Below are 56,367 nucleotides of genomic sequence, written 5' to 3'. Positions count from 1 at the left end.
CGGCGAGGTGCGCGACGAACTGCTGCGCCAGGTCGAGGTGGCGGTGGCCGCCGGCATCGACGAGCGATCGCTGATCCTCGACCCGGGGCTGGGTTTCGCCAAGAACGCCGACCACAACTGGGACCTGCTGGCCGAGTTGTCGCTGCTGGTGGAGCACGGGTTCCCGGTGCTGGTCGGCGCCTCGCGGAAGCGGTTCCTCGGCGAGTTGCTCGCCGATGCGGACGGCACCCCGCGCCCGCCCGCGGAGCGCGAGGCCGCGACGGCGGCGGTGTCGATGGTGGCCGCCGAGGCCGGGGTGTGGGGCGTCCGGGTGCACGAACCGGGCCCGACCGCGGACGCCTTCGCCGTGCTGGAACGTCTCGCCGCCACCGCGCCGGACGGGGGAACGACCCGCAGGCACACCGGCCTCCCGGTCGGGACCGCGCCGCTGCTCCCGGACGCGGCCCTGCAGGACCTGCTCGTGGCTCCGGCCCAGGACGAGGCGCCGTCCACCGGTGAGTGGCGCGGCCTCATCGGACGCGAACGGACGTCCTCGGGTGGTGCGGTCCGTGGCTGACCGGATCACCCTCACCGGGCTCGCCGTGGACGGTTTCCACGGTGTGTTCGAGCACGAGAAGCGGGACGGGCAGCGGTTTGTCGTCGATGTCACGCTGTGGCTGGACCTGACCGCCGCGGCCGCGACCGACGACCTGACCCGTACGGTGCACTACGGCGAGCTGGCGCAGCTGGCCGCCGGGATCGTCGCCGGCCCGCCGCGCGACCTCATCGAGACGGTGGCCGCGGATATCGCCGACACGGTGATGAGCACCTACCCGGTGCACGCCGTCGAGGTGACCCTGCACAAGCCGGACGCCCCGATCCCGCTCACCTTCGCCGACGTCGCCGTGACCATCCGACGCTCCGTCCGGTCGGCGGGGGCCGGGTCGGCCGGAGGTGCCCGGTGAGCACCGCAGTGCTGTCCCTCGGCTCCAACCTGGGTGACTCCGCCGCCCGGTTGTCCGAGGCGGTCCGGACGTTGGGCCGGCGGGTGCGGGCGGTCTCCTCGGTCTACCGGACGCCGCCGTGGGGTCCCGTGCCGCAGGACGACTTCCTCAACATCGTGGTGATCGCCGACGACGAGTCCCTGGACGCCGGCGGCTGGCTGGCGCTGTGCCACCGGCTGGAGGACGCGGCCGGCCGCACCCGCGAGGTGCGGTGGGGCCCGCGCACCCTGGACGCCGACGTCGTGGTTGTCGACGAGGACGTCTTCGACGACGAGGACCTGGTGCTGCCGCACCCGCGGGCGCACGAGCGGGCCTTCGTCCTGGTGCCGTGGGCCGAGATCGACCCGACCGCCGAGCTGCCCGGGCACGGGCCGATCGCGGGGCTGCTGGAACGGATGCCGGACGCCGAGCTGGCCGGGATCCGCCGGGTCGGGCATGTCGACTGACCAGGGCATCGGGTTCACCCGTACCCGGGACCTGCTGGCGGTCGGCCTGGTCGCCGCGATCGCCGGGTTCCTGCTGGTGAGCCTCGCGTACTCGTCGATCCCGCCGCTGCCGCGGCTGGCCGGGGCCGCGCCCGCACTGCTCGGCGTGGCCGAGGCGATCGCGGGTGCGGGCCTGCGCAGCCGGATCCGGGCCCGCCGGGAGGGCGGCGTCGCCGAGCGGCCGCCGGTCCCGCCGCTGACGGCGGCGCGCGCGATGATGACGGCCAAGGCCACGTCGCTGGCCGGGGCGGCGCTCGCCGGGCTGTGGATCGGGCTGCTGCTCTACGTCGTCCCGAAGGCATCGACGGTGGACGCCGCGGCGGACGACACCGCCACCGGCGCCATCGGTCTCGTCGGATCCCTGGTGATGATCGGCGGCGCCTTGTTCCTGGAGCACTGCTGCCGCACGCCGCCGGAGGAGCGGCCGCGGCCCGATCGGGACCGCTGAGGTGGTCGTCACCGTCGCCGCGCTTCCCCGGGGCTGATGGACCGTCCTTGTAACCTCATCCCATGAGTGCAGCCGCCGGTCGTCGCGCCCGAGCGGTCACCCCGCTCTGGCTGCGGCTCGCGCTGGGCGGTGGGTTCGTCCTCGCCATCGGCGCCACCGCTCTCGTGGTGGTCTCGGAGGACGCCCGCTGGCTGCGCCTCGCCGCATTGGCTGCGCTCTGGGCCGCCCTGCTCGCCGCACTCGCGCTGACCCGCGCCCGGCGCGACGCCCGCACCGCGGAGCTGCGCCAGGAGGAGAGCAAGCGGACCTACGAGATCGAGCTGCTGCGCGAGGTCTCGGCCCGGCGCGAGTACGAGATCAAACTGGCGGAGACCGCCCGGGAGGACGCCGACGCGGCGCACCGGGAGGAGCTCGCCGCCCTGCGCGAACAGCTGGAGCGGTTGACCCAGACCCTGTCCGGCCTGATCGACGGCGATCTGCTGTTCGAGCGCCTGACCCTCTCGGCCGAGTCGACCCGGGTCCGGCAGATCGGTGATCCGAACCGTCCGCGCCAGGTGCCCGGCGGTCGGCAGGGTGCGATCGAGGGGCCCTTCACCGCCAACGGCATGCGCCCGCAGGCGCCGATCCAGGTCATCAACCCGGGCCCGGGCGCCCCGGTCGGTGCCGGAATTCCGGGTGGTCCCGGGGCCGGCGGACCGGGTGCCGGCGGGCCGGGTGCCGGCGGGCCGATGGGTCCGCGGCCGCCGTTCGCGATGCCGCCGCGTCCGCCGGTGCCGGCAGGAGTTTCCGGTGGCGATCCCGGGCCCGCCGGGCGTGAGGACGACACCATCACCTTCGACACCGAGCTCGCCGGGCTGCGCACCCCGCCGCCCCCGCCCGGTACCCCCGGGGTGCGGCTCGCGCCGGAGCCTTCTGTTCCGGTCGTGCCGGAGCCGTCTGTGCCGGAGCCGGCTGTGCCGGTGGCAGCGGAGCCGGTGGGTACGGAGCCGGTGGCGGCGGAGCCGGTCGCCGAGCCGGCTGCGGCCGAGCCGGTGGGTGCGGAGCCGGTGGGTACGGAGCCGGTGGCGGCGGAGCCGGTCGCCGAGCCGGCTGCGGCCGAGCCGGTGGGTGCGGAGCCGGTCACGGCTGAGCCGGTGGGTGCGAAGCCCGCGGCCGCAGCGCCCTGGCCGGCGGTCGTCGAGCCGGAGCCCGTTGTCGAGCCGGAGCCCGTCGTCGACGCGCAGCCCGTTGTCGAGCCGGAGCCCGTCGTCGAACCGGAGTCCGTCCTCGACGCAGAGCCCATTGTCGATGTGGAGCCCTCGCCGGTGAGCACCGCCGCACCCGAGGCGATCGTTGCCGGACCGACGGAACTTGTTGCTGTCGAACAGGATCCGGCTCCTATTGGCGCAGCGCCGGAGAGCACAACCCCGGGCGAGCCGGCGGAGATCGCCGAACCGGAGATCAAAGGCCCTTTCGACGTCGATCCCGAGCCGACCGTGGAGCCGAAACCGGCGGTCGTCGAACCGGCGGTCGGCGAATCCGAGCCTGCGGTCGTCGAACCGGAGCCTGCGGCTGTCGAACCGGAGCCTGCGGTCATCGGGTCGGAGCCTGTTGAGCCGGAGGCAGTGTCCGAGCCCGTGCCGGAGCCGGTGGCGGTCGAGCCCGAGTCCGTCCCCGAGCCCGAGTCGGTGACGGTCGAGCCCGAGCTGGTGGCGGTCGAGCCGGAGCCCGAGCCGGTCACGGTGGTCGAGGAGCCCCAGTCGCAGTCGTGGGCCGGTCTGGGGAGCGGTCGCCGGTCCCGGCGCCGGGCGGCCGAGGAGCCCGAGGTGCCGCTGGTGTTCGTCGCGGATCCGGACCCGGAGCCCGAGGAGGCCACCGCGGACGAGCAGCCCGAGCGAACGACCGCGCACTCCGCGGGTGTGTCGGTGGCCGACCTGCTCGCCGCCTACGGCAACACTCCCGGTGGCGAGGACCGTCCGCGGCGCCGCCGCGCCGCGGACTGACGGCGCCCGACCCTTCGGTCGCCGACCCGCTCCTCGCCGGATCCGAGCTCAGTGCCGTCGCCGGGAGCCGTCAGAGCTGTTCGAGCACCGAGATCAGCTCAGCCCGCAGCTCGGAGCCCCGCGCGGCGATGACCCGCTGTTCGGCGACGTACTCGGCCCGGCCCTCGGTGGTCTCGATCCGGATCGGCGCGTATCCCAGCGGGGCGAGATCGTAGGGGGACGCCCGCATGTCGATTTCCCGGATGTACCGGGCGAAGCGGAAGCAGCGCAGCAGCAGGTCCGAGGAGACCCATGGCTGCAGCTTGTAGGCCCACTTGTAGAGGTCCATCGACGCGTGCAGGCAGCCCGGCTGCTCCAGCTGCGGGCGGTTGCCGGCGTCGGGCGCGAGCAGGTTCCGCGGCCTGGCCTCCGGGGTGAAGAACCGGTAGGCGTCGTGGTGCGAGCACCTGATGCGGTGGGACTCGACCACCTCGTCGGTGCCGCGGGCGCCGAGCCGCAGCGGCCAGGCCGAGTGGCGCACCTGCTCCTCGTCCTGCCGGTAGACCATCGCCCACTCGTGCAGCCCGAAGCAGCCGAAGTGCGGGGTCGCGGCGGCGGTGGCGGTCAGCAGCTCGAGGGTGAACGTCACGGCCGGCCCGCGGGCCTCGAGGAAGGCGTCCACGTCGACGGTGACGCCGATGCCCGACGAGGTCCGGACCGTTCGCTGGAAGCGCCAGTCGGCCCGGTCGTCGGCGCCGAGCAGGACGGTCCGTCCGCCGGGGTGCCAGCGACGGAGCTGCGCCGGCCGCAGCGAGTAATAGGTGAAGAGGAAGTCCTCGACCGGGTGTCGCTCGCCTCGGCCCGCGCGCTCGCGGTGGCCCGCGGTGAGCTCGTCGGCAGTGCGCCGGTGGGCCGACTCCGCCGCCCGCCACTCATCGGCCGGCAGGACCCGGTCGAGGGTCGGGGCGGGTGCATCCACCCCACCATTGTCCCGCCCTTCTGCACCTGTCCCGCCGTTGTGCACCTGTCCCGCCGTTGTGCACCTGTCCCGCCGTTCTGCAGCTGCCCTGCCGTTCCGCACTGCCGACAGGCGGCCGCAGCGATCGGGCGGTGGTCGGCGACGGTCCCGGCCACGGACATCGACGGTTCACCGCAGCGGGCACCGGGGCACCCAGGTCGGCCGGCAGGTGTCGATCGACGGTCGGTCCGGAGGCGGCCGGAACGGTGCCGCGCGGCCGATAGGCTGGCGCATCATGAGCGAGACCGCGCCGCCCGACGGCAGCACCCCCGACGACGCCCTGGACGACCTGCCCGAACAGCTGCGGGTCCGGCACGAGAAGCGGGAGCGGCTGCTCGAGGCGGGCATCGAGGCCTACCCGGTCACCGTGGCCCGGACCGACTCGCTGGCCGCCCTCCGCGAGCGGTACCCGGATCTCGAGCCGGACACCGCCACCGGCATCGTGGTCGGCATCGCCGGCCGGGTGATCTTCCTGCGGAACTCCGGGAAGTTGTGTTTCGTGACGCTGCGCGAGGGCGGCGCGGGTGACACCGGTGCCGAATTGCAGGTGATGATCTCCCTGGCGTCGGTCGGCGCGGAATCGTTGGCGGCGTTCAAGAGTGATGTGGATCTCGGTGATCACCTCTTCGCGCACGGCGAGGTGATCACGTCGCGACGCGGGGAATTGTCCGTTCTGGCGGATTCCTGGGAGATCACCTCGAAGGCCCTGCGTCCCTTGCCGGTCGCACACAAAGCGCTGTCCGAGGAAAACCGGGTGCGGCAGCGTTATGTGGATCTGATCGTGCGACCGCTCGCCCGCAGAACGGTGGAACAGCGGGCGACCGTCAACGCGTCCCTGCGGCGCACGCTCACCGGCCGCGGATTCCTCGAGGTCGAAACGCCGATGCTGCAGGCGTTGCACGGTGGAGCCGCCGCCCGTCCGTTCGTGACGCACATGAATGCCATGGACATGGACGTGTACCTGCGGATCGCGCCGGAGCTGTACCTGAAGCGGTGCGTGGTCGGCGGGATCGAGCGGGTTTTCGAGATCAACCGGAACTTCCGGAACGAGGGCTCCGATTCCAGCCATTCGCCGGAGTTCGTGATGCTCGAGGCGTACCAGGCCTACAGCGACTACAACGGCATCGCCGAGCTGACCCGGACCATGATCCAGGACGCGGCCGTCGCCGTCGCCGGCTCCACGACGGTCACGCTGGCGGACGGCGCACCGTTCGATCTGGGTGGTGACTGGCGGGAAGTGACCATGTACGGCTCGCTGTCGGAGGCCGTCGGCGAGGAGGTCGACGTGACCACGCCGATGGAGACGCTGCGCCGGCTGGCGGAGCGTCTGGACGTGCCCGTCGCCCCGCACTACGGGCCCGGCAAGCTCGCCGAGGAATTGTTCGACGAGACGGTGGTGCCGGGTCTGGTGGAACCGACCTTCGTCCGTGATTACCCCGCGGAGACCTCGCCGTTGACCCGTGGGCACCGGGAAACCCCCGGATTGGCGGAGAAGTGGGATCTGTACATCCGCGGTTTCGAGACCGCCACCGGGTATTCGGAACTGGTGGATCCGGTTGTCCAGCGGGACAGGTTCGTGCAGCAGGCCGGATTCGCCAGGCTCGGTGATGCCGAGGCGATGGTGCTGGACGAGGACTTCCTGCGGGCCATGGAATACGGCATGCCGCCGAGCGGCGGCATGGGTATGGGAATCGACCGGCTGCTGATGGCGCTCACCGGTCTGGGAATCCGGGAGACGATCCTGTTCCCGTTCGTGCGTCCCGGGGACTGAACCGAGAGGTTCCCTGACACCGTTTCGGGTGCGGCAGGCGTTGTTGTTCGCGCCGCGCCGGGTGATCGACGGCGCGATGTCGCTGAATTGTCAACAGATGACGTATTGTCGGGGCGGGACATTTATCGGCGGTGATGCTGCCGCCCTTTTACAGGAGGACATTGATGGCGAGCGTCACCACCGTCAGTCTCGTCGACGACCTCGATCAGAGCGTGGCCGCGGAGACCGTGCAGTTCGGTCTCGACGGAGCGCACTACGAGATCGATCTGAACGACAAGAATGCCAAGAAGCTGCGCGACGCCCTCGCCGGGTACGTCTCCAGCGCCCGTCGGGTGGACGGCCCGCGCGGCCGCGCGACCGCGTCCCGCCCGCGTGCGCGGGCCGGCCGTTCTGCCGGTCGCGCCGCCACCCGCACCACCCCGGACCGCGAGCAGACCGCCGCGATCCGCGAGTGGGCCCGGTCCGCCGGCTACGAGGTCTCCGAGCGCGGCCGGCTGTCCGCCGCCGTCCTCGAGGCCTTCGAAGCCGCGCACTGACCGACGCTTCTCGTCCACGGCCCCGCCACCCGACCCCGGGTGGCGGGGCCGTCGGCTTTCCGGAACCGGTGGTCCGTCTGCCGACGGTTGGTGTGGCTGAAGGGACCGGGAGAGTCCGGCCGCTGCTCGGGTGGACCACGACCGGTGTTGCCGTCGGCTTTCCGGAACCGGTGGTCCGTCTGCCGACGGTGGGTGTGGCTGAAGGGACCAGGAGGGTCCGGCCGCTGGTCGCCCGTCGGCCCTCCGGTGCCACAGGAGGGCCGGTGGTCGCCCTGCCGTCGTCGATGTGGCCGCGACGGCCGCGCGTAGGACGTGGACGTCACGCCCGCCATCGGGTGCAGCACCCGTCCGGACCGGGCTGTTCGCCCTCGGCGTAGCCCATTCGCTTTCCGGAACGGGTCGGCGTGGGGGAGCGTTGTTCATCCCGGACGCGAAGGGAGTGCGCGAGGTCGCGTCCGGGGTCGAATCGACGAGGGCCGAAGGCCGTCACGACTAGACTCGGGTGATCCGTTCGGCCCCCGGGCCGCGCGGGACACATCGCCCCGCCCCGCAGCGCACGCCCGTAAGGAGTGCACATGTTCGAAAGATTCACCGATCGAGCTCGACGTGTGGTGGTCCTGGCCCAGGAAGAGGCCAGGATGCTCAACCACAACTACATCGGGACCGAGCACATCCTGCTCGGCCTGATCCACGAGGGTGAGGGCGTCGCCGCCAAGGCGTTGGAGTCGCTCGGCATCGCCCTCGAGGGTGTGCGGGCACAGGTGGAGGAGATCATCGGCCAGGGCCAGCAGGCCCCGTCCGGGCACATCCCGTTCACTCCGCGCGCCAAGAAGGTGCTGGAGCTCTCGCTGCGCGAGGCGCTGCAGCTGGGTCACAACTACATCGGCACCGAGCACATCCTGCTCGGGCTGATCCGCGAGGGCGAGGGCGTCGCCGCCCAGGTCCTGCAGAAGCTGGGCGCCGACCTCAACCGGGTCCGCCAGCAGGTGCTGCAGCTGCTCTCGGGATACCAGGGCAAGGAGACGGCGGCCGCCGAGGGCGGGCGCTCCGAGGGCACCCCCTCGACCTCGCTCGTGCTGGACCAGTTCGGTCGCAACCTCACCCAGTCGGCCCGCGAGGGCAAGCTGGACCCGGTCATCGGCCGGGAGAAGGAGATCGAGCGGGTCATGCAGGTGCTGTCCCGCCGCACCAAGAACAACCCGGTGCTGATCGGCGAGCCGGGCGTCGGCAAGACCGCGGTCGTCGAGGGCCTGGCCCAGGCGATCGTCCGCGGCGACGTCCCGCAGACCCTCAAGGACAAGCACCTCTACACGCTGGACCTCGGGTCCCTGGTCGCCGGCTCCCGGTATCGCGGTGATTTCGAGGAGCGGCTGAAGAAGGTCCTCAAGGAGATCCGCACCCGCGGCGACATCATCCTGTTCATCGACGAGCTGCACACCCTGGTCGGTGCGGGCGCCGCCGAGGGTGCGATCGACGCGGCCTCGATCCTCAAGCCCATGCTGGCCCGGGGCGAGCTGCAGACGATCGGCGCGACCACGCTCGACGAGTACCGCAAGCACGTGGAGAAGGACGCCGCGCTCGAGCGTCGTTTCCAGCCGATCCAGGTCGGCGAGCCGACGGTGGCGCACACCATCGAGATCCTCAAGGGTCTGCGCGACCGGTACGAGGCGCACCACCGCATCACCATCACCGACGAGGCGCTGGTGGCGGCGGCGACGCTGGCCGACCGGTACATCAACGACCGGTTCCTGCCGGACAAGGCGATCGACCTGATCGACGAGGCGGGCGCGCGGATGCGCATCCGCCGGATGACCGCGCCGCCGGACCTGCGCGAGTTCGACGACAAGCTGGCGAACGTCCGTCGCGACAAGGAGTCCGCGATCGACTCGCAGGACTTCGAGAAGGCGGCATCGCTGCGCGACTCGGAGAAGCAGCTGCTGGCGAAGCGTGCCGAGCGGGAGAAGGCCTGGAAGGACGGCGATCTCGACGTCGTCTCCGAGGTCGACGACGAGCAGATCGCCGAGGTGCTGGCGAACTGGACCGGTATCCCCGTCTTCAAGCTCACCGAGGAGGAGACCACCCGTCTGCTCCGCATGGAGGACGAGCTGCACAAGCGGATCATCGGCCAGAACCAGGCGGTCAAGGCGGTCTCGCAGGCGATCCGGCGTACCCGGGCCGGCCTGAAGGACCCGAAGCGGCCGTCCGGCTCGTTCATCTTCGCCGGCCCGTCCGGTGTCGGTAAGACCGAGCTGACCAAGGCGCTCGCCGAGTTCCTGTTCGGGGACGAGGACGCGCTGATCCAGGTCGACATGGGCGAGTTCCACGACCGGTACACCGCTTCGCGGCTCTTCGGTGCCCCTCCCGGGTACGTGGGCTACGAGGAGGGCGGCCAGCTCACCGAGAAGGTGCGCCGCAAGCCGTTCTCCGTCGTGCTCTTCGACGAGATCGAGAAGGCCCACCCGGACATCTACAACACGCTGCTGCAGGTGTTGGAGGACGGGCGCCTCACCGACGGCCAGGGCCGCACGGTGGACTTCAAGAACACGGTCATCGTGTTCACCTCGAACCTGGGCACCCAGGACATCTCGAAGGCGGTCGGTCTCGGCTTCGCCGCCGGGAACACCTCGGAGTCCAACTACGAGCGGATGAAGTCGAAGGTCAACGACGAGCTCAAGCGCCACTTCCGGCCGGAGTTCCTCAACCGTATCGACGACGTCGTGGTCTTCCACCAGCTGACCACGGTCGAGATCAACCAGATGGTCGATCTCATGCTGAAGCGCGTCGAGGCGGCCCTGAAGAACAAGGACATGGCGATCGAGCTCACCGAGGCGGCCAAGACGCTGCTCGGCGAGCGCGGTTTCGACCCGGTCCTCGGTGCCCGGCCGCTGCGGCGGACCATCCAGCGCGAGCTGGAGGACGTGCTGTCCGAGAAGATCCTGTTCGACGAGATCCGGCCCGGGCAGATCGTCCTGGTCGACGTCGAGGAGGTCGAGGAGAACGGCGCCGCCGTCAAGAAGTTCACCTTCCGTGGCGAGGACAAGCCGTCGCTGGTCCCCGACGTGGTGCCGGCCGGCCTGACCATCGAGTCCGGTCCGGACCTCACCAAGGAGTGAGCCGGTAGTTCCACCCCCTGCGCCCCGCGAGCTGATCGGCTCGCGGGGCGCAGTGCTGTCCGCGGAGCAGTGCTGTTCGTGGTGCGGTGGTGGGTGGGTGCTGCAGAGGCGGGGAGCCGTGGCGGTCGGACGCGGTCGTGTCCGGTGCTGCGGTGGGCGGGTGTGCGGTCGTGTCGGGAGCGCTCCGCCGCGAGAGTCCCTGTGCGTCCGTGCATCCGGCCGCAATCGCGGCCACTTCCACGGACGTCCCGCAGTTCTCGCCCCGGGTGGGCCGCGACAGTCAGGCCTGCTCACGGAGTGCAGGGTTGTCCCGCGGTTCGGGGCTGCTCAATCGGGGAGGGCGTAGGCGCGGCCGCCGTCGACCGTGACCAGAAGGCCGTCGGCGACAAGGGAGTCGAGGGAACGAGTGGCCTGGACGGCGTCGTCGGTGACCGCCAGCAGCAGGGCGCGTGCCACTGCTCCGTGATCGGCCCGGACCAGCGCCATCATCCGCCCGCGCACCTGCCGGTCCGTCCCGTGCCAGGTCTGCACCGCACGCCGGGCCACCGCGGCCGGGTGGCCGGCCAGGTGCCAGGCGCAGCGGTCGGCGAGCGGGCAGTCGGCGCAGCGCGGGTTCGCAGCCGAGCAGACCAACGCCCCGAGCTCCATCACGGCGGCCGAGAAGCGGGCGGCGACCGCGGGTTCGGCCGGCAGCAGGGTCTCCAGTTCGCGGCGGTCGGCGGCGGTGGCCGGCTCCCGGATGCTGTCCACTCCGCGCTCGACGCGGGACAGCACCCGGCGCACGTTCGTGTCGATCACCGGGGTGCGCGCACCGAATGCAAAGGCGGCGATCGCCCGGGCAGTGTACTCGCCCACTCCGGGCAGGGTCAGCAGGGTCTCGACGGAGTCGGGGACGGTGCCGCCGTGGTCGACGGTGATCGCGGTGGCCGCAGCGTGCAAACGCAGCGCCCGCCGCGGGTAACCGAGCCGGTCCCAGGCCCGGACCGCGTCCCCCGGCGAGTCCGCGGCGAGGGCATCCGGGGTGGGCCACCGCTCCATCCACCGCAGGTACACCGGCAGCACCCGGACCACCGGGGTCTGCTGCAGCATGATCTCGCTGACCAGGACGCCCCACGGCCCGGCCTCCGGATGTCGCCACGGCAGGTCCCGCCCGTGGTCGGCGAAGAAGCGCAACAGCAGGTCCGGGACCAGGGCCTGACCCGGCTGCGCACCGGGGCGTGGGCCGTCGGCCGTCTGCGGCGCCGTGTCGCGCTGCGTGGCCTTCCGGGACACGGGCGATGAGGTGGTCCGGGTGGATCGACCGGCCGGGGTCAGTCGGCCGACACCTCTTCCAGGAGACCGGATTCCACGTCGAAGACGAAACCGCGCAGCTCATGGGTGTGGATCAGGAACGGCGAGGACGCGACACGGCGCATCGACTCCTTGACCGACTCCGTCGGGTCCTTGAAAGCCTGGACGGCCCAGGTGGGGCGGAAGCCGGCGAACTCGGCCAGCTGGTCGCGGAAGGCGTCCTCCTGCAGCCGGGCCAGACCGCAGTCGGTGTGGTGCACGATCATCACCTCGCGGGTGCCGAGGGCGTGCTGCGAGATCGCCAGCGAGCGGATCATGTCGTCGGTCACCACACCGCCGGCGTTGCGCATCAGGTGCACCTCGCCGGGTTCGATGCGGAAGGCAGCGTGGGCGTCGATCCGGGCGTCCATGCACAGCACAACTGCGATGGCCATGGTCGGCGTGGGGCCGATCCAGTGCGGGTGCTGCTGCGCGGTGGACCGGTTGCGCTCGAGCAGTTGATCGATGGCGGACACGACTGCTCCTTTCCAGGTGACAGGGGCGACAACGGCGCCCACGTGCGGCGTTGCTCCGGAGAATCGGGGCCCTTGGAGGTTACCGTCGGCTCGTGATGCATCCGGTCGGCCCCCTCCCGCCGCGCACCTACTGGGTGCGGCGGGTGATCGTGATCGCCGTGGGAGTGCTCCTGGTACTCGGCCTGGTCTACCTGGTGGTCGGAAAGGCCAGCGGGGACAACGGAACCGGGTCCGGCGCCGGGACCTCGGGATCGTCGAGCAGCTCTCCTGCGATGACCGGGGTGCTGGCGGCCACCTCCGGATCGTCGGCTTCCACCTCTTCGCGTCCGTCGTCGGCCAGTGCACCGGCGAGTTCTGCAAGTGTGCCGGCGAGCAGTGCCTCGAAGCCCAGCAGCGCTGCGAGCAGTGCGCCGACGCCGAGTTCTTCGGCGGTGAGCAGCGCGCCGAAGCCGAGTTCCTCGGCGGTGAGCAGCGCGCCGAAGCCGAGCAGTCCGCCCGCCGGCAGCGCCCCGGCGAGCAGCGCGCCTCCGGCCACGACCCCGAAGCCCACGCAGACGGCTGCGCCGACCACGCCGAAGGCCACCCCGACGACGCCGAAGGCGACACCCACCACACCCAAGGCCACGCCGACGACCACCCCGCCCCCGGCGCCCAGCACGGACGACCAGGGACGCCTGCTGTGCGCCGACTCGGCGATCTCGCTCAAGGCCACCACCGGTGCTCCGAGCTACAACAGCGGTCAGCAGCCGATCCTGGGCGTCACGGTGACCAACGTCAGCGACACCGAGTGCGTCCGTGACCTTTCCGGGCCGCTGCAGGTCTTCACCGTCTACACGGCGGCCGGCGCGCGGGTCTGGTCGACGGCCGACTGCTTCCCCGGGACCGGCACCGACATCCGGGAGATGCCGGCCGGCAGCTCGTTGCAGTACAACATCCGCTGGTCGGGCACGACGTCGAACCCGGGCTGCACGGCCGACCGGGTCTACGTGCCGGGTGGGGAGTACGTGGTGAAGGTCGCGGTCGGCAAGCTGCAGTCCACCCCGGCGACGCTGACCATCAACTGAGTCGGCGTTCCTGACCGGAACTCCCTCGGAGTGGCCCGGTCTCGCCCCGCCTGCCGCTCGGATTCTGAACATCCGCTGCCCTGAGAAGGCATCCGATGTTCAGAATCCGAAGAGGGCACCGACCTCCACGGCGCTGACCTTGCCGTCCGGCCTGGCCGCCGGGCGGTCGTCTCCGTTGTCGGCGTGCGAGCCTGGGCGGGCAACGTCAGTCGGCCGCGGGAGCACCACAGGTCGGACCAAGAAACGCAGGAGTCGACGCCAACGATCGCCCCGCCGGCGTTCCTCGCTGGAACGTCACGTTGTTGCCGGGGGTCACCGTTCACGCGCTGAGCGTGGAAGGTGCGCCGAGGCGGGTCGGGAGGTGCCCCGCCGGCACGCCGCGTGGTCCGCTGAAGGCGCCCGCCGTCTGAAAGCGCCGGTGAGCCCGAGGGCCTGGTGCGAGGCGTTCCCGCTGGAACGCCGCCAGTCCTACAGGGGTGAGCCGTAGCGGTCGACGATGGAGGACTCGGCCAGCCTGGAGAGACCCTCGCGCACGACGCGGGCACGGTTCTCGCCCACGCCGTCGACCAACTGCAGGTCCGCAGCGGTGGCGGCGAGCAGGCCCTGCAGGTTGCCGAAGTGGGCGATGAGGCGGTCGAGGATCGCCTGCGGCACCCGGGGGATGCCGGACAGCAACCGGTACCCGCGCGGGCTGACCGCGACATCGAGACCGTCCGCACCGGTGGGGTACCCGAGCACCCGGGCGACCGCGGCCAGGTCCAGCAGCTCGGGCTCGGTGAGCGCGCGCAGTCCGTCGACGGCCAGCTCGACGGCCTCGTCCGGATCGGGGGAGCCGTCGGGGACGACCGTCCCGGGCACCGCCAGATCCGGGAGGTAGTCGCGGAGCAACAGCTCGCGCAGACCCTCGGTGCCGGTGACCAGCTCGTCGAGCTGCAGCCCCAGCAGTCGGCCGTCGGTGCCGAGCTCGATCACGCTGCTGCTGAGCTCCCCGGCGATGCGCCGGACCAGCAGCAGCCGCTGCAGCACCGTCATCGCGTCGCGCAGGGTGGCGACGTCCTCGATCTCCATCGCCGAGAGCGCGGCGGTCACCTCGTCGAGTCGCGCCTTGTACCGCTGGAGCGTGGCCAGGGCCTGGTTCGCGCGGGCCAGGATGATCGACGGATCGGCCACCACGTGCCGGACGCCGCCGTGGTAGAGGCTGATGATCGACATCGAGTGGCTGACGGCGATGACCGGCAGTCCGGTCTGCAGGCCGACCCGCTCGGCGGTGCGGTGCCGAGTGCCGGACTCGACGGTCGGGATGGTGGCGTCGGGCATCAGCTGGACGTTGGCGCGGACGATGCGGGAGGCGTCGTCCGACAGGATCACCGCACCGTCCATCTTCGACAGCTCACGCAGCCGGGTGGGGGAGAACTCCACGTCGAACCGGAACCCACCGTCGCACAACGCCTCGACGGTCGGGTTGTGCCCGAGGACGATCAGCGCACCGGTGCGGCCACGCAGGATGCGCTCGAGGCCCTCGCGGAGCGGGGTGCCGGGGGCGACCCGGGCGAGCACGGCACGCAGCGCGGCGAGCGCCCGCTGCTCCGCCTGCCCGTGGTGATCGTCCGGCACCGTTCCCCCTCCTCGTCAGTGGCGGTCAGTCTAGGGCGTGCCCGATCCCGGATCGTCGAGTGCGACGACCCATGAGGCCGTCGCCGGGCCGTGCGCGCAGAGTCCTTCGGCCGGGACGGCGTCTGTCGACACCCGCGATGACCTCCGGGACGGCCGGTGGCGGCACCCGATCGGCACAGCCCGGACCCCGCTGCGCCCGGCCGAGCTCAGAACTCGTCGTCCGGCGCCTCGCGACCGGAGAACTCGTCGAACCCGCCGCGGAGGTCGGCGACCGCGCGGTCGATGGACTCCAGGTGGCGCTTCCTGGTCCGCTCGCGGTCGGCCGCCGGCCCGCTGCGCGGGCGCTCCGGCATCCGCCGGCCCGCAGCGCCGAGCACCGCCAGGGCCTCGCCGATGTCCTCGACCTGGTGCACCCGCATGCCCTTCGGGACCACCAGGTTGTCCGTCCGCGGCACGATCGCCTCGTCGAAACCGAGCCGCACCGCCTCCGCCAGCCGGCGATCCGCACCGGGCACCGGCCGGATCTCCGCCGACAGCCCGACCTCGCCGAACGCGACCATCCCGTCGGAGAGCGGCACGTCGCGGGTGGAGGACCAGACGGCCATCGCCAGCGCCAGGTCGGCGGCCGGCTCCGCCACCCGCATCCCGCCGACGGTCGCGGCCAGCACGTCGCGCTTGTTCAGGTCGAGTCCGGCCCAGCGCTGCAGCACCGCAAGGACCAGCCCGAACCGGGAGTTGTCGAGCCCGGACACCGTGCGCCGGGCCACCTCCGACGGCTGGCCCGCGACCAGTGCCTGTACCTCGACCGGCAGCGGACGACGGCCCTGGGCGGTGATCGAGGCACAGGTGCCGGGGATCGCCTTGCGCCGGGCCGACAGGAAGAGGCCGGACGGATCGGTCAGACCCTCGATTCCATCGGCGGTCATCCGGAAGCAGCCAACCTCGTCGGACGGCCCGAACCGGTTCTTCACACCGCGGACGAGCCGCAGCGGCGAGTTGCGGTCGCCCTCGAAGTGCAGGACCACGTCGACCAGGTGCTCCAGGACGCGGGGGCCGGCGATGGCGCCGTCCTTAGTGACATGACCGACCAGCACGCAGGCGATGCCGCGCTCCTTCGCGACGGCGGTGAGCGCGGCGGCGACCGCACGCACCTGGGTCACCCCGCCGGCACTGCCGTCGACCTCGCCGGCGGCGATGGTCTGCACCGAGTCCAGGATCAGCAGGCCGGGCCGCACCTCGTCGATGTGGCTGAGGACGGCGGACAGTTCCGTCTCGGCGGCCAGGTAGAGGGCAGGATTCAACGCGCCCATCCGATCGGCACGCAACCGGACCTGGGCTGCCGACTCCTCACCGGTGACGATCAGCGCCGGGCTGCGGCCGCCGGCGGCCCAGGCGTGGGCCGCGGACAGCAGCAGGGTGGACTTGCCGACGCCGGGCTCGCCGGCCAGCAGCACCACGCCGCCGGGCACCAGCCCGCCGCCGAGCACCCGGTCCAGCTCGGGGACCCCGCTGGGTCGCGCCTGCACGGCGGTCGCGTCCACCCGGTCGATCGGCCGCGCCGGGGCGGTGACCGGGCCGGCCCCGATCCGGCGCAGCACGGCAGGCCCGCCACCCGCCTCGGCGAGGGATCCCCAGGCCTGGCACTGCGGGCAGCGGCCGGCCCACTTCGGTGTGCCGGCCCCGCACTCGGAGCAGCGGAAATCGGCGCGCGGCGCCTTGGAACGGGCAGAGGCTGTGCTCATGATCCGAACACTAGATCGACGCACCGACAGTCAGGGGTGCGCCGCTCCGGTGCGCGCGGATCCATCCGGGATCGTCATCGCGGGCGCGCGTACGAAAGTGGCAACTCCTGCACCAGCCGTCCCAAAAGCCGCATCTTCACACGCGTCGAGGCAGTTGATCCTCGCGCGGACGGGGTGGGGAGGGTCGGTGGGCGGCGCCGGGGAAGGTCAGTGACCCTCTTCCTCGCCGTGCGCACCGGTCTCCCAGAGCGGGGTCGGGTGCGGCGGGAGGATCTCCATGGTCTCGCGCGGGCCGGTGCGTTCGGCCGGGATGGCGATCGGCACGTTGACGGTCACGTTGCCGGCCTTCTCGAAGGTGAAGGTGACCGGCACGGAGAACCCGTACGGGATGGCGGCGGTCAGGCCTTCGAGGGTCAGGGTGATCGGCGACTGCTCGTCGATGGTGGTCAGCGTCTGGGCCGGCACGGTCGCCGTCCCGCCGATGGTCACCGAGGTGGCGACGGTCGAGGTGACCGAGGTCAGGGTGTCGGCGGCCAGGCCCTCGTTGGACACGCGCAGCAGCAGCGGGACGTTCGCCCCGGTGGCGTACCCGCCCGGCTCGGTCTCCGGGAACAGCACGTCGCGGACGCCGATCTGGCCGACGGTCCCGTTGGCGCCGTCGATGGCGGCGACCTGGTCGGCGGTCTGCGAGACCTGGCCGGCGGCGCAGCCGGTGAACGCCAGGCCTGCCGCGAGGGCGAGGGCGGCGATCCGCGCGGAGCGGAGGCCACGGCCCGCGGCTGTGGGCGACGGTGCGCGACGGGCGGTGCGGGTCACGGCGGGTTCCCCTTCGGTTCAGGGCGGCGGTCCGGTGTCACCACCGGGCGGCACCGGAGAAATACCCGCCAAGACTAGACGGCCGGAGGCCCCGGGTGCGCGCCGGGCGCTCCGCTGTGGCGTGGCGCACGGCCGGGCGGCGTTGTCCGCCACCGCTTCCCGCCCGGAAAGCGGTTCCCGCCACCCGTCCGCACCGGGAGCTGACGCCCCCTCCGCGGTCCCCCGGCAGGTCGGCCGGCAGCCCGCTCGATGCACGCTGCTCCCGGCCTGTCAAGTGGCACCCCGCGCCCGGCGTGGCCCTGACCTGCGACGACGGTCAGGACGACTGTCTCGGGCGTGTTAAGATGGGTCCAGCGAAAGGGGCAGCAGACACATGGTTTTCAACGTCGGCGAGACTGTCGTCTACCCGCACCACGGAGCGGCACTGATCCAGGCCACCGAAACTCGGATCGTCAAGGGCGAGGAGAAGTTGTACCTCGTCCTCAAGGTCGCCCAGGGAGATCTGACCGTCAAGGTCCCGGCGGAGAACGCGGAGATCGTCGGTGTCCGCGACGTCGTGGACCAGACCGGCCTGAACAAGGTCTTCGACGTGCTCCGTGCCCCGCACACCGAGGAGCCGACCAACTGGTCGCGTCGGTACAAGGCCAACGTCGAAAAGCTGGCCTCCGGTGACGTCAACAAGGTCGCCGAGGTGGTCCGTGACCTGTGGCGTCGCGACAAGGAGCGCGGTCTGTCCGCCGGCGAGAAGCGGATGCTGACCAAGGCCCGGCAGATCCTGGTGTCCGAGCTGGCGCTCGCCGAGGGCACCAACGAGGACAAGGCCGAGGGCATCCTCGACGAGGTCCTCGCCTCCTGATCGTCGCACTGGTCCCGGCGGCCGGCCGCGGTGAGCGGCTCGGTCTCGGCATCCCCAAGGCGTTCGCCGAGGTCGGCGGTGTCACCCTTCTCGGGCACGCCGTCGACGGCTTGCTGCGTGCCGGCGTCGACCGGGTCGTGGTCGCCGTCGGGCCCGACGAACTCGACCAGGCCCGCGCGGTGCTCGGTGACCGGGCAGTGGTGGTGGTCGGTGGATCCGACCGGGTCGCCTCGGTCGACAACGCACTCAGCGCCCTCAGCGCCCTGAACTCCTCGGCCGGTGCAGCGGACGATCCCGAGGTCGTGCTGGTGCACGACGCCGCCCGCTGTTTCGTGCCGCCCGAGGTGGTGCACCGGGTGATCGGTGCGATCCGGGCCGGAGCCGACGCCGTCGTGCCGGTGCTACCGGTGGCCGACACCGTCCGATCCGTGCGCGGCGACGGCTCCCCGGGTCCGGTGGTCGACCGGTCGACGCTCCGGATCGTCCAGACCCCGCAGGGTTTCCGTCCCGGCGTGCTGCGCGAGGCCCACCGGGCGGCGCGGCGCGACGGTGTGTCCGCGACCGACGACGCCGGGCTGGTCGAGCGGCTCGGCGGCACGGTCGTGTTCGTCGACGGCCACCGGCAGGCCCACAAGATCACCACCCCTGCCGATCTCGAGGAGGCCCGGCTCGTGCACGCACCGCTCGTCCCGCGCGTCGGGTCCGGGTACGACACCCACCGGATCGCCGCCGGGGTGCCGTGCCACCTGGCCGGCCTGGAGTTCCCCGGAGCCGACGGATGCGAAGGTCACTCCGACGGCGACGTCGCCGCTCATGCGCTGTGCGATGCGTTGCTGTCCGCGGCCGGACTGGGCGATCTGGGTGCGATCTTCGGCACCGACGACCCGCGCTGGGCCGGTGCCTCCGGTGCCGACCTGCTCACCGAGGTGATGCGGTTGATCGTGGCTGCCGGCTTCGTGGTCGGGAACGCCGTGGTCCAGGTCATCGCGAACACCCCGAAGCTGTCGCCGCGCCGGGCCGAGGCCGAGGCGGTGCTGTCCGCGCTGCTCGGCGCGCCGGTGTCGGTGGCCGGCACCACCACCGACGGTCTGGACGCCAGCGGCCGCGGCGAGGGCCGCACCGCGACCGCCACCGCGCTGCTGCTGCCGGCCCGGTCCGAGCCGGCCTGAGACTTCCTGACCGAGCGGGCCGTCAGCAGGACCGGGGCGGTGCGATCTTGTCCAGCAACCGCGAGAGCTGGTCCAGTTCGGCGTCGCTCAGCGGCGCCAGGATGGCGGCCGCGGCGTCGGACCGGGCCTGGCCCATCCGCTGCTGCACCTCGCGCCCGGCGTCGGTGAGGGCGACCAGGATCGACCGCCGGTTCGCCGGGTCGATGCTGCGGTGCACCAGGCCGGCCTCTTCCAACGCCCCGACCAGGCCGGTGGCCGACCGCGGCACGATGCCCATGCGGTCCGCGATCTCGCCCATCCGGGCCTCGCCGTCACGGCGCGCCACGAACCGGAGCACCCGCTCCTGGGCCGGTGTCAGACCCAGGGGGGAGAGTGCCTGCTGGGAGGCGCGGCGCATCCGGTGGGCAGTACCGGCGAGCCGGTCGACCAGCGCGAGACGGTCCGGTGCGGTCACGGTCGACGCCTTTCGGACGGGGCGGTCGGGGCCGCCGGGAATAAATCGTGGGAGAAACTCATTATGAGGATAGCTGAACAATAACGTTCCAGTCGGCGCCGCCGCGCCGGAGAGGAGAGCCGATGGCCTCCCTGACTTCCATCACATCGACCACCACACCCGCCACCACGGCAACGCCCGGTGGCCTGCGCCGCGCCGGCAACGGTGAGGAGCGCCGGGGCCGCCCGCAGATGTCCGGCCCCACCCCCTCCGCCCGCAAGGGCGACGTCCGCCGCGTGATGCGGCTGTTCACCCACGACCGACGCCGGCTGACCTTCGTCGCCGCGCTGATCGTCGTGTCCTCGCTGATCTCGCTGGCCTCGCCGTTCCTGCTGCGGGACCTGCTCGACGTCGCACTGCCCGAGCGGAACACCGCGCTCGCCGCCCTGCTCGCCCTGGGCATGATCGTGGTGGCCGTCGCCACCACCGTGCTGAACGTGATCCAGACCCGGCAGTCCACGGTCGTCGGCCAGTCGGTGATGCACCGGCTGCGCAGCTCGGTCTACCGCCACCTGCAACGACTCTCGCTCGGTTTCTACACCCGCACCCGCACCGGTGAGGTGCAGTCCCGGATCGCCAACGACATCGGCGCGATGCAGGCCACCGTCACCTCGACGGCCACCTCGATCGTCTCCTCCGGCACCACCGTCATCGCCACCTTCGTCGCGATGCTGGCGCTGGACTGGCGGTTGGCCCTCGTCTCGCTCGTCCTGGTACCGGTCTTCGTGCTGATCACCCGCAAGGTCGGGGCGATGCGGCGGGAGATCACCACCCAGCGCCAGGAGCGGATGGCCGACATGTCCGCGATGGTCGCCGAGTCGCTGTCGGTGTCCGGCGTGCTGCTGACCAAGACGATGGGCCGCAGCGACGAGCTCGCCGCCCGGTTCGACCGCACGTCCCGCGAGCTGGCCGATCTCGAGGTGCGTTCCTCCAACGCCGGCCGCTGGCGCCAGTCCAGCATCGGCATCATCATCGCCGTGCTGCCCGCGGCGATCTACCTGGCCGCCGCGTTCACCCTGTCCGGCGGCACGGGTCCGGTGTCGATCGGCACCCTGGTCGCCTTCACCACCCTGCAGGGCGGCCTGTTCCGCCCGATGATGGGCCTGCTCTCCACCGGCGCCGACGTGCAGTCGTCGATGGCGATGTTCCGCCGGGTGTTCGAGTACCTGGACATGCCGGTCGAGGTCGCCGAGCCCGAGCAGCCGCACCGGCCGCAGGGCGTCACCGGTGAACTCCGGTTCAGTGGCGTCGGTTTCCGCTACCCCGGTGCGGACCGGGACACCCTGACCGACATCGACCTGGTGGTCCCGCCCGGGCAGGCCGTCGCGGTCGTCGGTGCCACCGGGTCCGGCAAGACCACCCTCGGCTACCTGGGCGCCCGGCTGTACGAGCCGGACACCGGCACCATCACGCTGGACGGCGTGCCGCTGGACCGCTGGGCCCGACCCGAGCTGACCGCCGCGGTCGGCATCGTGTCGCAGGAGACCTACCTGCTGCACGCCTCGATCGCCGAGAACCTGCGGTTCGCCCGGCCGGAGGCGACGGACGCCGAACTGGTCCGCGCCGCGCAGGAGGCGCAGATCCACGACCTGATCGCCTCGCTGCCCGAGAGCTACGACACGATCGTCGGCGAGCGTGGCTACCGGTTCTCCGGTGGCGAGAAGCAGCGGCTGGCGCTGGCCCGGATCCTGCTCCGGGATCCGCAGGTGCTGATCCTCGACGAGGCCACCTCGGCGCTGGACAACCGGACCGAGGCCGCGGTCACCGAGGCGCTGCGCCGGGCGTCCGCCGGCCGCACGACACTCACCATCGCGCACCGGCTCTCGACCGTGCAGGACGCGGACGAGATCGTGGTGATGGACCGCGGACGGATCGTCGAGCGCGGGCGGCACCAGGAGCTGCTGGACCGTGGCGGGGCCTACGCCGAGCTGGTGCACGGCACCACGTCCACGCCCGTCGGCGCGCCGGTCGGTGCGACCGTCGTCGGAACCGCAGACACCGACTGACCCGCCCGCATCCGGGATTTGCGAGAATCGGCTGATCATGGACACCACGCTGATCGGCCGGGACCATCCCTCGGCCGTGCTGCGCGGAGCCGTCGAGCGCGCGGTGGCCAGCCACGGCGGCACCGTGCTGGTCGGCGGTGAGGCGGGCATCGGCAAGACCTCCCTGGTCACCGAGGCGATGGTCCGGGCCCGCGAGCTCGGTGCCCTGGTGCTGGCCGGCACCTGCTGGGAAGGCGGTGCGGCGCCCGGTTTCTGGCCATGGACGCAGGTCTTCCGGGCGGCCCGCAGGGTGCTCGGGCCCCACGAGTGGCGGGATCTCGAGTTCGCCGGCACCCCGGCCGACGGCACCGGGACCATGGACGAGTTCGGGTACTTCGACGCGGTGAGCCAGGCCTTCGAGGTGCTGGCCCAGAGCCGCCCGGTGGTGGTGGTCCTGGACGACCTGCACTGGGCGGACGAGGCGTCGCTGCGGCTGATGGAGTTCGTCGGCCGGCACTGCTTCTTCGAGCGGCTGCTGCTGGTCGGCACCTACCGCGACGTCGAGCTGGAGTCCGACGGACATCCGTTGCGGCAGCAGCTGTCCCGCATGCTCAGCAGTGCCACCACGATCACCCTGGACGGGTTGTCCGAGACCGGGGTGGCCACGCTGGTGGAACGGGTGACCGGCCACCGACCCGCGCCAGACAGGACGGCCGAGCTGCACCGCCGGACCGGTGGCAACCCGTTCTTCGTCGAGCAGACCGCCCGGCTCGGGACGGACGAAAACACGACGGCGGGGAACGGGCCTGCGGTCGCCCCGGGCGTGCGTGACGCGGTCCGCCGCCGGCTGTCCACGCTCCCGCCGGAGGTGGTCGGATTGCTGGGCACCGCCGCGGTCCTCGGTCGCACCTTCCCGGTCGGCCTGCTGGCGGCGGTGTCCGCGCGTGGGCCGGTCGCGGCGGACCGCCTGCTGGCCGTGGCGCTGGCCAACAGGTTGCTCGAGAAGGCCGAACGGCCGGGCGTTCCCGGTGGTCCCGGTGCGTCCGGGCCGGCGCTCGGCTTCGTGCACGACCTGGTCCGGGAGGCGCTGCTGGACGACCTGGATCCGGACGGGCGCCGCCGGGTGCACGCCGCGGTCGTCGAGGCCGTGGGGTCCGGCGAGATGCTGCCGGCGGAGCTGGCCGGTCACGCGGTCCGGGCCGGGGACCTGGTGCCGGCGGAGGTCGCGGTCGACCTGCTGGTCGCGGCCGGGCGGGACGCCGACAGCCGGATCTCCGCGGACGAGGCGGTCGCGCACTACCGGACGGCGCTCGGGCTGGCCACCGCTCCGGGCCGGCGCGCGCTGATCGGCCTCGACCTGGGATCCCGCCTGCACCACCACGAGTGGCGCCGGCGGAGTGATCGGGGGCCGGCCTGGGAGATCCTCTGGGGGGCCGTCGACGACGCCCGGCGGGCGGATCCGGAGGTGCTGGCGCGGATCACCGTGACCGTGGCCCGGTACGACGACGCCGACCCGGCGCGGCGGGACGCGCTGGTCCGCGAAGCGCACGCGGGGGTGCTCCCGGAACGCGCCGACCGGGGCCGGACCGGGATCGACGGGCTGGTCGAGGAACTCATCGACCACCTGTCCGAGTCGGCCCGCGGGTCGGGCGACGACGAGATGCTCACCAGCATGCTGTCGGCCCGGCACAACGCGATGTGGGGGCCGGGCAGCGCCGCGGAGCGGAAGGTGCTGCTGGCCGAGGCGGAAGCGGTGGCACGGCGCACCGGCGATCGCGACACCGAGCAGTACGCCTCGTCGATGCGCTGGGTGGCCCTGCTCGAGCTGGGTGATCCCGCCTACCTCGACCAGTTCGCCACCTACTGCCGGCTCGCGGACCTCTACCGGACACCGCGGTACGAGGTGAGCGTGCTGGTCGACCGGCAGCTGATCCTCCTGTTCACCGGCCGGATCATCGAGGCCCGGCGGGTGCTGGAACAGGTGCTGTCGATGGACCACGACGAGGCCACCTACGGCTGGCTCGCCGTGCACCTCACCTGGGCCCAGCTCATCCGGGAGGGCCGGTTCGACGAGCTGCCGACACCGATCCGGCAGGACGACGAACCGACGGGGTTCCGCGAGTTGCTGGGGGCAGTGGCGGCGGCCGAGTCCGGGGATCCCGCACCGGGGCTCGCCCACATCGCCGAGATGCGTGCGGGGTCCGGGCAGCACCCGCCGATGGTGGAAGCCCTGTGGAACCGGTTGCTCGCGCTCGTGGCGCGGATGACGGCGGACCCGGCCATCGCCGCTCTGGCCCGGGCGGCACTGGAGCCGTTGCGCGGCACGTGGTGCGTGGGCATCTTCGGGTGCGACCTGGCCGGCCCGGCGGAGCTGTACCTGGGGATCACGGAGATCCCGCACCGCCCCGACCTGGCGGTCGACCTCATCCGGGAGGCCGTCGCGGCGGCGGAACGGATGCGATCGCGCACCTGGTCCGTCGAGTCCCGGGTGGCCCTGGCCGATGCGCTGCGGGCCCGGGCAGCAACGGCGCAGGACGAGCAGGAGGCGATGCTGCTGCTGGCCGGCGCCCGCGCCGAGGCCGCGGAGCTCGGACTCGGCCGGGTGCTCGCGGCGACCCCGGCCGTACCGACCACACCGACCGGCACCGAGCCCGCGACTCCCGCCGGCCCGCCGGCCGCCGAACTGCGGCCGTCGGGCGGGGTCTGGACCGCGACCTTCGACGGCCGCACGGTCCACCTGCCGGATGCCAAGGGGCTGGTCGACCTGCACCGGCTGCTGTCCTCCCCGGGGGTGGAGATCCCGGCGGTCCGGCTGCTGGAGCCGGTCGGCGGTGAGCAGGTCGCAGCGGCCGCGGCGATGGGTGGGGACCCGGTGCTGGACGATCGTGCCCGGCAGGAGTACCGGCGCCGGCTGACCGTCCTGGACGACGAGATCGATGCTGCGGCAGTGCGTTCCGATGCGGTCACGCAGGCCCGGCTGGAGCGGGAACGGACGGCGCTGCTGGACGAACTGCGGTCGGCGACCGGCCTGGGCGGCCGGTCCCGGCGGCTGGGCGATGCCGCGGAACGGGCCCGCAAGACCGTCACCGCGCGGATCCGGGACACCCTGCGCCGACTGGACGAGGCGCACCCAGCGCTGGCCGCGCACCTGCGCGCCACCGTGACCACCGGCAGCTCCTGCTGCTACCGACCGGAAAGCCCGGTGCACTGGAGGTTGTGACCTCCGGTGCACCGGGCATGTGTCGGGTCCTGCAACCTGCCGGAACGTGCTTCGACCTGGCGGGACCGTGAACGACTGCCGGGCGCCTACTTCCGGCTGTACAGCCGCATGGTCAGCGGTCCGAAGATCGCCAGCAGCGCCACGGTCCAGATGCCGACCCACATCAGCGAGCTGCCCGACCAGGTGCCGTTCATGGTGGAGCGCACCGCGTCCGCGACGTGGGTGATCGGGTTGACCTTCACGAAGGCCTGCAGCCAGCCGGGCATCGTCGAAGGGTCGACGTAGACGCTGGACAGGAAGGTGAACGGCATCAGCACCATCATGCTCACGCCCATCACCGACTTCTCCGACCGCAGCAGCAGCCCGAACATCGTCCAGATCCAGGAGAAGGCGAAGCAGAACACCAGCAGCACGCCGACCCCGGCCACCACGCCGACCACCCCGCCGGCCGGCCGGAACCCCAGGATCAGGCCCATCACCACGATGACCACCGAGGCGATCACGTAGCGGAACAGGTCGCCGAGCAGATAGCCGACCATCGGCGCCGGCCGCCAGATCGGCAGCGTCCGGAACCGGTCGAAGATGCCCTTGGCGATGTCGGTGTTCACCGAGACCCCGGTGTACATGGTGATCATCGCGATGCTCGCGACCAGGATGCCCGGCAGGAAGTACTGCAGGTACTCGGTGGTCGAGCCGGCCAGCGCACCGCCGAAGAGGTACGTGAACATCAGCGTCATCATGATCGGGAACAGGGTCACGTCGAACAGCTGCTCCGGAACGTGCTTGATCTTCAGCGCGGCCCGCCAGCCGAACGTCATCGATGCGGACAGGGCACTGGGCCGCGGCGGGCGCTCGGTGGCCAGCACCCCGGTCAGGTCGGCCGGTGCCAGCTTGGCGTCGGCGTCGTCGATGTTCTTGGCGAGCGTGGTCATGCCGCCACCTCCCGGGAGTCGTCGGAACCGGTGGCCGGGTGATCGGTGAGGGCGAGGAAGACCTCGTCCAGGCTGGGCTGGCCCAGTGAGAAGGTGTCGACGACGATGCCGGCCCGGGCCAGCTCGCCCAGCGCGCTCGCGGCCTGCTCGGCGGCGAGCTCGGTGACCGGCGTGCTGCCGGCTGCGCCCCCGTCCTTGCCGGCCTCGCCGATGCGGGCCGTCAGCGCGACCGGGTCGGAGTCGAGCTGGACCTCGGAACCGAGTGCGCGCTCCAGGATCCCGGCGGCCTCCGGTCGGCGGTCCGGCTCCCGCAGCCGGACGTGCACCGTGCCGACGCCGACGGAGGCCTTCAGCTCGCCCTTGGTGCCCTCGGCGATGACCTTCCCGTGGTCGATGACCGCGATCCGGGACGCCAGCTGGTCGGCCTCGTCCAGGTACTGGGTGGTGAGCAGCACCGTGGTGCCCTGACCGACGACGGCGCGGACGATGTCCCACACCTGGTTGCGGCTGCGCGGGTCCAGGCCGGTGGTCGGCTCGTCCAGGAAGAGCAGCTTCGGCGTGGACAGGATGCTGGCGGCGATGTCGAGCCGGCGCCGCATGCCGCCGGAGTAGTTCTTGGCCTGCTTGCCGGCGGCCTCGGTGAGCCCGAACGCGGCCAGCATCTGTTCGGACCGGGCCCGGGCGGCGCGCTTGCCGTGACCGAGCAGCCGGGCCAGCAGCACCAGGTTCTCGTCCCCGGTCAGGTCCTCGTCGACGGAGGCGTACTGGCCGGTCAGACTGACCAGGCTGCGGACCGTGTCGGCCTCGCGGACCACGTCGTGGCCGAAGACCAGTGCCTCACCGGCGTCCGGCCGGAGCAGCGTGGCCAGCATCTTGACTGCCGTCGTCTTGCCGGCGCCGTTCGGGCCCAGCACGCCGTAGACGGTGCCCGCCTCGACGGTCAGGTCGATCCCGTCGACCGCCCTGGTACCGCCGAAGACCTTCACCAGCCCCGATGTCCGGATCGCCGGCCCTGCTGTGGAGTCGCCCATCTCGGTGTCCCTCTCTGTTCCCTCGTCCGGTGGTGTTCTCGCCGGTCGGTCATGGTGGGCACTACGGCTGTTCTACCGAACCGGGCGGGTCCGGTACACCCCGTTTCTTGACCAATTCCTGACCTTGCAGCGTGGACCGGCGCCGATCGCGGAACTCATCGGTCGCCGGCGGACGCTGTGCGGATCCCGCCGGCAGCGGTCCTCACCCGGTAGGCGCGAGGAGGTCGCGAGATCCCCGCCGGATCGGATCTGGCGGGCGGCGCTCTACTGCGCTTGGCGGGGCCGGCGTCAGTCGCGGGCGGTGTCCGGCGGCAGCTCGTCCTCGACGATCCGCGGCCGGGCGGCGAGCAGCCCGAAGCCGAGGTGGACCAGCAGCAGGCCGCAGAGCAGCAGCAACGGCGCATCCCAGGCACCGGACAGGTCGTGCAGGAAGCCGAACAGCACCGGTCCCGAGGACGCGATCAGGTAGCCGATGGACTGGGTGAAGCCGGAGAGGGCGGTGGTGCCGGCCTGGGTGCGGGCGCGCAGGGCGACCAGGGTGAGCGCCACCGGGAACGCGCCGGTGCCGAGCCCGATCAACACGCACCACAGCGCGGCCGGGCCGACCGGGGCCACCAGCAGCCCGACGTAGCCGGTCAGGTAGCACCCCGCCATCCCGGCGATCACCACCACGGTCGGCAGGACCTTCAGCAGGAACGGGACCACGGCCGAGATCAGCACCGCGACCACGCCCAGGATCGAGACGTAGGCGGTGGCCCTGGTGTCGGTCATCCCCTGGTCGATCAGCAGCTCCGGCAACCAGCCGAAGATGACGTACGCCTGCAGCGCCTGGGTGCCGAAGTAGCCGGCCAGCATCCAGCCGAGCCGGGTCCGGGCGACCGCGACGATCCCGGGGCCGATGGCCCGGGTCGCGTGCACCGGACGGGCGCGGCGGCCGCCGAGCATCAGCCAGGGCAGCAGGGTGACCGCCGACAGGGCAGCCCACATGCCGATCCCGAGCCGCCAGTCACCGCCGAGCGCACGCTCCGCCGGCAGCGTCACGCCGGTGGCGACCGCGCCGCCGGCGGACATGACCGTCGTCCAGACCGCGGTCATGGCCGGGATGTGGTGCGGGAAGTGCAGTCTCACCAGACCGGGCAACAACACGTTGGCCATCGCCACCCCGGCCAGGGCCAGCGTCGAGCCGCCGAAGAGTGCGACCGGGCCGGGCAGCACCCGGACCAATTGGCCGACGGTGAGCGCGACCAGCGACCACTGGACGGTCCGGTGGGTGCCCAGCCGCCGGGCCGTCACCGGTGCGGCGAAGCCGATCACCGCGAAGCACAGGGTGGGTAGGGCGAGCAGCAGCCCGGCGGCGGCGCCGTTCAGGCCGGTGTCGTCCCGCAGTTCCGGGATCACCGCGCCCAGCGCGTTGACCGGCGGCCGCAGCGCCGCGGCGAGCAGCACGACTGCGGTGGCCACCAGCAGCGCACGGCCGGACGGTCGGGACTCCTGGATCACCTGCAGCACAGTAGGCCTGCGCCGGTCCGGTCCGGTCCGGTCCGGTCCGGTCCGGTCCGGTCTCGTTCGTTCCGGTCCGTACCGGTGGCGGCGGAGTCGGGCGGCGCCGTCCGATCCGGAGCCGGGCGACCCCGGCAGTGCCGACCCCGGCAGTGCCGACCCGGGGCAGTGCCGACCCGGGGCAGGGGCAGTGCCGACCCGGGTTCGGACCGGGCTCGGACCGTCATCGGCCGGTCCGGTGACATGACAGGCTGGACCCATGCGCACCGTTGCCGTCCTCGGCGCCGGCAAGATCGGCGAGGCCCTGCTGTCCGGACTCATCGCGGCCGGCCGTGATCCGCAGTCGCTGCTGGTCACCACCCGGTCCGGGCGGGCGGCGCAGCTGGCGGAGAAGCACGGGGTCCGGGCCGCCTCCACCGCCGAGGCGGCCGCGGAGGCGGATGTGCTGGTGATCGGCGTCAAGCCGCAGGACATCGAACCGCTGCTGGTCTCGCTGGCCCCGGTGATCCGGCCCGGGGCCCTGGTGGTCTCGCTCGCCGCAGGCCTGCCGACCGCGCTGTACGAACGCCACCTCCCCGCGGGTACCCCGGTGGTCCGGGTGATGCCGAACACCCCGATGCTGGTCGGCGAGGCGATGTCGGTGATGTCGGCCGGCAGCCACGCCGGCCCGGAGGACATGGAGACGGTGCGCGAGTTGCTGTCCGCGGTCGGCAGCGTGATCCAGGTGCCGGAGGCCCAGCAGGACGCCGTCACCGCCTTGTCCGGGTCCGGACCGGCCTACTTCTTCTTCCTGGTCGAGGCGATGATCGACGCCGGCATCCTTCTCGGCCTGCCGCGGAACGTCTCCACCGAACTGATCATCCAGTCGGCGGTCGGGGCGGCGAAGATGCTCCGGGAGACCGGCGAGCACCCGGTGGCCCTGCGGGAGGCCGTGACCTCACCGGGGGGGACCACGATCTCGGCGATCCGTGAGCTGGAGAACCACGGCGTCCGGGCCGCGCTGCTCGCCGCCATCGAGGCCGCCGCCCTGCGGTCCACCGAGCTGGGCGCCGCGCACCGCTGATCCGGCCGGCCGTGGTGCCGCCCCGGTGCGGGCGGACCGCGCTCCGACTGTCCCTGCCGACCCCCGCTGTCCCTGCTGTTTCGACTGTTCCGGCTGCTCCGGCTGCTCCGGCTTTTCCGACTCAGGCCACGTCTCAGGCCACGTCGAGACCGGTGAGGTCCAGCGGGGCGAGCCCTCCGTCGGCATCCCGGATCGGCGGCAGGGTGGCGACCACGGCGGCGACCGGCAGCGGGCCGTAGATGTGCGGGAACTCCTGGTCACCGACCGGGTCCCAGCGGACGGGGGAGCCGCCGGCCTCGCAGAGGTCGACGTCGATCACCAGCACGACCATGGTGGCCAGGTCGACGTCGGCGTAGAACCGGTCGATCACTCCGGGCAGCTGTGCCGATGTGCTGGCGTGCAGGAAGCCGACCTCGGCCAGATCCATCCCGCGGGTGGACTCGGTGTAGCCGGTCGTTGCGCCTGGCGCGGTCACCGCGGACCACGCCGGCAGGCCGGCGAGATGAAGAATGCGCATACCGAACTCCTGTTCGTCAGATATTCGTGAAGCAGAACCGTCGCATCAGCACCACTGGTAACGCTAGAGTTCACCAAGCACGAGCGCGAAAGTGCTCGCCGGTGGGGAAGCCGGCGGCGCGATGCGTGCCGGAAGACGGTGCCCTGATGGCTCAACCGCCAGACAAAGGCGTGCGGGAAGCTCCGCTCGCCGAGATGAAGTTCCTGACCGTGGCCGAGGTGGCCACGGTCATGCGAGTGTCCCGGATGACGGTGTACCGGTTGGTGCACTCCGGCGAGCTGCCCGCGGTGCGGGTCGGCCGGTCCTTCCGGGTGCCCGAGCGCGCCGTGCACGAATACCTCAAGACCGCGTACAACGACGTCGGCTGAGGTCGGCCGCTCCAGCCGCAGCCGGGTCCTGGTGGACCCGGCTGTCGTCCGTGCGCGCCTGTGGGTCCCCGATTCCGTCCGGCGGGGTTCCGTCGCGCCGGTACGATGTCCCGAGCACCGTGTGGGACCACCGCCGGTGGTGAGCTCTCAGGCTCGTTTCCGTCCAGAGGTCGGCCAGGGTGGCCGGCGTCTCCAGTCAAGAGGTCGTGGGTATGGGTTCGGTCATCAAGAAGCGCCGCAAGCGGATGGCGAAGAAGAAGCACCGCAAGCTGCTCCGCAAGACCCGCGTGGCGCGTCGCAAGGCCGGCAAGTGATCGCTCCGGCGATCACCGCTGCGCAGCGCTGACCTGCACCGCACAGGCGGAGGAATGGCCGGCCGGACGATTCTGGTGACCGGGGTGACCCGGTTCATCGGATCCGCCCTGGCCGGCCTTCTTGCGTCCCGGCCCGATGTGGACCGGGTCATCGGCGTCGACGCCGTGCTGCCCGAGCCCGCCGCCCGGGCCCGGATGGAGGGCGCGGAGTTCGCCCGCGCCGACATCCGCAACCCGCTGATCGGCCGGATCATCGAGGCCGCCGGGGTGGACACCGTGGTCCATGCGTCGGCCTCCGCCACCCCGGCCTCCTCCGCGGCCCGCACCATGGCCAAGGAGATGAACGTCCTCGGCACGATGCAGTTGCTGGCCGCCTGCCAGCGGGCGACGTCGGTGCAGCACCTCGTGGTCCGGTCCACCGCGAAGGTCTACGGCGGGTCGTCGAAGGACCCGGCCGTGCTCACCGAGGACACCACCGCCCGGTCGCTGGGCAGCGGCACCGCCCGCGACGCGGTCGACATCGAGGGCTACGTCCGCGGGTTCGCCCGTCGCCGGCCCGATGTCCGGGTCACCGTGCCACGCTTCGCCGAGGTCATCGGGCCCACGGTGCACACCCCGCTGACCCGCTACTTCTCCCACTCGCCGGTGATCGCCGTCGCGGCCGGCCGGGACGGGAGACTCCAGCTGCTGCACGAGTCGGACGCGGTCGCCGTGCTCGAGCACCTGGCGCTGGGCAGCTGGTCCGGGATCGTGAACGTCGCGGGCGAGGGCGCGCTGACCGTCGTCCAGGCCGTGCACCGGGCCGGCCGGATCCCGCTGCCGGTGCCGATGTCGGCGCTGGACGGGGTGGGGCTCGCGATGCGGATCGGCCGGTTGGGCGGCTTCTCCGCCGCGACCGTCAGATCACTGGTCCCGGGCCGGGTGCTCGACACCTCCCGACTCCGCGACGAGGTCGGCTTCCACCCCGCCTTCACCACCGTCGAGGCCTTCGACGACTTCGCCCGGACCCTGCACCGCACCGTGGGTCCGTCCACCATCGGGAAGGTCGAGCGGACGCTGACCACGGTGCTCGGCCTCGGCTCCGCTGCTCCTGCCGGGACCGGGATCGATCCGCTCGCTCCCGTGGTGCACCCACCGGAGTCCGGAGGGACGGGTGCCGGTGTCGGTGCTGCGGCCGGTCCCGGTGCGGCGACGTCGGTGGTGGACGACACCGTCGGCCGCGCCGCCGAGCGCCCCGGGCGCCCCCATCTGGTCGGGATCGACGGCGGGTCGCCCCGCCGCAGGAAGGCGGCCCGATGACCGGCCCGATCGACGATCCCCGGGTGCATCCGGTGCGGGAGAACGCGACGGCGGATCCCGGCACGGCCGGGCGCGACACGACAGCCTCGGATCGCGGTACCTCGGGAGCCGCCGGCGGAACCATCGCTGACGACAGCCCCGGGACCGACGGGCCCGGGACTCCGCCGGCGGAGACCGGCTGGCGCCGGCAGGCCGCGGAAGGCCTGGCCTTCCTGCGCCGGAGGATCACCGGTGACTACCAGGTCGACGACTTCGGGTTCGACCCGGATTTCGCCGAGCACGTGTTCCTGCCACCGCTCCGATTGCTGTTCGACAAGTGGTTCCGGGTCGAGGTTCTCGGGGTGGAGAACATCCCGTCCGACGGCGGTGCGCTGATCGTGGCGAACCACTCCGGCACGGTCGCGATGGATGCGCTGATGACCGCGGTGGCCGTGCACGACCATCACCCCGCGCACCGGTCGGTGCGGATCCTCGGCGCGGACATGGTGTTCGACACCCCGGTGATGGGGCCGGTCGCGCGGCGAACCGGGGCGACCCTGGCCTGCAATCCCGACGCCGAACGCCTGCTGACCACCGGCGAGTTGGTATCGGTGTTCCCGGAGGGGTTCAAGGGCGTCGGCAAGCCGTTCTCCCAGCGGTACAAGCTGCAGCGCTTCGGTCGCGGCGGCTTCGTGTCGGCGGCGGTCGGGACCGGGGTGCCGATCATCCCGACCGCGATCGTCGGTGCCGAGGAGATCTACCCGAAGCTCGGCGACATCAAGCCGCTGGCAAGGGCTCTCGGACTGCCGTACTTCCCGGTGACACCCACCTTCCCGTGGCTCGGGCCGCTCGGCGCGGTGCCGCTGCCGAGTCGCTGGATCATCGAGTTCGGCGAGCCGATCACCACCGCCGACCTGCCAGCCGGCTCGTCCGAGGACCCGATGCTGGTCTTCAACCTCGCCGACCGGGTGCGGGAGAACATCCAGCAGGCCCTCTACCGCCTGCTCATCCGCCGCGGTCACCCCTTCCTCGGCTGACCCGCCCGCCGCCGCCCCCCTGCCCGCGCGATGATCAACTTCGCCGACGCGTGGGATCACAGCGTTTCTGTGACTGCTGGGACAGGAGTCGACGAGTTCGTACGCGCAGGCGAAGTTGATCATCGCGCCGGGGGGTCGGGTGCGACCCGCGAGCGCCAGCTCGACATGTCCGGTCGTTGGTCCCGGGATCGTGCGGTCGAGCATCGCAGCCGTCGCGAGGGACGAGCAGAGGCGAGAAGCGCAGGACGCGGGATCCCTCCGGGGACCGACGGCCCGCGAGCGCCAGCTCGCCATGTCGACGTCAGCGGTAGCGGCGGCGGACGGCGAGGCCCGCGGCCACCGCCCCGCCCAGGGCCCCTGCACCGAGGAGGGAGGGCACGCCGATCCGGGCGGCCTTGCGGCCGGTGCGGAAGTCGAGGACCTGCCAGCGGCGGCGGCGTGCGACGTCCCGGAGCTGCGCGTCCGGGTTCACCGCGACTGCGGTGCCGACGACGGACAGCATCGGCACGTCGTTGATCGAGTCCGAGTAGGCGGTGCAGCGGCGCAGGTCGAGCCCTTCGCGCGCGGCGAGCGCGCGCACCGCGGCGGCCTTGGCCTTGCCGTGCAGCAGCTCGCCGACGAGACGCCCGGTGTAGGTGCCGTTCTCGGTCGCGGCGACGGTGCCCAGCGCGCCGGTCAGGCCCAGTCGGTTGGCGATGATCTGCGCCAGTTCGACCGGCGTCGCGGTGACCAGCCAGACCCGCTGCCCGGCGTCCAGGTGCCGTTGCGCCAGCTCCCGCGTGCCCGGGTAGATCTTGTCGGCCATCAGCTCGTCGTAGATCTCCTCGCCGAGGGAGACGATCTCCGCGACCTGCCGACCGGCCACGAACGACAGCGCCTCCTCGCGCGCCGAGGTCATGTCGCCCGCGTTCTCCCCACCGATCCGGAACTTGACCTGACGGATGGCGAACCGCGCGAGATCGCCGGTGGTGAAGAACTTCCGGGCGGCCAGTCCACGTGCGTAGTGGAAGGTGGAGGCCCCGGCCATCATCGTGTTGTCGACGTCGAAGAAGGCCGCGGCGGTGAGATCCGTGCCGGGGGCCAGGCGCTCGGTGCCGGCCTGTTCGGCCTGGTAGGCGGCCTCGGCGGAGGCCTCGCCCGCGCGCTCGGCGCGTGCCAGTTCCTCCCGGGACTGTCCGGTCCGGCTGCCGGTCATCGCACCTCCTTCCGCACGTGCTCGGACTGTCAGCCTAGCGATGCCGCCGCGACGCTATCGTGCAGCGATGAGCTCTTCGCACGACCGCACCGCCGGCTCCGGGAACGTGGCCGACCTGCTCCGTCGTGCCGCCCGGTCGCACCCGTCCCGACCTGCGCTGATCGGTGACGGGCCGGACCGCACCTGGTCGGCCCTGGACCGGGCGGTGGACGCCGGGGCGGCGGCGCTGATGGCACTCGGGCACCCCTCCGGCGCCCGGGTCATGGTGACGCTTCCCACGGGCGCGGACATCGTGCTGACCCTGTTCGCGGTGGCCCGGGCCGGTCTGGTCGCGGTCCCGCAGCCGCCCGGCACCTCCGCCGACGAACTGGCCGCCGTGGCGGCGCGCACCGGTGCGGTGCTGGCGGTCGGGGAACCGGTCGACGGGTTGGTCCGGCTGGACGCCGCCGATCTCGCCACCTGGTGGCACGGGTCCGACCACCGGGTCGAGAACGGCGCCTCCGGCGAGGATCTCGCCGTCCTGGCGCGGGCGGCGGGGGAGCGGCCGGTGATGATCCCGCACCGCGCCGTGCTCGCCGCGGTCGAGGGGATCCTGGGAGCGCCGCGGCTCGGCCTCAGGTCCGAGGACCGGGCGATCCAGGTGCTGCCGCTGCACCACCTCGCCGGCTGGGTGACCGGGTTCCTGCCGCTGACCGCGGTCGGTGGCGCTGCCGTCCTGCCGCAGTTCCCGCCGGACGCCGGAGCGGCCGGTGGCTGGATCGACGTGGTGCTGGCCACCGTCCGTGCGCAGCGGGTCACCGTCGTGCCCGCGGCCCCCGGTCTGTACCGGCGGCTCGAGGGCGCGGCGAACGTCGAGCGTTCGCTGGCCTCCGTCCGGCTGCTGACCTCCGGCGCCGCGCCCCTCGACCCCGAGGACTTCTCCGCGATCCGCTCGCACACCGGCCTGACCGTCTGGGAGGGCTACGGCATCTCCGAGTCGGCGTCGGTGGTGGCGACCTCGCTGATGGGTGCCGCGCCCCGTCCCGGGTCCGTCGGCCGGCCGGTGCCCGGGGTCGAGCTGCGCATCGTGACCGAGGACGACCTTGACGAGCTCGGCCGGGTGGTCGTCGAGCCGGAACCGGCACCGGATCCGGAACCCCTTCCCGACGTCGACCCGGCTGCGACCGAGGTGCCGGAGACCGAGCGGCAGAACGACGGCGAGCCGGAGGTCGAGTCCGAGGGGACGAGCACCGGGGCGGCGGAGCCTGGTGCCGATGCGGAGCAGGCGCCCGCCGACGAGGACAACGCGTCCACCGAACCGACCGATCCGGCGGCCGAAGGCCTGGTGGCCGCCGCCGATGACCAGCTCGTGGACGTGGTGTCCGACGGCGAGGTCGGCCGGATCGCACTGCGCGGGCCCACCCTCTTCGCCGGGTACTGGCCGGACGGCGCCGACGGGCCGGACGAGAACGGCTGGTTCGTCACCGGCGACCTCGGCTACCTGGACGACACCGGCGACCTGCACCTGGTCGACCGGGCGGCGGAGACGATCGGCGTCGCCGGGTTCACCGTGTACCCGCGCGAGATCGAGGACGTGCTGACCGGGCACCCCTACGTCCGGGATGCGGCGGTCGTCTCCGCACCGGGCCGGGTCGGTGACCAGGTGGTCGCCGTGCTCGTCGCCCAGCGCGGCACCCGTCCCACCCAGGACGACCTCGACGAGTACGTCGCCGACCGGTTGCCGGTGTTCAAGCGGCCGGCCCGCTACGTGCTGCTCGACCGCCTGCCGCGCACACCGCTCGGCCGGGTGGACCGGGCGGCGGTCCGCGCGCTGGTGCCGGACGGCGGCGCCATCCCACTGCATTCCGTGGCCGACCGCACCGCCGACCCCGCCCCGGGACACCCCGACCCGGCTCCCGGTCAGGCCGGCGGCAAGGCCGGTCCGGTCGCGGACAAGGCCGGTCCGGCGGCGACCGGCGGCGGTGTTCCGGCGGCGCCTCCGCGGTTGCCCGGTGTGTCCTCGGGACCGAAACGGGGAGCCCAGGACGGCGACGAGGACCTGTTCTGATGGCCGCTGACCGCGGGGTGGAGCTGCCCGACCCGACGGCACAGGGAGTGGTGCTGCTCACCCGGCGCGACTGTCACCTCTGCGCCGAGGCCCGCGCGGTGCTGGCCGCGGCGGCGGCGCCGGTGGGTGTGGGGTGGCGCGAGATCGACGTCGACGACGATCCGGAACTGCGCGCCGAATGGGGCGACATGGTGCCTGCGCTGCTGGTCGACGGCCGGTGCGTCGGCTACCACCAGCTGGTCCCAGTCCGGGTGGTCGCCGCCCTGGCCTGACCTTTCGCCCGTCCGGCCGACCGGCCGACGGCCGGTGTCGGCGTCCGGCCGGGCGGTGGTCCGGCGGGTGCACCACCGGTGAACTTCCGGCGACGTCCCAGTCCGTGGGAAGGATGTCCCATGCGCAGTTTGGTCAGAGCTCTTTCGTCTGGCTAGGGTTGCCCCAGCGTGACCGGATAGCACATCCGAGTCACGGCGGCAGCGGCGGGGTCCGTGACGGGCCCGCCCGACAACTCCAGGTGGCGCGGCATGACTGGGCAGGAGATCGGCGGCACTGCGGGCCGTGACCTGCCCGAAGCCACGGTGGGCCGGCTCGCCGGTTACCTGCGCGCGCTGACCGCCCCGGGGACCGCTGCCTCCGGCGTCATCTCCTCCTCGACGCTGGCCGAACTGGCCGGCGTCAACGCGGCACTGCTCCGCAAGGACCTCTCCTTCCTCGGCTCCCACGGCACCCGCGGTGTCGGCTACGACATCGCCGGGCTGGCCGACGAGATCCGTCGTGCACTGGGCACCCACCTGGCGAGCCCGGTCGCACTGGTCGGGATCGGGCACCTGGGCCGGGCGCTGGCCCGGTACGCCGGGTTCGGCGGCCGCGGACTGGAGATCGCCGCCCTCTTCGACGCCTCGCCCGAGGTGATCGGGACCCGGGTCGGTGACCTCGAGGTGCACGACATCGCCGATGTGGTCCCGGTCTGCCGCGACCGGGCGATCACCATCGGGGTCGTCGCCACCCCCGAGGGCACCGCGCAGCAGGTCACCGACGCGCTGGTGCGCGCCGGTGTGCGGTCGGTCCTGAACTTCGCGCCGGAGGTGGTCGTCGTACCGCCTGAGGTGCAGTTGCGCCGTGTCGATCTCGCTCTCGAGCTGCAGATCCTGGCGTTCCACGAGACCCGTCGGAGCTCGGGAGCGGTGGGCGGATGACCGTTCGCCGCGCGACATCACCCAGGTCGGTCCCGCGGGGCCGGCAACACGCACCGGGGGAGTGGCCCGTCGCCGCCCCCGGACAGGGAAGGAGCAGGCCATGACCCGCACTCGCAGGAGCGGTGGCCGGATCGTCTTCGTCGGGGCCGGACCGGGGGATCCCGGACTGCTCACGGTCCGGTCGACCGAGGTGCTCCGATCCGCAGGCATCGTGGTGACGGACCCCGAGGTACCCGCGGAGATCGTCGCGATGGCCGGATCGGCCGAGGTGCAGCCCGCCCTGGGTGAAGCCGCGGACGTCGCGAAATCGATGGTGGCGTCGGCGAAGTCGGGCGCCACCGTGGTCCGGCTGGTGGCCGGCGACGTGTTGACCGCCGACGCCGTGGTCAAGGAACTGCAGGCGGTCGCCCGTACCTCGGTGCCGTTCGACGTGGTGCCGGGCATCGCGGTCACCTCCGCCGCCGCCGGGTACGCCGGCATCCCGGTCGGGTCCGTGCACACCGTCGCGGACGTCCGGTCGGTCTCCGACTGGGCCACCCTGGCCGGTGCGCCGGGCACGCTGCTGCTGCATGCCGGAGTCGGCCACCTGGCCGAGACCGCGGCGTCCCTGGCCGAGGCCGGCGTCGCCGCCGAGACCCCGGCCTCGGTGACGGCCGGGACGTCGCTGCCGTCGCAGCGCACCGTCGACGGCACCCTGGCCGGCCTGGACGGGATGGGTCGCGACCTGACCGGCCCGCTGGTCGTCGCCGTCGGTGGCGGCGCGGCCCAGCGCAGCAAGCTGTCCTGGTGGGAGTCCCGCGCGCTGTACGGCTGGCGCGTGCTGATCCCGCAGACCCGCGACTCCGCCGACGAGATGGCCGGCCTGCTGCGCGGGCACGGCGCCATCCCGGACCGGGTGCCGACGATCGCCGTCGAGCCGCCCCGGACCCCGGCACAGGTGGAGCGCGCGGTGAAGGGACTGGTCGACGGCCGCTACCAGTGGGTGGTGTTCACCTCGATCAACTCGGTGCGGGCGGTCTGGGAGAAGTTCGTCGAGTACGGCCTGGACGCCCGGGCGTTCTCCGGCGTGCGCATCGCCTGCGTCGACGAGGTCACCGCGGAGGCGGTGCGGGCACTGGGCATCACCCCCGACCTGGTGTCCGCGCAGCCGGAGTTCTCGGTCGGCCTGCTGGACGACTTCCCGGAGTACGACGACCTGCTGGACCCGGTCAACCGTGTGCTGCTGCCGCGTGCCGACATCGCCACCGAGACCCTCGCCGAGGGGCTGCGCGAGCGGGGCTGGGAGATCGACGACGTCACGGCCTACCGCACGGTGCGGGCGGCGCCGCCGCCGGCGCCGACCCGGGAGGCCATCAAGTCCGGCGGTTTCGAGGCGGTCTGCTTCACCTCCGCCTCGACCGTGCGGAACCTGGTCGGCATCGCCGGCAAGCCGCATTCGCGGACCATCGTCGCCTGTCTCGGGCCGAAGACCGCCGAGACCGCCCGCGAGTTCGGCCTGCGGGTGGACGTGCAGCCGGAGGTGCCGGAGATCGGTGCCCTGGTCGACGCGCTGGTCGGGCACGCCGAGCGGTTGCGCGCCGAGGGTGCGCTGCCGCCGCCGCGGAAGACCCCGCGTCGCCGCTGATCGCCCGACCTGACAACTGCTGCCGCCGCCGGCCCGCGCCTTCGTGGGCCGGCGGCGGTGTCGTCGGGTCGCGTGTCGTCGCACCGGGGGGATGACCGGTCGCCGGCGTCGTCCGGCGATCCTGACGGAAGTGCTGCGGGACGCCGGATGTCTGCCTACGGTGAGGGCATGTCGACCCCTTCGTACGGCCAGCCCGGAGACAGCGGACAGCAGCCGCAGGTGCAGTACGGCCAGCCCTACCCCGGGGCCGCCCCGCAGTACGGCCAGCCCTATCCGGGCCAGCCGTACCCGGGCGGCGGCTACCCGGTCGGCGGACCACCGCCGGCCAAGCCGGCGATCCCCGGCACGGTGCAGGGGGCCTTCGCCCTTTACGTGGTCAGTGCCGTGCTCAGCATCATCAGTGCCATTGTCGTGATGAACAGCGACATCTGGGACCTGGCGCGGGCCGACCGGTTCACCAGTGGGGTGGTCACCGCGGCCGCGACCATCGGCCTGATCATCGGGATCGGCTTCCTGGCGGTCTACGTCTTCTTCGCCTTCATGATGCGGGCGGGGCGGAACTGGGCCCGGATCGTGCTGACGGTCTTCTCCGGACTCGCGATCGTGTCCGGGTTCTCGACGCGGGCATCGGTCACCGTCAACGGCCAGACGTACAGCGCCACGGGCGGGCAGCTGATCAACTGGATCTCCGTCGGCATCGCCGTCGTGGCGATCGTGCTGATGTACCTCAAGCCGTCGAGCGAGTACTTCACCGCGTTCAAGGCCTTCAAGCAGGCGCAGATGTGGCGCTGACCCGGTCGGTCCTGCGCTGATCGGCGGGCCGGAGTGACTGTCCTGTGCCAAGTTTGCGAATTGTCCGGATCGACCTGCGGATCTGTGCGCAAGCGGTTACTCTCTGCGACATGACGACGCCTCCCCAGTACCCCTCCTACTCCGGCGGCAACTACCCCGGTGGCAACTACCAGGGCGGACCGCAGGGACCCGGCCCCAAGCCGTCGGCCCCCGGCACGGTGACCGCGGCCTTCGCGCTGTACGTGCTGGCGGCCCTGGTCTCGCTGGTCGGTGTGTTCCTGGTCTTCACCGACGCCGGAACGCGGCAGATCCGGGATGCGTTGCGCGACACCAACACCGGGAACATGTCGCTCGACGACCTGGTCCGGGTGACCCGCACCATCACGGTCGCGGTCGTGGTGGTCTTCCTCGCGCTGTACCTGTTCTTCGCGTTCATGATGCGGGCCGGGCGGAACTGGGCCCGGATCGTGCTCACCGTGCTGTCCGCGCTGTCCATCGCCAGTTCCTTCGCCGGCAGCGTCGCAGCCACGAGGTCATGGGCGACCTGGGTGACCCTGGTCTTCTCCATCCTGGCGATCGTGCTCATGTACCTGGCCCAGTCCAACCAGTACTTCGCCGACTCGAAGGCCTACCGCAAGGGCGCTGTCTACCGCTGAGACGTTCGCGGAGGTCCTGCAACCCGTGAGCTGTTGCTCACCGGTTGCAGGACGTCAGCGGGTGGGGGTCGGGCGGTCCGGAACGCACACTTCCGGCAGGTAGGGTCACCGATCATGACGTCCCCCGGCGCGCCGAAGAGATCGTGGCTGTCCAGTTTCGCGTCGGCCATGGCGCCCGTCGCCCCCGAGGACGACGGGCAGCCGATCACTCGGCCGGTCACGATCTGGGTCGCCACCGTGTTCGCGGTGCTCGGTGCCGTGGTCTTCGTGCTGCAGGGCGGCGCGGTGCTGATCACGCTGAACAGCCAGCTGGCGTCCGAGTCGGTGCTCTACCAGGAGCAGTACGACAAGGCCGTGGTGCAGTGCACCACCTACGTCGGTGGCGTCGGCACGGCCGTCCCGAGCACCGCGGTGGCGCCGACGTCGGTGTCCGGACCGCTCACCGCCGAGTCGTTCATCGAGCAGTGCCAGGCGCTGCCGGAGCGGGCGCTGACCCCGGAGCTGCTGTCCTCCGTACGTACCCAGGCGATCGTGATCAACGTCGTCACCATGATCATCGGCCTGGCCGGCGTCGTCGGCGGGATCTTCCTGCGGCAGGGACTGAAGTGGGCCCGGCGGACGATCATGGCGGCGTCCGTGGTCGCCCTGCTGCTCGCCCTGCTGTTCAACGTCGCGAGCCTGTTCCTGCTGGTGGCCAACCTGCTGATGATCATCGGCATGGTGCTCTGCTACGTCGGCAAGGGCGGTCTGTTCTTCCTGCGCGTGGCGCAGCGGCGGCAGAAGCACTGACCCGGTGACCCGCCCGGACCGGGGACCGGACACCCGGCCGCAGCCGGCGGTCCCGCCGCTGCCGCTGACTCCCGAGCAGACCCGCACCGCCGTGCGCGGCGTCGCCGGTGTGCTGGCCGTCCGGTCCGCCCTGGCGCTGGTCGGCGCGGTGGCGTGCGTGGTCGGTGCGGTCCTGCTGTACCGCCACGCCATCAGCCCGCACACCTTCCCGGCCTTCGTCGCCGGCACCGACAGCACCACGATCGACCGCTGGTCCGGGCCGTGGTTGGCCGGCGCCGGCGGGGTGCTGCTGCTCGGCTGCCTGCTGGCCACCCAGGGGGTGGTCGACCTGGTCCGACGGATCCGGCTGACCCCGGCCGGACGCACCCCCGCGATGGCCGCACCGCAGCCGACATCCGGCGGCCCGGGTCGGCCGCAGTTCGACCCGGCCCCCCGGTTCGACCATGCGACCCAGTTCGGCCGGCCGCTCGACCGGCCGGTGCAGTTCGACGGGCCGGCGCAGGTCGACCGACCGGAGCAGTTCGATCCCGCCGGCCCACCCCGACGGCCGGCACCTCCCACCGGTCCGGCCGGGACCTAGGTCCTACCAGCAGCACACCCGGGCACTGGGACAATGGATCCGTGTGCCCAGCAGCAACCGTGACGACAGGACGGAAGACGTGAGCAGTCGGACGGTCGTACATCTGCTGCGACACGGCAAGGTGCACAACCCGTCCGGGATCCTTTACGGACGGTTGCCCGGCTACCACCTCGCGGCCAGCGGTCGCGCCATGGCCGACGGCGTCGCGGAGCACCTGGCAGGCAACGACATCACCTACGTCGCGGCGTCCTCGCTGATCCGCGCCCAGGAGACGGCCGCCCCGCTGGCCGCGACCCACGGCCTCACCGTGCGGACCGACGACCGGATCATCGAGGCGGACAACACCTTCGAAGGGCTCAAGGTCGCGGTCGGCGACGGGGTGCTGCGTGAGCCGCGGTACTGGGCGCGGCTGCGCAACCCGTTCCGGCCGTCCTGGGGCGAGCCGTACCTGGACATCGCACACCGGATGCTCGGTGGCATCACCACGGCACTGCAGCAGGCCGACGGTCACGAGGCGGTGCTGGTCTCGCACCAGTTGCCGATCTGGACGGTCCGCCGCTACCTGGAGGGCCACCGGCTCTGGCACAACCCGGCGAAGCGCCAGTGCGCGGTGGCGTCGCTGACCTCCCTGGTGTTCCTGGACGGTGTCTTCTCCGGCGTCCGGTACAGCGAACCGGTCGCGCACATCCCGGCCGTCGACGACGGGTCCGACACGGTGTCCCCGGGGTTCGGCGCGTGAGGCGCTCGAGCCGCACCGGGCGGCCGACCCGGATCCGCCGCTGGGCCGCGGCGCTGGCCGTCGCCGGGGTCGCCATGACCGGATGCTCCAGCGGCACCGACGCCATTGCGGTGGGCGGCAGCTTCGACTTCCGGCCGACCGGCGGGGTGCTCGAGTTCTCCTACCCGGCCGCCGAGCGCGGCACCCTGGGCACCATCTCCGGTCCGGCCGTGGTCGGCGACGGCACGGTGGCGCTGGCGGACTACCGCGGCAAGGTCGTGGTGCTGAACTTCTGGGGATCCTGGTGCGGTCCTTGCCGTGCCGAGGCGCCCGACCTGCGTGATGCCAGCACCGAGCTCGCGGACCTGGGCGTGCAGTTCCTCGGCGTCAACGTCAAGGACGACAAGGAAGCGGCGGCCGCGTTCGAGGCATCGAAGGAGATCGCGTACCCGTCGATCTTCGACCCGACCCGGCGCACCCTGCTCTCCATCAAGGGGTACCCGGCCAACACCATCCCGTCGACGATCGTGGTGGACCCGCAGGGCCGGGTCGCGCAGATCTGGCTGCGCCAGGTGACGAAGACCGAACTGGTCGCGACCGTGCGCGCCATCGCCACGGAGACCTGAGCGTGCTGCAGTCCCAGATCGCCCTGCTCGCCGCCGGTCCCGCCGACACCGTGGTGAACGGTCCGCTGCTCTTCGCCACCCTGCTCGCGCTGGCGGCCGGCATCGTGTCCTTCGCCTCGCCGTGCGTGATCCCGCTGGTGCCCGGTTATCTCTCGTACCTCATCGGGCTGGTGGGCTCAGAAGGCACAGCAGGCACAGCAGGCACAGCGGGAACTGCCGGCACAGCCCGGGCGTCGGCTGGGTCGGCGGTCGGTACCCGCCTCGGGGCCCGGCTGCGCACCCGGGCGGTGATCGCCACCGGGTGGTTCGTCGGCGGCTTCACCCTGGTCTTCCTGCTCGAGTCGGTCGCCGTGCTGGGCCTCGCGCACACGGTGCAGGCGAACACCGAGGTGCTGACCCGGATCGGCGGGGTGATCACCATCCTGCTCGGCCTGGCCATGCTCGGGTTCATCCGGCCGCTGCAGATGGAACGCCGGATCCACCGCCGCCCGACCGGCCGGTTCCTCGGGCCGGTGCTGCTCGGCGCGTTCTTCGCCCTCGGCTGGACGGTGTGCATCGGGCCGACCCTGGGTGGGGTGCTGTCGCTGGCGATCTCCAGCGAGTGGAACGGCTACGCCTGGCGTGGCCTGCTGCTCGTCGTCGCCTATTGCGTCGGGCTCGGCGTGCCGTTCCTGTTGCTGGCCTTCGGGTTCGGCTGGGCCACCGGTGCCATGGGCTTCCTGCGTCGCCACACCCGCACCATCCAGGTGATCGGCGCCGTCATGCTGATCCTGGTCGGTCTGGCCATGGTCACCGGCCTGTGGTCGGACTTCCTGATCTGGCTGCAGATCAGGTTCGCCGCCGCCGGCGAAGGACTGCTGCTGTGACGATCCACGACACCACCCACATCACCGGGGACCCGACAGATCCCACTGTTGCCTCAGCTGCGGCGCCCCGGCGCCGGGGCGGCCCGCTGCCGTTCCTGCGCAACATCTGGCGCCAGTTGACCAGCATGCGGACCGCGCTGGTGCTGCTGTTCCTGCTGGCCCTGGCCTCGCTGCCGGGTGCGCTGCTGCCGCAGTGGTCGCTGAACCAGTCCAAGACGGCGAATTACATCCTCGACAACGGTTGGTGGGGAAGGTTCCTCAACAGTCTCGGCTTCTTCGACGTCTTCGCCTCGCCCTGGTACGCGGCGATCTACCTGCTGCTGTTCACCTCGCTGGTCGGCTGCCTGCTGCCGCGCTCCTGGGAGTTCGTCGGCCAGCTGCGGATGCAACCGGTGGTGGTCCCGCGCAACCTGCGCCGGATGCCGCTGCACGAGACCCTCACCGCCACCGGCGATCCGGATGCCGTCGCCGACCGGGTGCTGTCCGGGCTGCGCGGCTGGCGGATCGCCCGGCGCACCGAAGCCGATGGTGTGGTGACGATCTCGGCGGAGAAGGGCTTCCTGCGGGAGGTCGGCAACCTGGTCTTCCACCTGTCGATGCTCGGCCTGCTGGTGGCGATCGCGGTCGGCAAGCTGGTGGGCTACGAGGGGTCGATCATCCTCACCGCCGCCGGCGGCACCCAGACCAACGAGCGCACGGTGGCCACCGCCGCCGGGTCCGAGGGATCCGGGTTCTGCTCGGTCGACCCGTACAGCTACGACAACTTCCGGCCCGGGCTGCTGGTCGACGGCACCGGGATGTCGCCGTTCTGCGTGCAGGTGGACTCCTTCACCGCGACCTACACCGACGCCGGCCAGGCCAGCTCGTTCCTCGCGCAGATCCGGTACCAGACGGATCCGGCCGCGGACGGCGACACCTGGCAGTCGGCCACGCTCGAGGTCAACGACCCGATCCGGCTCGACGGCCAGCGGCTCTACCTGCTCGGCCACGGCTACACCCCGATCTTCGAGGTGACCTACCCGGACGGCAGCACCCAGACCGGGATGGCGTCGTTCCAGCCGGAGGACTCCAACTTCACCTCGCAGGGCGCGGTCAAGTTCCTCGACCCGCCGGGGGTGACCGGGGCCGAGTTGCTCACGAAGCAGCTCGCGGTGGTCGGCATCTTCGCCCCGTCCGCCTTCGTGCACACCGGGGTGATGACCTCGAGCTTCCCCGCCGCGGAGCAGCCCGCCGTCGCGGTGCGGGTGTTCGTCGGCGACCTCGGCATGGAGTCCGGCGCGACGCAGTCGATCTTCTCCATCGACCAGGACCAGGTCGACAAGGGCCTGCTGGTGCAGAAGGCCAGCGAGAACCTGGCACCGGGGGAGTCGCTGACCCTCGACGACGGCACGCAGGTCACCTTCACCGGCTACCGGGAGTGGGTGTCGCTGCAGACCTCCTACGACCCGGCGCAGACCTGGGCGCTGGTGTGCGCGGCGCTGCTGCTCATCGGCCTCATGCTCTCGCTGACGATCAAGCGGCGGCGGGTCTGGTTCCGGATCCGCCCGGCCGCGGGTCCGTCTTCCGATGGTGGGGCAGGATCTTCTACGGTGATGTCCGGGGTCGAGGTCGGTGGTCTGTCCCGGACGGACCAGGCGGGCTACGGCGAGGAGTTCTCCTCGCTGGTGGCCCTCGCGACGGTGGAGTCGACCGGTTCCCGCCGGTCGCAGAAGGAGTGAATCCGTGATCAACGAGTCCCTGGCCCGGGCATCGGACCTGGCCTTCGAGTGGGCGCTGGCCGGATACGTGATGGCCCTGGTGTGCCTGGGCGTCGAGTTCGCCGCCCGCAAGGGTGCCGTCCCGACCGAGGCCGAGGCGGCCAGCGCCGAGCTGCGCGCCGCGCGCCGGTCCGCCCGCAAGGGCGGATCCGCCGGCGGCACCGCGGTGCTGGACCGGGACGAGATCGGCAAGGTCGCGGCGCCGGAGCGCCGCGGCACCGCGCCGTGGGGGGTCCGGTTCGGCCGGGCCGGTGTCGTGGTGGCGGTGCTCGGCTTCGCCGGTCACGTGCTGTCGCTGGTGCTCCGCGGAGTGGCGACGGGCCGCGCGCCGTGGGGGAACATGTACGAGTTCACCTCGATGATCTGCGCCGCCGCCGTGGCCGGTTACCTGATCACGCTCTGGCGCTCGCGGATGCGCACCCTCGGCTTCTTCGTGATGATCCCGGTGGTCATCCTGATGTACATCGCGCAGAGCGTGCTCTACGCGGAGGCCGGCACCCTGGTGCCCGCGCTGCACTCCTACTGGCTGGTCATCCACGTGCTGGCGATCTCACTGTCCAGCGGCGTGCTGATGCTCTCCGGTGTCGCCTCGGTGCTGTACCTGGTGCGCGCCCGGTTCGAGCGGAAGCTGGCCGCCGACAGGGAGTGGGAGGCGAAGAACGCACCCTCCGCCACTGCCTCGGCCGGCTCCGACGGTACGGGTGTCGGCCGGATCGCGGTGGACCGCACGTCCTCCCGGCTGGCGGCGCTGCCGTCGCTGGCCACCCTGGACCGTTTGGCCTACCGCACGGCGATCGTCGCCTTCCCGGTCTTCACCTTCGCCGTCATCGCCGGCGCCATGTGGGCCGAGGTCGCGTGGGGCCGGTACTGGGGCTGGGACCCCAAGGAGACCTGCGCCTTCGTGACCTGGGTGCTCTACGCGGCCTACCTGCACGCCCGGTCGACCGCCGGGTGGCGCGGCAGCAAGGCCGCCTGGATCTCGATCCTCGGGTTCCTGTCGATGATCTTCAACCTGTTCTTCATCAACCTGGTGGTCTCCGGCCTGCACTCCTACGCCGGGCTCAACTGACGTCCCGCACAGCAGAAGGCCCTCACGTTCCCGCGGGAACGTGAGGGCCTTCTGCTGTATTCGGGCTTCCGTGCGGCGTGGGTTCCCGGCCGCTGGTTCGGGCTGTGGCGTCGTGCGGTGTGGATCTGTAGCGGGCGGACCGCCGACGGCCGGCAATGGTCCGGTGCTCGACGAGCGTCGAACCGCCGTCGTCAAGGCCGCTCCGGGACCGCGGCATGATCGGTCGTGCCGGCCGGTGGTCGCCGCGCTGCCGCCATCTCCGACCACCGGCGCCGGATTCGTCGCCGTCGACGGACGTCCGGACACACCCGGGCGACGGTGCCCGGGTGCGGGCTCAGCTGCTCTTGTCCTCGCCGCGCAGCTTGCGGTCGATCTCGCGGAGGAAGTCGGGATCGTCGTCGGGCGCGACCGACTTCGGGCGCGGCTTCGGACGTTGCGGCCATTGCGGCCGGTCGGCCGCCTCACCGCCCGGTTCCCCGCCGGGCGTGTGGGACCCGATGCCGCGCCAGGCGAGCAGGATCACCACCGCGGTGAGGACGATGGCTATCAACAGGTACACGAGGCACCCCTTTCGTTCTTCCGCACAGCGTACGCAGGCCCACTGTGTGCCGGGCGCGAAAGCGGATCACGCTTGCGAAGCGGTCCGGCCACGATGCGGATCGGGCAGCCGGGAACGACATCCCGCGAAGACGCCGGACCCCCGGTCGCCTGGCGACCGGGGGTCCGGATGGAGCTGTGCTGTGTCAGGCCGAGTGCGCGGCATCCACGGTCAGGTCGGCGAGCAGGCCGCTGACCTCCGACTCGCGGAACCGCCGGTGGCCGCCCGGCGTGCGGATCGAGCCGATCCGACCGGCGGAGGCCCACCGCGTGACCGTCTTCGGGTCGACGCGGAACATGAGTGCAACCTCACCGGGCGTGAGCAGGCGTTCGCTTTTCTCCATGGTTACGTGCCTCCTTGTGTGGGCCCCGACTGGCCTCGTACGCCGGATTGGCGTACGTACATTGTGCCCCAATCGCCCTTTTCTACACACCGTTTCTCGTGCACATATTGTCTCACAAGGTCCGAAGTGTCCGGAATGGGCGTTTCCATCTACAGCTGTCGCAGATTGCTCCGAACGAGCGAAGATCCACGATGTGACGAGTGTTAGTGGTTCACGTCGAGGGCAGTCGTGCCCCTGGTGCGCAGAGTGTCCGTCCGCACCGTGAGGGAGACACTCCGGAGCGTTGGTCCTGCGGTGGTAGTACGTCACGGAACCGTAACGTTTTGCGAGCAGTGCTCGCAAGTTGAGAGTTCACATTTGGTGAGCAGTGAAAAGTAGTTGTGAGTTCAGGAATTGGGACAGCGTTGTTCCGGTGAATGCCCTGCTGTCGCGTTCACGCAGAATGGCGGAAATGGCGTTACGATTACGCAGGGTGACCAATCGTCGGGTGCGGGCGCAGGCCCGCCGCACGTCCGCGGGTGGTTCGTGCCCGACCCGGGGGCGGATGGCCCGGCGGTCGGGTGGGCGTCGGGGTCGAAGGCGCCGGGCGTCGGGTGGTCGGGTTCGCGGGTGGTCCGCGCCCGCTCGGACGAGCGTGGTCCCGTCTGGCCTACCGTGGGCGCATGGATCTGGTGGACCGACGGCTGGTCGATGCGCTGCGCAAGGACGGGCGGGCCAGCTACGCGGAGCTGGGCCGGGCCGTCGGGCTCTCGTCGTCGGCGGTGCACGAGCGTGTCGGGAAGCTCGAGTCGGCCGGCGTGATCCTCGGGTACCGCGCCGACGTGGCGCCCGGCTCGGTCGGCATCGGGGTGACCGCGATGATCGGGATCGAGCCGGGGGAGAACGGTCGCGACGAGATCATCGGCGCCGCACTGGATGCCATCCCCGAGGTGGAGAGCTGCTACGCGGTCGCTGGCGACGAGGCGTTCCTGCTCTGGGTCCGGGTGGCCAGCGTCGACGACCTGCACCAGTTGCTCGGCACGCTCCGTGCGATCGACGGTGTCGCGCGCACCCGCACCACCGTCGTCCTCGCCACCCGGTTCGAGAGTCGCTACCGGACAATCGCCGACTCCTGAGCTCGTCGTCCGGGCCCGCCCGCCTCGCTGCACCACCTCGGCCCCGCCTCGCCGCGACCCCGGCCCCGCCGCGATCCGCCCTGCCCCGCCCTGCCGCCCGGCCACATTCCTGCCGCCCGGCCACACCCCTGCCCCACCTCCGCGCGATGATCAACTTCCTCGACACGTGGGATCACAGTGTTGTTGTTGCTGGTGTGACAGGAGTCGACGAGTTCGTACGCGCAGGCGAAGTTGATCATCGCGACAGGGGGCGGGCGCGACGGGGGAGGGTGCGGCGGATGCGGGGCTAGCCTGGTGGTGTGAGCGAGACGCAGCCCGAGCAGGCCGGACCGACGACCCCCGAGCCCGCCGGCGCGGCGGCCGCGACCCCGGAGCCCACCGGCGCGGCCTCCGCGAACCCCGACCCGTCCGGACCGCAGCCCCTCACCCCGAAGCCGGGCGGTTTGGCCGGCGCACTGGTCCTCTACACCGTGCTCCGACTGGTGATCATCGCCGTGCTCACCGCGATCCTGGCCATCTTCATGCCGTTGATCGTCGCGCTGGTCTTCGCCGTCGTGCTGCAGATGCCGCTGGCCTGGCTGCTGCTGGGCCCGGTCCGCCGCCGGGTCAACGAGCTGATGGCATCGGCGACCGAGCACCGGCGCCAGGAACGCGAGCGGTTGCGAGCCGCCCTGTCCGGCGATCAGGACCGGCCGTAGGCTCCTGCCCGTGACCGATCGCGTGACCGATTCAGCACTCCGTCCCGCGTACGTGGTGGACCGGTCCGACGCGGCCGCCCGGGAATGGGTGGCGCGGGCGGTGCGGATCATCTCCGCCGATGCCCAGCGCAGCGCCGACACCCACCTGATCCGGTTCCCGATGCCGCCGGGCCTCGGCGTCGACCTCTATCTCAAGGACGAGTCGACACACGTCACCGGATCGCTCAAGCACCGGCTGGCCCGCTCGCTGTTCCTCTACGCGCTGTGCAACGGCTGGATCCGCGAGGGCACCACCGTCGTGGAGGCGTCGTCCGGTTCGACCGCGGTCTCCGAGGCGTACTTCGCCCGGTTGATCGGCGTCCCGTTCGTCGCGGTGATGACGTCCTGGACGTCGCCGGAGAAGATCGCGCTGATCGAGAGGGAAGGCGGGCGTTGCCATCTCGTCGACGACCCGGCCGCGATCTACGACGTCTCACGCCGCTTGGCCGCCGACTGCAACGGCCACTACATGGACCAGTTCACCCATGCCGAACGGGCCACCGACTGGCGTGGCAACAACAACATCGCCGAGTCGGTGTTCGCCCAGTTGGAACTGGAGCGGCACCCGGAGCCGGAGTGGATCGTGGTGGCGGCCGGGACCGGCGGCACCAGCGCCACCATCGGCCGGTACATCCGCTACCGCGGCCACCTGACCCGGCTGTGCGTCCCGGACCCGCAGGACTCGGCGTTCTTCGGCGGCTGGTGCGACGACGACCCGGCGCGGACCGCGCCCGGATCGAAGATCGAGGGCATCGGCCGGCCACGGATGGAGCCGTCGTTCGTGCCGGAGATCATCGACCGGATGGTGGCGGTGCCCGACGCCTGCTCGATCGCCGCGATGCAGGTGGCCGGCGAGGTGCTCGGGCGTGGGGTCGGACCGTCCACCGGGACGAACCTCTGGGCGGCGTTCGGGCTGGCGGCGGAGATGGCGGCGGCCGGCCGGACCGGCAGCATCGTGTCGCTCATCTGCGACGGGGGCGAGCGCTACGTGCACACCTATGCCGACGCGGAGTGGGTCGCCGGACGCGGCTGGGACCCGGCGCCGTCGGCGGCGATGCTGCGGGAGTTCCTGGCCGGCGGACCCTGGCGTGGCTGACACACCGGAGCCAGAACGGGTGGCGCTGGCCGTCGCGGAGCGGGCCGGCGTCGAGGTCCGCGAGCTGCACGGGATGACCGAGATGCACCGCGCCGCAGCGATCTTCGACGAGGTGTGGGACATCGGCCCGGGCGGCACCGAGATGCAGCCCGGTCTGCTGCAGGCCCTGGCGCACAGTGGCAACTACGTGGTGGGCGCCTTCGACGCATCCGGTGGCATGGTCGCCGCCTCGGCGGCGTTCCTGTCCACCGGTGACGCCGGACTGCACTCGCACATCACCGGGGCACTCGGCGTCTCGAAAGGCGTCGGCGGGGCGATCAAGTGGCACCAGCGGGCCTGGTGTCTGCAGCGCGGGATCGGTGCGGTCGCCTGGACCTACGACCCGCTGATCTCCCGCAACGCCTGGTTCAACATCCGCCGGTTGGGTGCGCGCCCGGTGCGGTACCTGGTCGACTTCTACGGCGAGATGCCGGATGCGATCAACGCCGGCCAGCCGACCGACCGGATGCTCGCGGTCTGGGAGCTGCTGTCCTCTCCGGCCCTCGCCGCGGCCGCCGCGGCCGCGTCGGGTGCGGCCGCTCCCGGACCCGCCGGGCACCCGGAGATCCGGCAGGCCCTGGCGGTGGGCCCGGACGGGCGACCGGTCATCGACCGGGAGGCGCTGGCGCAGGACCAGCGGGTCACCGCGGCGATGCCCGACGACGTGGAGACGCTGCGGAAGACCGACCCGCGGTCGGCGCTGGACTGGCGGCTGGCCCAACGGGAGGTGCTCACCACGCTGCTGGATGCCGGCGCGCGGATCGTCGACCAGCTGCCCGGCCGTGGATACCTGCTGCACCGGACGGCCGGTGCGGGGACGGAGGAGTCATGAGGATCACCGGGGCACAGCTGCGGATCGTCGAGATGCCGCTGCGCTCGCCGTTCACCACCTCGTTCGGCACCGAGGACGACAAGATCGCCCTGCTGATCCGGATCGACGCGGTGGTGGACACCCCGGCCGGCCCGGTGGAGAGCACCGGCTGGGGCGAGTGCGTCGCGATGGACGCCCCCGTCTATTCCGCTGAGTACGTCGCCGGTGCGGTCGAGGTGACCCGGCGGTTCCTGCTGCCGAAGTTGCTGGCCGCCGGGAGTTCGCTGACCGCGCAGCGTGTCTCGGGCCTGCTGGAGCCCGTCGTCGGTCACCCGATGGCCAAGGCCGCGCTGGAGATGGCGGTCCTCGACGCGGAACTGCGGGCCCGCGGCATCTCCTTCGCCGAGCACCTCGGTGCCGAGCACGACCGGGTGCCGTCCGGGGTCTCGGTCGGCATCCAGGACTCGATCCCGCAGCTGCTGGAGGTCGTCGGCGACTACCTGGACCAGGGGTACGTCCGGATCAAGCTGAAGATCCGGCCCGGCTGGGACGTGGACGCGGTGGCTGCCGTCCGGGAGCGGTTCGGTGACGACATCCCGCTGCAGGTCGACGCGAACGCCGCGTACACGCTGGCCGACGCCGCGCAGCTGCGCCGGCTCGACGCCTTCGGATTGCTGCTGATCGAGCAGCCGATGCCGGAGGACGACCTGCGGCAGCACGCCCAGCTGGCCCGGCTGGTGTCCACGCCGATCTGTCTGGACGAGTCGGTCGTGTCGGCACGTGCGGCGGCGGACGCGATCTCGATGGGCGCCTGCCGGGTGATCAACATCAAGCCGGGGCGGGTCGGCGGCTACCTGGAGGCGCGGCGGATCCACGACCTGGCCCGGGCGCACGGGATCGCCGTCTGGTGCGGCGGCATGCTGGAGACCGGGCTCGGCCGCGCGGCCAACGCCGCCCTCGCCGCGCTGCCGGGATTCTCGCTGCCGGGCGACATCTCGGCCTCCGACCGGTTCTACGCGCAGGACATCACCACCCCGTTCGTGATCGAGGACGGCCACGTCGCGGTGCCCAGCGGGCCGGGCCTGGGCGTCACACCCAATCCGGAGATCCTGGAGTCGGTGACCACCTGGAAGGACGACCTCCCCGTCACCTGACGGCCCCCCGGCGCGAGGATCAACTTCGCCGGCGCGTGGGAAAGTGGCCCCAATGGGACTGGTGGGGCACGAGTCGCCGGCTTCGTACGCGCAGGCGAAGTTGATCCTCGCGCCAGGGGCGGGGTGGGTCAGACACCGGCGAGGGAGCGGACTCTCGGGCGCAACCAGTCGAGGACGTTGTCGGTGTCGGCGATCAGCAGCCGGGTGATGAGCACGTGGTCGGGGCGGAGCACCCACGCGTGCTTGGAGGCCACCGGGATCACCGTCAGGCGGAGCCGGAAGTCGTGTGCCCGTCCGGATCCGACCAGGTCCGAGATCATGCTGGCCAGACCGGATCTCGGCGCGGCATGGGCGCCCTGCACCCGCGGGTCCTGGGTCACCGCCTCGGCCCAGCGCGCCGCCTCGTCGTGGTACTTCTGCAGCAGCAGGCGCAGTGCCGGCAGGCTGCGGAAGGCGCGGAACGCGGGCGGCCGGAACGCCTGGTCCGGGGTCGGCAGGGTGAGCAGCAACCGGGACCACCAGCGGTCCCACTCCTCGGAGGCGCGGTCCCGGTCGACCAGGTCGATGCCCGCGGCGTAGCGCAGCACCAGCGGCGGGTCCCAGTCCGACGGCGGGTTGCGGGCCCACACCGGCCAGCTGTCGAAGGCCGGTTCCAGCCGCGGGATCCCGCGCGCCCGCGGCGGATCCAGGTCGGCCACCTCGCGCAGGTAGAGGGCGACGACGAGCGGGAGCGGCTCGGCCACCTCCACCCGGCAACGGTCCGTCCCGGCGATGTACATCCCGACATCGTGCGCCGCACCGTCGCACCCGGCACGTCGGTGGCCGAACCTGCTCCCGTAGGCTCCGGGGACACCGAGCGGAATGAGGCCCGATGACTGCTGTCCCCGTCTACCAACTCCCCGAGCGCAATCTCGGCCTGGATCTGATCCGGGTCACCGAGGCCGCCGCCATGGCCGCCGGCCGGTGGGCCGGCCGCGGGGACAAGGAGGCGGGGGACGCCGCCGCCGTCGACCAGATGCGACTGATGTTCTCCACCATCCCGATGCGCGGAACGATCATCATCGGCGAGGGCGAGAAGGACGAGGCGCCGATGCTGGCCAACGGCGAGGAGGTCGGCGACGGCACCGGGACCGAGTGGGACGTCGCGGTCGATCCGGTCGACGGCACCACGCTGCTGTCCAAGGGCATGCCGAACGCGCTGGCGCTGATCGCCATCGCCGAGCGCGGCACGATGTTCAACCCCAAGGACGTCTTCTACATGGACAAGATCGCGGTCGGCCCCGAGGGTGTCGACGCGATCGACATCGAGGCGCCGCCCGGGGTGAACGTGCGCACCGTCGCCCGGGCCCTGGGCAAGAAGCCGCAGGACATGACCGTGTGCATCCTGGACCGGCCGCGGCACGCCGAGCTGGTCAACAAGGTGCGGGCCACCGGTGCCCGGATCAAGTTCATCAGCGACGGCGACGTGGCCGGCGCGATCATGACCGGTCGGCGGCACATCGGCGTCGACCTGATGATGGGCGTCGGCGGCACCCCGGAGGGCGTCATCGCGGCCTGCGCGATGCGGGCGCTCGGCGGTGCGATCCACGGCAAGCTGTGGTTCGCCGACGACGTGCAGAAGCAGCGGGCCCTGGACGCCGGGCACGACCTGGACCGGGTACTGGTCACCGAGGACCTGGTGCGCACCGACAACGTCTTCATGATCGCCACCGGCGTCACCGACGGCGAGCTGCTGCACGGCGTCCGCTACACCTCGCGCGGGGCCGAGACCGATTCGCTGGTGATGCGCGGCCGGTCCGGCACGGTCCGGTCGGTGCGCGGCGAGCACGCGCTGGAGAAGCTGCAGAAGGTCACCCCGGCCTGAGCCCGGCCATCCCGGGGCAGGGTCGCGAACGGGCGGCGCCCGGAGTCGGAACCACCGCGCGGACCATGCTGCCGCCCCCGGTCGACCGGCTGTTGTCGCTGCGGGCCGCCGGCGCGCTCCCGGGGCGTCGACGGCCGACCGGATCAGCGGCCGATGACCAGACCGGCGGTCAGCAGGACCGCCCAGACGATCTCCAACCGGCCGATCGCTCCCAGCGCGGGCAGCAGCGCCGGACCGCGCGCCCCGGACATCGCGGCGCGCACCGGCGGCACGGCGAGCGGCAGCGCGAGCAGGGCCAGCAGGCACCAGGGGTGCCGCAGGCCGATGACCGCGACGGCCAGGAATGCTCCGCCGATCATCAGCAGCAGCACGTAACGGGACAGCCGGTCGCCGAGCAACACCGCGAGAGTGCGCTTGCCGTGCTCGGTGTCGGTGGCGATGTCGCGCAGGTTGTTGACCATCAGCAGCGCGCAGGCGAGCAGGCCGATGCCGATGGCGGCGGCCAGGCCGGTGTAGGTGATCCGTTCAGCCTGCACGTACTGGGTCCCGAGCACTGCCATCAGTCCGAAGAACAGGAAGACGAAGATCTCGCCGAACCCGGCGTAGCCGTAGGGGCGCGGCCCGCCGGTGTAGAACCAGGCGGCCAGCACGGCGGCCACCCCGAACGGCACCAGCCACCAGGTGGTCACCGCGGCCAGCACCAGACCCACCGCGCCGGCGATGCCGAAGCAGAGGAAGGCCGCCCGCTTCACGGTCGCCGGGGCCGCGCGCTTGGACCCGACGAGCCGCATCGGGCCGACGCGCACCTCGTCGGTGCCGCGGATGCCGTCGGAGTAGTCGTTCGCGTAGTTGACCCCGACCTGCAGCGCGAGCGAGACGACCAGGGCCAGCGCCGCCCGCCACAGCGAGAAGGACAGGACGGCCGCGGCCGCGCCGGACCCGGCCAGGACGGGCGCGACGGCCGCGGGGAGGGTGCGCGGGCGCGCGGCGGAGAGCCATTCACGTGCAGTTGCCACGTGGCATCACCCTACGGGGCCGGGCGGGTACCCGATGCCACGGCGGACCGGGACCGTCGAACAGGCGCCGGCCCGGGCAGCACGGACGGTGCCCGGCCGACCGGAGCGCCCGGGACGAGCGGTGTCAGACGTCCTCGGGCCGTGCGGCGAGTGCCCGGATCGCCATCCGGTCCGGTTTGCCGGGGCCCCGCAGCGGCAGGGCGTCGACGACGATCACGCGACGCGGAGCGGCCGCGGGATGCACGGACCGGGCAGCGGCGCGGACGGCAGCGGGGTCGGGTCCGGCCGAGCCGGGCACCGGCACGACCACTGCCGCGACCGCCTGCCCCCACTCCGCGTCCGGCACCCCGACGACCACCACCTCGGCCACTCCCGGAAGGCCGGCCAGCGCGGCCTCGACCAACGCCGGGGCGATCTTGATGCCGCCGGTGATGATCACGTCGTCGGCCCGGCCCTGGACGTGCAGGGTCCCGTCGCCGGCCCAGGCCCCCAGGTCCGCCGTCCGGAAGGTGCGCGGCGGCCCGGGCTCGAAAGCCGGGTCCGCCGGCCGGCCCCGGTAGCCG

Annotated in this window: 55 protein-coding genes (2 of these 55 cut by a window edge); 37 read left to right on the top strand and 18 right to left on the bottom strand. The window is 72.1% G+C overall.

Translation table 11 applies throughout. The annotated features are described in order from the left end of the window. From folP to GIS00_RS11300, 5 genes are all read left to right on the top strand, one after another. Positions 1-556 carry the 3' portion of a dihydropteroate synthase gene (gene folP / locus GIS00_RS11320; RefSeq protein WP_230313451.1) on the top strand. Its footprint begins 473 nt before the window's first position, so 556 of the gene's 1,029 nt are visible here — the last part of the coding sequence; its start codon lies beyond the left edge, outside the window; the stop codon is at positions 554-556. Beyond that, complete coding sequence (gene folB, locus GIS00_RS11315) at positions 549-944, top strand: dihydroneopterin aldolase (protein WP_322097861.1); 396 nt, start codon at positions 549-551, stop codon at positions 942-944. Before folP ends, folB begins: the two co-directional genes overlap by 8 nt. Next, positions 941-1,429, top strand: coding sequence for a 2-amino-4-hydroxy-6-hydroxymethyldihydropteridine diphosphokinase (gene folK / locus GIS00_RS11310; protein ID WP_322097860.1), 489 nt, complete (start codon positions 941-943; stop codon positions 1,427-1,429). Before folB ends, folK begins: the two co-directional genes overlap by 4 nt. Then, positions 1,419-1,916 (top strand): DUF3180 domain-containing protein, encoded by a 498-nt coding sequence (locus GIS00_RS11305; RefSeq protein WP_154768535.1) that lies wholly within the window; start codon positions 1,419-1,421, stop codon positions 1,914-1,916. The genes folK and GIS00_RS11305 overlap by 11 nt, the downstream gene beginning before the upstream one ends. Before the next feature lie 62 nt (positions 1,917-1,978). Beyond that, entirely contained in the window at positions 1,979-3,898 is a 1,920-nt protein-coding gene (locus tag GIS00_RS11300) for a DUF6779 domain-containing protein (protein WP_154768534.1), read from the top strand. A 70-nt stretch (positions 3,899-3,968) separates the two neighbouring features. On the opposite strand, the gene GIS00_RS11295 is transcribed toward GIS00_RS11300, so the two are convergent. Next, the gene (locus tag GIS00_RS11295) at positions 3,969-4,856 is read right to left on the bottom strand and encodes a 3-methyladenine DNA glycosylase (RefSeq protein WP_322097859.1); all 888 of its coding nucleotides are present in this window, start codon (positions 4,854-4,856) and stop codon (positions 3,969-3,971) included. 274 nt (positions 4,857-5,130) lie between these two features. On the opposite strand from GIS00_RS11295, the gene lysS reads away from it, so the two are divergent. From lysS to GIS00_RS11280, 3 genes are all read left to right on the top strand, one after another. Beyond that, a complete protein-coding gene (gene lysS, locus GIS00_RS11290) occupies positions 5,131-6,666 on the top strand; it encodes a lysine--tRNA ligase (RefSeq protein WP_154768533.1) in 1,536 nt (511 codons plus the stop codon). A gap of 164 nt (positions 6,667-6,830) precedes the next feature. Further along, positions 6,831-7,202, top strand: a complete 372-nt coding sequence (locus tag GIS00_RS11285) for a histone-like nucleoid-structuring protein Lsr2 (RefSeq protein ID WP_154768532.1) — start codon at positions 6,831-6,833, stop codon at positions 7,200-7,202. A gap of 575 nt (positions 7,203-7,777) precedes the next feature. Next, complete coding sequence (locus GIS00_RS11280) at positions 7,778-10,315, top strand: ATP-dependent Clp protease ATP-binding subunit (RefSeq protein WP_154768531.1); 2,538 nt, start codon at positions 7,778-7,780, stop codon at positions 10,313-10,315. A 327-nt stretch (positions 10,316-10,642) separates the two neighbouring features. On the opposite strand, the gene GIS00_RS11275 is transcribed toward GIS00_RS11280, so the two are convergent. From GIS00_RS11275 to GIS00_RS11265, 3 genes are all read right to left on the bottom strand, one after another. Continuing rightward, the gene (locus GIS00_RS11275; RefSeq protein ID WP_407666850.1) at positions 10,643-11,491 is read right to left on the bottom strand and encodes an HhH-GPD family protein; all 849 of its coding nucleotides are present in this window, start codon (positions 11,489-11,491) and stop codon (positions 10,643-10,645) included. A gap of 134 nt (positions 11,492-11,625) precedes the next feature. After that, positions 11,626-12,120, bottom strand: coding sequence for a beta-class carbonic anhydrase (locus GIS00_RS11270; protein ID WP_322097857.1), 495 nt, complete (start codon positions 12,118-12,120; stop codon positions 11,626-11,628). Positions 12,121-12,307: 187 nt separating this feature from the next. Then, positions 12,308-12,835: a hypothetical protein gene (locus GIS00_RS11265; protein WP_230313450.1), complete on the bottom strand. Its 528-nt coding sequence runs from the start codon at positions 12,833-12,835 to the stop codon at positions 12,308-12,310. A 49-nt stretch (positions 12,836-12,884) separates the two neighbouring features. Here GIS00_RS11265 and GIS00_RS11260 point away from each other — a divergent pair, with 49 nt between their 5' ends. Continuing rightward, positions 12,885-13,184, top strand: a complete 300-nt coding sequence (locus tag GIS00_RS11260) for a hypothetical protein (protein WP_154768529.1) — start codon at positions 12,885-12,887, stop codon at positions 13,182-13,184. A 468-nt stretch (positions 13,185-13,652) separates the two neighbouring features. Here GIS00_RS11260 and disA read toward each other — a convergent pair whose 3' ends face one another. The 3 genes from disA to GIS00_RS11245 all read right to left on the bottom strand — a co-directional run bounded on the left by disA (position 13,653) and on the right by GIS00_RS11245 (position 17,356). Next, a complete protein-coding gene (gene disA / locus GIS00_RS11255; protein WP_322097856.1) occupies positions 13,653-14,798 on the bottom strand; it encodes a DNA integrity scanning diadenylate cyclase DisA in 1,146 nt (381 codons plus the stop codon). A 206-nt stretch (positions 14,799-15,004) separates the two neighbouring features. After that, positions 15,005-16,540, bottom strand: coding sequence for a DNA repair protein RadA (radA, locus tag GIS00_RS11250; protein WP_154768528.1), 1,536 nt, complete (start codon positions 16,538-16,540; stop codon positions 15,005-15,007). 207 nt (positions 16,541-16,747) lie between these two features. Continuing rightward, positions 16,748-17,356, bottom strand: coding sequence for a copper chaperone PCu(A)C (locus GIS00_RS11245; RefSeq protein ID WP_196073228.1), 609 nt, complete (start codon positions 17,354-17,356; stop codon positions 16,748-16,750). A 373-nt stretch (positions 17,357-17,729) separates the two neighbouring features. Here GIS00_RS11245 and GIS00_RS11240 point away from each other — a divergent pair, with 373 nt between their 5' ends. Then, a complete protein-coding gene (locus GIS00_RS11240; RefSeq protein WP_154768527.1) occupies positions 17,730-18,212 on the top strand; it encodes a CarD family transcriptional regulator in 483 nt (160 codons plus the stop codon). After that, the gene (gene ispD / locus GIS00_RS11235) at positions 18,209-19,381 is read left to right on the top strand and encodes a 2-C-methyl-D-erythritol 4-phosphate cytidylyltransferase (protein ID WP_154768646.1); all 1,173 of its coding nucleotides are present in this window, start codon (positions 18,209-18,211) and stop codon (positions 19,379-19,381) included. The genes GIS00_RS11240 and ispD overlap by 4 nt, the downstream gene beginning before the upstream one ends. Before the next feature lie 22 nt (positions 19,382-19,403). Here the strand turns inward: ispD and GIS00_RS11230 are convergent, their stop codons facing one another. After that, positions 19,404-19,835, bottom strand: a complete 432-nt coding sequence (locus GIS00_RS11230) for a MarR family winged helix-turn-helix transcriptional regulator (RefSeq protein WP_154768526.1) — start codon at positions 19,833-19,835, stop codon at positions 19,404-19,406. A gap of 230 nt (positions 19,836-20,065) precedes the next feature. Here GIS00_RS11230 and GIS00_RS11225 point away from each other — a divergent pair, with 230 nt between their 5' ends. Together GIS00_RS11225 and GIS00_RS28645 are read left to right on the top strand one after the other, a co-directional pair. Beyond that, positions 20,066-21,880: an ABC transporter ATP-binding protein gene (locus GIS00_RS11225; RefSeq protein WP_154768645.1), complete on the top strand. Its 1,815-nt coding sequence runs from the start codon at positions 20,066-20,068 to the stop codon at positions 21,878-21,880. Positions 21,881-21,917: 37 nt separating this feature from the next. Continuing rightward, positions 21,918-25,079 carry an AAA family ATPase gene (locus GIS00_RS28645; RefSeq protein ID WP_154768525.1) on the top strand — a complete coding sequence of 1,054 codons (3,162 nt, stop codon included), beginning with the start codon at positions 21,918-21,920 and terminating at the stop codon, positions 25,077-25,079. Between the two features lie 86 nt (positions 25,080-25,165). Here the strand turns inward: GIS00_RS28645 and GIS00_RS11215 are convergent, their stop codons facing one another. From GIS00_RS11215 to GIS00_RS11205, 3 genes are all read right to left on the bottom strand, one after another. Then, a complete protein-coding gene (locus GIS00_RS11215; protein ID WP_154768524.1) occupies positions 25,166-26,011 on the bottom strand; it encodes an ABC transporter permease in 846 nt (281 codons plus the stop codon). Continuing rightward, complete coding sequence (locus GIS00_RS11210) at positions 26,008-27,042, bottom strand: ATP-binding cassette domain-containing protein (protein ID WP_154768523.1); 1,035 nt, start codon at positions 27,040-27,042, stop codon at positions 26,008-26,010. Before GIS00_RS11210 ends, GIS00_RS11215 begins: the two co-directional genes overlap by 4 nt. Positions 27,043-27,330: 288 nt before the next feature. Continuing rightward, entirely contained in the window at positions 27,331-28,542 is a 1,212-nt protein-coding gene (locus tag GIS00_RS11205; RefSeq protein ID WP_196073227.1) for an MFS transporter, read from the bottom strand. Positions 28,543-28,801: 259 nt separating this feature from the next. On the opposite strand from GIS00_RS11205, the gene proC reads away from it, so the two are divergent. Continuing rightward, entirely contained in the window at positions 28,802-29,605 is an 804-nt protein-coding gene (gene proC, locus GIS00_RS11200) for a pyrroline-5-carboxylate reductase (RefSeq protein ID WP_154768521.1), read from the top strand. A 133-nt stretch (positions 29,606-29,738) separates the two neighbouring features. On the opposite strand, the gene GIS00_RS11195 is transcribed toward proC, so the two are convergent. Further along, complete coding sequence (locus tag GIS00_RS11195; protein ID WP_154768520.1) at positions 29,739-30,122, bottom strand: DUF952 domain-containing protein; 384 nt, start codon at positions 30,120-30,122, stop codon at positions 29,739-29,741. 146 nt (positions 30,123-30,268) lie between these two features. Here GIS00_RS11195 and GIS00_RS11190 point away from each other — a divergent pair, with 146 nt between their 5' ends. The 4 genes from GIS00_RS11190 (at position 30,269) to GIS00_RS11175 (ending at position 33,119) form a co-directional block, all read left to right on the top strand. Beyond that, positions 30,269-30,490: a helix-turn-helix domain-containing protein gene (locus tag GIS00_RS11190; protein ID WP_154768519.1), complete on the top strand. Its 222-nt coding sequence runs from the start codon at positions 30,269-30,271 to the stop codon at positions 30,488-30,490. A gap of 212 nt (positions 30,491-30,702) precedes the next feature. Then, a complete protein-coding gene (locus GIS00_RS11185) occupies positions 30,703-30,804 on the top strand; it encodes a 30S ribosomal protein bS22 (protein ID WP_015746237.1) in 102 nt (33 codons plus the stop codon). 84 nt (positions 30,805-30,888) lie between these two features. Next, positions 30,889-32,103 (top strand): NAD-dependent epimerase/dehydratase family protein, encoded by a 1,215-nt coding sequence (locus tag GIS00_RS11180; protein ID WP_407666840.1) that lies wholly within the window; start codon positions 30,889-30,891, stop codon positions 32,101-32,103. Continuing rightward, positions 32,100-33,119, top strand: coding sequence for a lysophospholipid acyltransferase family protein (locus GIS00_RS11175; RefSeq protein ID WP_154768517.1), 1,020 nt, complete (start codon positions 32,100-32,102; stop codon positions 33,117-33,119). Before GIS00_RS11180 ends, GIS00_RS11175 begins: the two co-directional genes overlap by 4 nt. A gap of 301 nt (positions 33,120-33,420) precedes the next feature. On the opposite strand, the gene GIS00_RS11170 is transcribed toward GIS00_RS11175, so the two are convergent. Next, positions 33,421-34,314 (bottom strand): HAD family hydrolase, encoded by an 894-nt coding sequence (locus tag GIS00_RS11170; protein ID WP_154768516.1) that lies wholly within the window; start codon positions 34,312-34,314, stop codon positions 33,421-33,423. Positions 34,315-34,381: 67 nt separating this feature from the next. Between GIS00_RS11170 and GIS00_RS11165 the strand changes: the two genes are divergently transcribed. The 13 genes from GIS00_RS11165 to ccsB all read left to right on the top strand — a co-directional run bounded on the left by GIS00_RS11165 (position 34,382) and on the right by ccsB (position 47,031). Next, the gene (locus tag GIS00_RS11165) at positions 34,382-36,361 is read left to right on the top strand and encodes a class I adenylate-forming enzyme family protein (protein ID WP_196073226.1); all 1,980 of its coding nucleotides are present in this window, start codon (positions 34,382-34,384) and stop codon (positions 36,359-36,361) included. Continuing rightward, positions 36,361-36,633: a glutaredoxin family protein gene (locus tag GIS00_RS11160; RefSeq protein WP_154768514.1), complete on the top strand. Its 273-nt coding sequence runs from the start codon at positions 36,361-36,363 to the stop codon at positions 36,631-36,633. Before GIS00_RS11165 ends, GIS00_RS11160 begins: the two co-directional genes overlap by 1 nt. A 249-nt stretch (positions 36,634-36,882) precedes the next feature. Continuing rightward, positions 36,883-37,554: a redox-sensing transcriptional repressor Rex gene (locus tag GIS00_RS11155; RefSeq protein WP_154768513.1), complete on the top strand. Its 672-nt coding sequence runs from the start codon at positions 36,883-36,885 to the stop codon at positions 37,552-37,554. A gap of 100 nt (positions 37,555-37,654) precedes the next feature. After that, positions 37,655-39,178, top strand: coding sequence for a bifunctional uroporphyrinogen-III C-methyltransferase/uroporphyrinogen-III synthase (locus GIS00_RS11150; RefSeq protein WP_154768512.1), 1,524 nt, complete (start codon positions 37,655-37,657; stop codon positions 39,176-39,178). 168 nt (positions 39,179-39,346) lie between these two features. After that, on the top strand, positions 39,347-39,970 hold the full coding sequence (locus GIS00_RS11145; RefSeq protein WP_154768511.1) for a hypothetical protein: 624 nt from the start codon (positions 39,347-39,349) through the stop codon (positions 39,968-39,970). 110 nt (positions 39,971-40,080) lie between these two features. Further along, on the top strand, positions 40,081-40,626 hold the full coding sequence (locus GIS00_RS11140; protein ID WP_154768510.1) for a hypothetical protein: 546 nt from the start codon (positions 40,081-40,083) through the stop codon (positions 40,624-40,626). 114 nt (positions 40,627-40,740) lie between these two features. After that, a complete protein-coding gene (locus GIS00_RS11135) occupies positions 40,741-41,415 on the top strand; it encodes a hypothetical protein (protein WP_154768509.1) in 675 nt (224 codons plus the stop codon). Positions 41,416-41,419: 4 nt separating this feature from the next. Continuing rightward, positions 41,420-41,995: a hypothetical protein gene (locus GIS00_RS27515; RefSeq protein WP_230313449.1), complete on the top strand. Its 576-nt coding sequence runs from the start codon at positions 41,420-41,422 to the stop codon at positions 41,993-41,995. Positions 41,996-42,074: 79 nt separating this feature from the next. Then, positions 42,075-42,734: a histidine phosphatase family protein gene (locus tag GIS00_RS11130; RefSeq protein ID WP_322097855.1), complete on the top strand. Its 660-nt coding sequence runs from the start codon at positions 42,075-42,077 to the stop codon at positions 42,732-42,734. After that, positions 42,731-43,339 (top strand): TlpA family protein disulfide reductase, encoded by a 609-nt coding sequence (locus tag GIS00_RS11125; protein WP_322097854.1) that lies wholly within the window; start codon positions 42,731-42,733, stop codon positions 43,337-43,339. Before GIS00_RS11130 ends, GIS00_RS11125 begins: the two co-directional genes overlap by 4 nt. Positions 43,340-43,341: 2 nt before the next feature. Beyond that, positions 43,342-44,205 (top strand): cytochrome c biogenesis CcdA family protein, encoded by an 864-nt coding sequence (locus GIS00_RS11120; RefSeq protein WP_322097853.1) that lies wholly within the window; start codon positions 43,342-43,344, stop codon positions 44,203-44,205. Next, complete coding sequence (gene resB, locus GIS00_RS11115; RefSeq protein WP_322097852.1) at positions 44,202-45,923, top strand: cytochrome c biogenesis protein ResB; 1,722 nt, start codon at positions 44,202-44,204, stop codon at positions 45,921-45,923. The genes GIS00_RS11120 and resB overlap by 4 nt, the downstream gene beginning before the upstream one ends. A 7-nt stretch (positions 45,924-45,930) precedes the next feature. Then, entirely contained in the window at positions 45,931-47,031 is a 1,101-nt protein-coding gene (gene ccsB / locus GIS00_RS11110) for a c-type cytochrome biogenesis protein CcsB (RefSeq protein ID WP_407666849.1), read from the top strand. A gap of 334 nt (positions 47,032-47,365) precedes the next feature. Here the strand turns inward: ccsB and GIS00_RS11105 are convergent, their stop codons facing one another. Beyond that, positions 47,366-47,590, bottom strand: a complete 225-nt coding sequence (locus GIS00_RS11105; RefSeq protein ID WP_230313448.1) for a hypothetical protein — start codon at positions 47,588-47,590, stop codon at positions 47,366-47,368. A 184-nt stretch (positions 47,591-47,774) separates the two neighbouring features. Then, on the bottom strand, positions 47,775-47,972 hold the full coding sequence (locus GIS00_RS11100; protein WP_154768507.1) for a BldC family transcriptional regulator: 198 nt from the start codon (positions 47,970-47,972) through the stop codon (positions 47,775-47,777). Between the two features lie 662 nt (positions 47,973-48,634). On the opposite strand from GIS00_RS11100, the gene GIS00_RS11095 reads away from it, so the two are divergent. The 5 genes from GIS00_RS11095 to menC all read left to right on the top strand — a co-directional run bounded on the left by GIS00_RS11095 (position 48,635) and on the right by menC (position 52,924). Further along, a complete protein-coding gene (locus tag GIS00_RS11095) occupies positions 48,635-49,087 on the top strand; it encodes an Lrp/AsnC family transcriptional regulator (protein WP_154768506.1) in 453 nt (150 codons plus the stop codon). A 299-nt stretch (positions 49,088-49,386) separates the two neighbouring features. After that, on the top strand, positions 49,387-49,785 hold the full coding sequence (locus tag GIS00_RS28940) for a DUF4229 domain-containing protein (protein WP_154768505.1): 399 nt from the start codon (positions 49,387-49,389) through the stop codon (positions 49,783-49,785). A gap of 10 nt (positions 49,786-49,795) precedes the next feature. Then, the gene (gene cds1, locus GIS00_RS11085; RefSeq protein WP_322097850.1) at positions 49,796-50,920 is read left to right on the top strand and encodes an L-cysteine desulfhydrase Cds1; all 1,125 of its coding nucleotides are present in this window, start codon (positions 49,796-49,798) and stop codon (positions 50,918-50,920) included. Continuing rightward, positions 50,913-51,791 carry a GNAT family N-acetyltransferase gene (locus GIS00_RS11080; protein WP_154768503.1) on the top strand — a complete coding sequence of 293 codons (879 nt, stop codon included), beginning with the start codon at positions 50,913-50,915 and terminating at the stop codon, positions 51,789-51,791. Before cds1 ends, GIS00_RS11080 begins: the two co-directional genes overlap by 8 nt. Continuing rightward, a complete protein-coding gene (gene menC, locus GIS00_RS11075) occupies positions 51,788-52,924 on the top strand; it encodes an o-succinylbenzoate synthase (RefSeq protein WP_154768502.1) in 1,137 nt (378 codons plus the stop codon). The genes GIS00_RS11080 and menC overlap by 4 nt, the downstream gene beginning before the upstream one ends. 128 nt (positions 52,925-53,052) lie before the next feature. Here menC and GIS00_RS11070 read toward each other — a convergent pair whose 3' ends face one another. Then, the gene (locus GIS00_RS11070; RefSeq protein WP_154768501.1) at positions 53,053-53,703 is read right to left on the bottom strand and encodes a hypothetical protein; all 651 of its coding nucleotides are present in this window, start codon (positions 53,701-53,703) and stop codon (positions 53,053-53,055) included. 92 nt (positions 53,704-53,795) lie between these two features. On the opposite strand from GIS00_RS11070, the gene glpX reads away from it, so the two are divergent. Continuing rightward, positions 53,796-54,788, top strand: a complete 993-nt coding sequence (glpX, locus tag GIS00_RS11065; RefSeq protein ID WP_154768500.1) for a class II fructose-bisphosphatase — start codon at positions 53,796-53,798, stop codon at positions 54,786-54,788. A gap of 143 nt (positions 54,789-54,931) precedes the next feature. Here glpX and GIS00_RS11060 read toward each other — a convergent pair whose 3' ends face one another. Then, entirely contained in the window at positions 54,932-55,804 is an 873-nt protein-coding gene (locus GIS00_RS11060; protein WP_322097849.1) for a 1,4-dihydroxy-2-naphthoate polyprenyltransferase, read from the bottom strand. 124 nt (positions 55,805-55,928) lie between these two features. Continuing rightward, positions 55,929-56,367, bottom strand: partial view of an AMP-binding protein gene (locus tag GIS00_RS11055; protein WP_230313447.1) — the final stretch only. The gene runs 770 nt beyond the window's last position; only the last 439 of its 1,209 coding nucleotides appear in the window; its start codon lies off the right edge, out of view — the gene reads right to left on this strand; it ends in the stop codon at positions 55,929-55,931.

The sequence above is a fragment of the Nakamurella alba genome (assembly GCF_009707545.1).
In the GTDB taxonomy this organism is placed as follows: domain Bacteria; phylum Actinomycetota; class Actinomycetes; order Mycobacteriales; family Nakamurellaceae; genus Nakamurella; species Nakamurella alba.
Note: the sequence above shows the minus strand (reverse complement) of the source record. Positions and strands in the feature narration are given on the sequence as shown.

What these genes read in the sequence shown, in the direction of transcription:
- GIS00_RS11305 (WP_154768535.1), top strand. Translation starts at nt 1,419, where the DNA reads ATGTCGACTGACCAGGGCATCGGGTTCACCCGTACCCGGGACCTGCTG.
- GIS00_RS11300 (WP_154768534.1), top strand. Translation starts at nt 1,979, where the DNA reads ATGAGTGCAGCCGCCGGTCGTCGCGCCCGAGCGGTCACCCCGCTCTGG.
- lysS (WP_154768533.1), top strand. Translation starts at nt 5,131, where the DNA reads ATGAGCGAGACCGCGCCGCCCGACGGCAGCACCCCCGACGACGCCCTG.
- GIS00_RS11285 (WP_154768532.1), top strand. Translation starts at nt 6,831, where the DNA reads ATGGCGAGCGTCACCACCGTCAGTCTCGTCGACGACCTCGATCAGAGC.
- GIS00_RS11280 (WP_154768531.1), top strand. Translation starts at nt 7,778, where the DNA reads ATGTTCGAAAGATTCACCGATCGAGCTCGACGTGTGGTGGTCCTGGCC.
- radA (WP_154768528.1), bottom strand. Translation starts at nt 16,540, where the DNA reads ATGAGCACAGCCTCTGCCCGTTCCAAGGCGCCGCGCGCCGATTTCCGC.
- GIS00_RS11240 (WP_154768527.1), top strand. Translation starts at nt 17,730, where the DNA reads ATGGTTTTCAACGTCGGCGAGACTGTCGTCTACCCGCACCACGGAGCG.
- GIS00_RS11225 (WP_154768645.1), top strand. Translation starts at nt 20,066, where the DNA reads ATGTCCGGCCCCACCCCCTCCGCCCGCAAGGGCGACGTCCGCCGCGTG.
- GIS00_RS28645 (WP_154768525.1), top strand. Translation starts at nt 21,918, where the DNA reads ATGGACACCACGCTGATCGGCCGGGACCATCCCTCGGCCGTGCTGCGC.
- GIS00_RS11215 (WP_154768524.1), bottom strand. Translation starts at nt 26,011, where the DNA reads ATGACCACGCTCGCCAAGAACATCGACGACGCCGACGCCAAGCTGGCA.
- GIS00_RS11210 (WP_154768523.1), bottom strand. Translation starts at nt 27,042, where the DNA reads ATGGGCGACTCCACAGCAGGGCCGGCGATCCGGACATCGGGGCTGGTG.
- proC (WP_154768521.1), top strand. Translation starts at nt 28,802, where the DNA reads ATGCGCACCGTTGCCGTCCTCGGCGCCGGCAAGATCGGCGAGGCCCTG.
- GIS00_RS11195 (WP_154768520.1), bottom strand. Translation starts at nt 30,122, where the DNA reads ATGCGCATTCTTCATCTCGCCGGCCTGCCGGCGTGGTCCGCGGTGACC.
- GIS00_RS11190 (WP_154768519.1), top strand. Translation starts at nt 30,269, where the DNA reads ATGGCTCAACCGCCAGACAAAGGCGTGCGGGAAGCTCCGCTCGCCGAG.
- GIS00_RS11185 (WP_015746237.1), top strand. Translation starts at nt 30,703, where the DNA reads ATGGGTTCGGTCATCAAGAAGCGCCGCAAGCGGATGGCGAAGAAGAAG.
- GIS00_RS11175 (WP_154768517.1), top strand. Translation starts at nt 32,100, where the DNA reads ATGACCGGCCCGATCGACGATCCCCGGGTGCATCCGGTGCGGGAGAAC.
- GIS00_RS11170 (WP_154768516.1), bottom strand. Translation starts at nt 34,314, where the DNA reads ATGACCGGCAGCCGGACCGGACAGTCCCGGGAGGAACTGGCACGCGCC.
- GIS00_RS11165 (WP_196073226.1), top strand. Translation starts at nt 34,382, where the DNA reads ATGAGCTCTTCGCACGACCGCACCGCCGGCTCCGGGAACGTGGCCGAC.
- GIS00_RS11160 (WP_154768514.1), top strand. Translation starts at nt 36,361, where the DNA reads ATGGCCGCTGACCGCGGGGTGGAGCTGCCCGACCCGACGGCACAGGGA.
- GIS00_RS11155 (WP_154768513.1), top strand. Translation starts at nt 36,883, where the DNA reads ATGACTGGGCAGGAGATCGGCGGCACTGCGGGCCGTGACCTGCCCGAA.
- GIS00_RS11150 (WP_154768512.1), top strand. Translation starts at nt 37,655, where the DNA reads ATGACCCGCACTCGCAGGAGCGGTGGCCGGATCGTCTTCGTCGGGGCC.
- GIS00_RS11145 (WP_154768511.1), top strand. Translation starts at nt 39,347, where the DNA reads ATGTCGACCCCTTCGTACGGCCAGCCCGGAGACAGCGGACAGCAGCCG.
- GIS00_RS11140 (WP_154768510.1), top strand. Translation starts at nt 40,081, where the DNA reads ATGACGACGCCTCCCCAGTACCCCTCCTACTCCGGCGGCAACTACCCC.
- GIS00_RS11135 (WP_154768509.1), top strand. Translation starts at nt 40,741, where the DNA reads ATGACGTCCCCCGGCGCGCCGAAGAGATCGTGGCTGTCCAGTTTCGCG.
- GIS00_RS11100 (WP_154768507.1), bottom strand. Translation starts at nt 47,972, where the DNA reads ATGGAGAAAAGCGAACGCCTGCTCACGCCCGGTGAGGTTGCACTCATG.
- GIS00_RS11095 (WP_154768506.1), top strand. Translation starts at nt 48,635, where the DNA reads ATGGATCTGGTGGACCGACGGCTGGTCGATGCGCTGCGCAAGGACGGG.
- menC (WP_154768502.1), top strand. Translation starts at nt 51,788, where the DNA reads ATGAGGATCACCGGGGCACAGCTGCGGATCGTCGAGATGCCGCTGCGC.
- GIS00_RS11070 (WP_154768501.1), bottom strand. Translation starts at nt 53,703, where the DNA reads ATGTACATCGCCGGGACGGACCGTTGCCGGGTGGAGGTGGCCGAGCCG.
- glpX (WP_154768500.1), top strand. Translation starts at nt 53,796, where the DNA reads ATGACTGCTGTCCCCGTCTACCAACTCCCCGAGCGCAATCTCGGCCTG.